General features: G+C 49.7%; 49 protein-coding genes and 7 tRNA genes (2 of these 56 only partly in view). 28 read left to right on the forward strand and 28 right to left on the reverse strand.

What is annotated here, in order from left to right:
• Nucleotides 1-368, reverse strand: the 5' portion of a protein-coding gene (locus JQN59_RS07075) for a type 1 glutamine amidotransferase (protein ID WP_149607885.1). Its footprint begins 349 nt before the window's first position; 368 of the gene's 717 nt are visible here — the first part of the coding sequence; its start codon is at nucleotides 366-368; the stop codon falls past the left edge of the window.
• Between the two features lie 13 nt (nucleotides 369-381).
• Nucleotides 382-1,674 carry a MocR-like B6 salvage transcription factor PtsJ gene (ptsJ, locus tag JQN59_RS07080; protein ID WP_149607886.1) on the reverse strand — a complete coding sequence of 431 codons (1,293 nt, stop codon included), beginning with the start codon at nucleotides 1,672-1,674 and terminating at the stop codon, nucleotides 382-384.
• An 82-nt stretch (nucleotides 1,675-1,756) separates the two neighbouring features.
• Here ptsJ and pdxK point away from each other — a divergent pair, with 82 nt between their 5' ends.
• Together pdxK and JQN59_RS07090 are read left to right on the forward strand one after the other, a co-directional pair.
• Nucleotides 1,757-2,623 (forward strand): pyridoxine/pyridoxal/pyridoxamine kinase, encoded by an 867-nt coding sequence (gene pdxK, locus JQN59_RS07085; RefSeq protein ID WP_149607887.1) that lies wholly within the window; start codon nucleotides 1,757-1,759, stop codon nucleotides 2,621-2,623.
• Nucleotides 2,620-2,859 carry a hypothetical protein gene (locus tag JQN59_RS07090; RefSeq protein WP_008785406.1) on the forward strand — a complete coding sequence of 80 codons (240 nt, stop codon included), beginning with the start codon at nucleotides 2,620-2,622 and terminating at the stop codon, nucleotides 2,857-2,859. Before pdxK ends, JQN59_RS07090 begins: the two co-directional genes overlap by 4 nt.
• A gap of 211 nt (nucleotides 2,860-3,070) precedes the next feature.
• Here JQN59_RS07090 and crr read toward each other — a convergent pair whose 3' ends face one another.
• From crr to cysZ, 5 genes are all read right to left on the reverse strand, one after another.
• Nucleotides 3,071-3,580, reverse strand: coding sequence for a PTS glucose transporter subunit IIA (crr, locus tag JQN59_RS07095; protein WP_000522253.1), 510 nt, complete (start codon nucleotides 3,578-3,580; stop codon nucleotides 3,071-3,073).
• A 40-nt stretch (nucleotides 3,581-3,620) separates the two neighbouring features.
• Nucleotides 3,621-5,348 (reverse strand): phosphoenolpyruvate-protein phosphotransferase PtsI, encoded by a 1,728-nt coding sequence (gene ptsI / locus JQN59_RS07100; protein WP_008785405.1) that lies wholly within the window; start codon nucleotides 5,346-5,348, stop codon nucleotides 3,621-3,623.
• A 45-nt stretch (nucleotides 5,349-5,393) separates the two neighbouring features.
• Nucleotides 5,394-5,651, reverse strand: a complete 258-nt coding sequence (gene ptsH / locus JQN59_RS07105; RefSeq protein ID WP_002913505.1) for a phosphocarrier protein Hpr — start codon at nucleotides 5,649-5,651, stop codon at nucleotides 5,394-5,396.
• Between the two features lie 383 nt (nucleotides 5,652-6,034).
• Nucleotides 6,035-7,006: a cysteine synthase A gene (gene cysK / locus JQN59_RS07110; protein WP_003038091.1), complete on the reverse strand. Its 972-nt coding sequence runs from the start codon at nucleotides 7,004-7,006 to the stop codon at nucleotides 6,035-6,037.
• A gap of 163 nt (nucleotides 7,007-7,169) precedes the next feature.
• Entirely contained in the window at nucleotides 7,170-7,931 is a 762-nt protein-coding gene (gene cysZ / locus JQN59_RS07115) for a sulfate transporter CysZ (RefSeq protein WP_057066948.1), read from the reverse strand.
• Between the two features lie 230 nt (nucleotides 7,932-8,161).
• Here cysZ and zipA point away from each other — a divergent pair, with 230 nt between their 5' ends.
• From zipA to JQN59_RS07130, 3 genes are all read left to right on the forward strand, one after another.
• Nucleotides 8,162-9,175, forward strand: a complete 1,014-nt coding sequence (gene zipA / locus JQN59_RS07120) for a cell division protein ZipA (RefSeq protein ID WP_103015161.1) — start codon at nucleotides 8,162-8,164, stop codon at nucleotides 9,173-9,175.
• A gap of 71 nt (nucleotides 9,176-9,246) precedes the next feature.
• A complete protein-coding gene (gene ligA / locus JQN59_RS07125; RefSeq protein ID WP_149607888.1) occupies nucleotides 9,247-11,262 on the forward strand; it encodes an NAD-dependent DNA ligase LigA in 2,016 nt (671 codons plus the stop codon).
• Nucleotide 11,263: 1 nt separating this feature from the next.
• Entirely contained in the window at nucleotides 11,264-11,482 is a 219-nt protein-coding gene (locus tag JQN59_RS07130) for a DUF3820 family protein (protein ID WP_003038102.1), read from the forward strand.
• Here the strand turns inward: JQN59_RS07130 and JQN59_RS07135 are convergent.
• Nucleotides 11,479-12,477: a bile acid:sodium symporter family protein gene (locus tag JQN59_RS07135; protein ID WP_003038103.1), complete on the reverse strand. Its 999-nt coding sequence runs from the start codon at nucleotides 12,475-12,477 to the stop codon at nucleotides 11,479-11,481. The two genes, JQN59_RS07130 and JQN59_RS07135, sit on opposite strands and share 4 nt — an antisense overlap.
• A gap of 89 nt (nucleotides 12,478-12,566) precedes the next feature.
• On the opposite strand from JQN59_RS07135, the gene JQN59_RS07140 reads away from it, so the two are divergent.
• From JQN59_RS07140 to JQN59_RS07170, 7 genes are all read left to right on the forward strand, one after another.
• On the forward strand, nucleotides 12,567-13,493 hold the full coding sequence (locus tag JQN59_RS07140; protein ID WP_149607889.1) for a LysR family transcriptional regulator: 927 nt from the start codon (nucleotides 12,567-12,569) through the stop codon (nucleotides 13,491-13,493).
• Between the two features lie 428 nt (nucleotides 13,494-13,921).
• Nucleotides 13,922-15,013, forward strand: a complete 1,092-nt coding sequence (locus JQN59_RS07145; RefSeq protein WP_149608330.1) for a YVTN family beta-propeller repeat protein — start codon at nucleotides 13,922-13,924, stop codon at nucleotides 15,011-15,013.
• A gap of 77 nt (nucleotides 15,014-15,090) precedes the next feature.
• Nucleotides 15,091-15,486, forward strand: coding sequence for a DUF302 domain-containing protein (locus JQN59_RS07150; RefSeq protein ID WP_048224933.1), 396 nt, complete (start codon nucleotides 15,091-15,093; stop codon nucleotides 15,484-15,486).
• Between the two features lie 229 nt (nucleotides 15,487-15,715).
• Entirely contained in the window at nucleotides 15,716-15,985 is a 270-nt protein-coding gene (locus JQN59_RS07155; RefSeq protein WP_103015158.1) for a YdgH/BhsA/McbA-like domain containing protein, read from the forward strand.
• 325 nt (nucleotides 15,986-16,310) lie between these two features.
• The gene (gene xapA / locus JQN59_RS07160) at nucleotides 16,311-17,144 is read left to right on the forward strand and encodes a xanthosine phosphorylase (protein ID WP_149608331.1); all 834 of its coding nucleotides are present in this window, start codon (nucleotides 16,311-16,313) and stop codon (nucleotides 17,142-17,144) included.
• A gap of 56 nt (nucleotides 17,145-17,200) precedes the next feature.
• Nucleotides 17,201-18,457, forward strand: a complete 1,257-nt coding sequence (locus tag JQN59_RS07165; protein ID WP_149608332.1) for a nucleoside permease — start codon at nucleotides 17,201-17,203, stop codon at nucleotides 18,455-18,457.
• Between the two features lie 98 nt (nucleotides 18,458-18,555).
• Complete coding sequence (locus JQN59_RS07170; protein WP_149608333.1) at nucleotides 18,556-19,440, forward strand: LysR family transcriptional regulator; 885 nt, start codon at nucleotides 18,556-18,558, stop codon at nucleotides 19,438-19,440.
• Between the two features lie 456 nt (nucleotides 19,441-19,896).
• Here the strand turns inward: JQN59_RS07170 and JQN59_RS07175 are convergent.
• The 4 genes from JQN59_RS07175 to JQN59_RS07190 all read right to left on the reverse strand — a co-directional run bounded on the left by JQN59_RS07175 (nucleotide 19,897) and on the right by JQN59_RS07190 (nucleotide 20,297).
• Nucleotides 19,897-19,972 (reverse strand) — tRNA-Lys (locus JQN59_RS07175).
• A gap of 4 nt (nucleotides 19,973-19,976) precedes the next feature.
• Nucleotides 19,977-20,052, reverse strand: a tRNA-Val gene (locus JQN59_RS07180).
• 47 nt (nucleotides 20,053-20,099) lie between these two features.
• Nucleotides 20,100-20,175, reverse strand: a tRNA-Val gene (locus tag JQN59_RS07185).
• A 46-nt stretch (nucleotides 20,176-20,221) separates the two neighbouring features.
• Nucleotides 20,222-20,297, reverse strand: a tRNA-Val gene (locus JQN59_RS07190).
• Nucleotides 20,298-20,555: 258 nt separating this feature from the next.
• Between JQN59_RS07190 and gltX the strand changes: the two genes are divergently transcribed.
• Nucleotides 20,556-21,971: a glutamate--tRNA ligase gene (gene gltX / locus JQN59_RS07195; RefSeq protein ID WP_008785393.1), complete on the forward strand. Its 1,416-nt coding sequence runs from the start codon at nucleotides 20,556-20,558 to the stop codon at nucleotides 21,969-21,971.
• A 56-nt stretch (nucleotides 21,972-22,027) separates the two neighbouring features.
• Here the strand turns inward: gltX and JQN59_RS07200 are convergent, their stop codons facing one another.
• From JQN59_RS07200 to JQN59_RS07210, 3 genes are all read right to left on the reverse strand, one after another.
• Complete coding sequence (locus JQN59_RS07200; protein WP_204528207.1) at nucleotides 22,028-22,393, reverse strand: YfeC-like transcriptional regulator; 366 nt, start codon at nucleotides 22,391-22,393, stop codon at nucleotides 22,028-22,030.
• A protein-coding gene (locus JQN59_RS07205) for an IS1-like element IS1B family transposase (protein ID WP_095033700.1) occupies nucleotides 22,390-23,087 on the reverse strand; the annotation gives its coding sequence in 2 pieces (ribosomal slippage) (nucleotides 22,390-22,838 and nucleotides 22,838-23,087; 699 coding nt in all). Before JQN59_RS07205 ends, JQN59_RS07200 begins: the two co-directional genes overlap by 4 nt.
• A 111-nt stretch (nucleotides 23,088-23,198) precedes the next feature.
• Nucleotides 23,199-23,561, reverse strand: a complete 363-nt coding sequence (locus JQN59_RS07210; protein ID WP_003028277.1) for a YfeC-like transcriptional regulator — start codon at nucleotides 23,559-23,561, stop codon at nucleotides 23,199-23,201.
• 221 nt (nucleotides 23,562-23,782) lie between these two features.
• Between JQN59_RS07210 and JQN59_RS07215 the strand changes: the two genes are divergently transcribed.
• Together JQN59_RS07215 and JQN59_RS07220 are read left to right on the forward strand one after the other, a co-directional pair.
• Nucleotides 23,783-23,858: transfer RNA gene (locus JQN59_RS07215), tRNA-Ala, on the forward strand.
• A gap of 42 nt (nucleotides 23,859-23,900) precedes the next feature.
• Nucleotides 23,901-23,976, forward strand: a tRNA-Ala gene (locus JQN59_RS07220).
• Nucleotides 23,977-24,126: 150 nt separating this feature from the next.
• On the opposite strand, the gene nupC is transcribed toward JQN59_RS07220, so the two are convergent.
• Nucleotides 24,127-25,329 carry a nucleoside permease NupC gene (nupC, locus tag JQN59_RS07225; RefSeq protein WP_003834893.1) on the reverse strand — a complete coding sequence of 401 codons (1,203 nt, stop codon included), beginning with the start codon at nucleotides 25,327-25,329 and terminating at the stop codon, nucleotides 24,127-24,129.
• 273 nt (nucleotides 25,330-25,602) lie between these two features.
• Here nupC and JQN59_RS27225 point away from each other — a divergent pair, with 273 nt between their 5' ends.
• Together JQN59_RS27225 and JQN59_RS07230 are read left to right on the forward strand one after the other, a co-directional pair.
• Nucleotides 25,603-25,677 (forward strand): hypothetical protein, encoded by a 75-nt coding sequence (locus JQN59_RS27225; RefSeq protein ID WP_418219455.1) that lies wholly within the window; start codon nucleotides 25,603-25,605, stop codon nucleotides 25,675-25,677.
• A complete protein-coding gene (locus JQN59_RS07230; protein WP_008785392.1) occupies nucleotides 25,674-26,912 on the forward strand; it encodes an Nramp family divalent metal transporter in 1,239 nt (412 codons plus the stop codon). Before JQN59_RS27225 ends, JQN59_RS07230 begins: the two co-directional genes overlap by 4 nt.
• Before the next feature lie 32 nt (nucleotides 26,913-26,944).
• Here the strand turns inward: JQN59_RS07230 and ypeC are convergent, their stop codons facing one another.
• Together ypeC and mgrA are read right to left on the reverse strand one after the other, a co-directional pair.
• Nucleotides 26,945-27,271, reverse strand: a complete 327-nt coding sequence (gene ypeC / locus JQN59_RS07235) for a DUF2502 domain-containing protein YpeC (protein WP_003834889.1) — start codon at nucleotides 27,269-27,271, stop codon at nucleotides 26,945-26,947.
• A gap of 137 nt (nucleotides 27,272-27,408) precedes the next feature.
• Nucleotides 27,409-28,398: an L-glyceraldehyde 3-phosphate reductase gene (gene mgrA, locus JQN59_RS07240; protein ID WP_048234784.1), complete on the reverse strand. Its 990-nt coding sequence runs from the start codon at nucleotides 28,396-28,398 to the stop codon at nucleotides 27,409-27,411.
• 182 nt (nucleotides 28,399-28,580) lie between these two features.
• Between mgrA and JQN59_RS07245 the strand changes: the two genes are divergently transcribed.
• On the forward strand, nucleotides 28,581-30,233 hold the full coding sequence (locus tag JQN59_RS07245; protein WP_149607690.1) for an alpha-keto acid decarboxylase family protein: 1,653 nt from the start codon (nucleotides 28,581-28,583) through the stop codon (nucleotides 30,231-30,233).
• Here the strand turns inward: JQN59_RS07245 and JQN59_RS07250 are convergent, their stop codons facing one another.
• Nucleotides 30,234-31,469: an ion channel protein gene (locus JQN59_RS07250; RefSeq protein WP_032944118.1), complete on the reverse strand. Its 1,236-nt coding sequence runs from the start codon at nucleotides 31,467-31,469 to the stop codon at nucleotides 30,234-30,236. It abuts the gene before it with no gap.
• Nucleotides 31,470-31,673: 204 nt separating this feature from the next.
• Here JQN59_RS07250 and glk point away from each other — a divergent pair, with 204 nt between their 5' ends.
• Nucleotides 31,674-32,639: a glucokinase gene (gene glk / locus JQN59_RS07255; RefSeq protein WP_003028256.1), complete on the forward strand. Its 966-nt coding sequence runs from the start codon at nucleotides 31,674-31,676 to the stop codon at nucleotides 32,637-32,639.
• A 26-nt stretch (nucleotides 32,640-32,665) separates the two neighbouring features.
• Here glk and JQN59_RS07260 read toward each other — a convergent pair whose 3' ends face one another.
• The 3 genes from JQN59_RS07260 to JQN59_RS07270 all read right to left on the reverse strand — a co-directional run bounded on the left by JQN59_RS07260 (nucleotide 32,666) and on the right by JQN59_RS07270 (nucleotide 36,258).
• A complete protein-coding gene (locus JQN59_RS07260) occupies nucleotides 32,666-33,688 on the reverse strand; it encodes a hypothetical protein (protein WP_149607689.1) in 1,023 nt (340 codons plus the stop codon).
• A gap of 123 nt (nucleotides 33,689-33,811) precedes the next feature.
• The gene (locus JQN59_RS07265) at nucleotides 33,812-34,546 is read right to left on the reverse strand and encodes a LytR/AlgR family response regulator transcription factor (RefSeq protein WP_149607688.1); all 735 of its coding nucleotides are present in this window, start codon (nucleotides 34,544-34,546) and stop codon (nucleotides 33,812-33,814) included.
• 14 nt (nucleotides 34,547-34,560) lie between these two features.
• Nucleotides 34,561-36,258 carry a sensor histidine kinase gene (locus JQN59_RS07270; protein ID WP_008785387.1) on the reverse strand — a complete coding sequence of 566 codons (1,698 nt, stop codon included), beginning with the start codon at nucleotides 36,256-36,258 and terminating at the stop codon, nucleotides 34,561-34,563.
• Between the two features lie 387 nt (nucleotides 36,259-36,645).
• Between JQN59_RS07270 and alaC the strand changes: the two genes are divergently transcribed.
• Nucleotides 36,646-37,884: an alanine transaminase gene (gene alaC, locus JQN59_RS07275; RefSeq protein ID WP_048215831.1), complete on the forward strand. Its 1,239-nt coding sequence runs from the start codon at nucleotides 36,646-36,648 to the stop codon at nucleotides 37,882-37,884.
• A 67-nt stretch (nucleotides 37,885-37,951) separates the two neighbouring features.
• On the opposite strand, the gene ypdK is transcribed toward alaC, so the two are convergent.
• Nucleotides 37,952-38,023, reverse strand: a complete 72-nt coding sequence (gene ypdK / locus JQN59_RS07280; RefSeq protein WP_010723117.1) for a membrane protein YpdK — start codon at nucleotides 38,021-38,023, stop codon at nucleotides 37,952-37,954.
• Nucleotides 38,024-38,366: 343 nt separating this feature from the next.
• Between ypdK and JQN59_RS07285 the strand changes: the two genes are divergently transcribed.
• Nucleotides 38,367-38,981, forward strand: a complete 615-nt coding sequence (locus JQN59_RS07285) for a lysozyme inhibitor LprI family protein (RefSeq protein WP_103015410.1) — start codon at nucleotides 38,367-38,369, stop codon at nucleotides 38,979-38,981.
• A gap of 41 nt (nucleotides 38,982-39,022) precedes the next feature.
• On the opposite strand, the gene lpxP is transcribed toward JQN59_RS07285, so the two are convergent.
• A complete protein-coding gene (lpxP, locus tag JQN59_RS07290; protein ID WP_020996694.1) occupies nucleotides 39,023-39,943 on the reverse strand; it encodes a kdo(2)-lipid IV(A) palmitoleoyltransferase in 921 nt (306 codons plus the stop codon).
• 439 nt (nucleotides 39,944-40,382) lie between these two features.
• Between lpxP and JQN59_RS07295 the strand changes: the two genes are divergently transcribed.
• A complete protein-coding gene (locus JQN59_RS07295) occupies nucleotides 40,383-40,625 on the forward strand; it encodes a DUF2545 family protein (protein ID WP_008785383.1) in 243 nt (80 codons plus the stop codon).
• 102 nt (nucleotides 40,626-40,727) lie between these two features.
• Here the strand turns inward: JQN59_RS07295 and pgtP are convergent, their stop codons facing one another.
• Entirely contained in the window at nucleotides 40,728-42,119 is a 1,392-nt protein-coding gene (gene pgtP, locus JQN59_RS07300) for a phosphoglycerate transporter PgtP (protein WP_149607687.1), read from the reverse strand.
• A gap of 416 nt (nucleotides 42,120-42,535) precedes the next feature.
• On the opposite strand from pgtP, the gene pgtC reads away from it, so the two are divergent.
• The 3 genes from pgtC to pgtA are packed head-to-tail and all read left to right on the forward strand — an operon-like array spanning nucleotide 42,536 to nucleotide 46,978.
• Nucleotides 42,536-43,735 carry a phosphoglycerate transport regulator PgtC gene (pgtC, locus tag JQN59_RS07305; protein ID WP_149607693.1) on the forward strand — a complete coding sequence of 400 codons (1,200 nt, stop codon included), beginning with the start codon at nucleotides 42,536-42,538 and terminating at the stop codon, nucleotides 43,733-43,735.
• Between the two features lie 11 nt (nucleotides 43,736-43,746).
• Nucleotides 43,747-45,741 (forward strand): two-component system sensor histidine kinase PgtB, encoded by a 1,995-nt coding sequence (pgtB, locus tag JQN59_RS07310; RefSeq protein ID WP_188110100.1) that lies wholly within the window; start codon nucleotides 43,747-43,749, stop codon nucleotides 45,739-45,741.
• Nucleotides 45,731-46,978 carry a two-component system response regulator PgtA gene (gene pgtA, locus JQN59_RS07315; protein WP_149607685.1) on the forward strand — a complete coding sequence of 416 codons (1,248 nt, stop codon included), beginning with the start codon at nucleotides 45,731-45,733 and terminating at the stop codon, nucleotides 46,976-46,978. The genes pgtB and pgtA overlap by 11 nt, the downstream gene beginning before the upstream one ends.
• A gap of 105 nt (nucleotides 46,979-47,083) precedes the next feature.
• Here the strand turns inward: pgtA and JQN59_RS07320 are convergent, their stop codons facing one another.
• Entirely contained in the window at nucleotides 47,084-47,623 is a 540-nt protein-coding gene (locus JQN59_RS07320; RefSeq protein ID WP_020996692.1) for a DUF2058 domain-containing protein, read from the reverse strand.
• A gap of 999 nt (nucleotides 47,624-48,622) precedes the next feature.
• Between JQN59_RS07320 and JQN59_RS07325 the strand changes: the two genes are divergently transcribed.
• Nucleotides 48,623-53,818 carry an autotransporter outer membrane beta-barrel domain-containing protein gene (locus JQN59_RS07325; protein ID WP_204528194.1) on the forward strand — a complete coding sequence of 1,732 codons (5,196 nt, stop codon included), beginning with the start codon at nucleotides 48,623-48,625 and terminating at the stop codon, nucleotides 53,816-53,818.
• Between the two features lie 733 nt (nucleotides 53,819-54,551).
• Nucleotides 54,552-55,247, forward strand: coding sequence for a hypothetical protein (locus JQN59_RS07330; protein ID WP_149607683.1), 696 nt, complete (start codon nucleotides 54,552-54,554; stop codon nucleotides 55,245-55,247).
• 620 nt (nucleotides 55,248-55,867) lie between these two features.
• Here the strand turns inward: JQN59_RS07330 and JQN59_RS07335 are convergent.
• Together JQN59_RS07335 and JQN59_RS07340 are read right to left on the reverse strand one after the other, a co-directional pair.
• Nucleotides 55,868-55,939 (reverse strand) — tRNA-Arg (locus JQN59_RS07335).
• A 75-nt stretch (nucleotides 55,940-56,014) separates the two neighbouring features.
• On the reverse strand, nucleotides 56,015-56,956 hold the full coding sequence (locus JQN59_RS07340) for a formate/nitrite transporter family protein (protein WP_048215842.1): 942 nt from the start codon (nucleotides 56,954-56,956) through the stop codon (nucleotides 56,015-56,017).
• Nucleotides 56,957-57,244: 288 nt separating this feature from the next.
• Here JQN59_RS07340 and mlaA point away from each other — a divergent pair, with 288 nt between their 5' ends.
• Nucleotides 57,245-57,671, forward strand: the 5' portion of a protein-coding gene (gene mlaA, locus JQN59_RS07345) for a phospholipid-binding lipoprotein MlaA (RefSeq protein ID WP_003028190.1). 329 nt of this gene lie beyond the right edge of the window; only the first 427 of its 756 coding nucleotides appear in the window; it begins with the start codon at nucleotides 57,245-57,247; the stop codon falls past the right edge of the window.

The raw sequence follows: 57,671 nt of genomic DNA on the forward strand, positions 1-57,671 counted from the left end.
GCTTCGGTCAGAACGATGGGGTAGTGACCAATTTCTTTTTCCGGACTCTGGCACACCTTCGCACCCAGCGCTTCGCCGATTAACTGTGAACCCAGGCAGATCCCCACCACAATTTTACGTGCCGCAATCGCCTGGTTGATCAGATGCTGCTCGGCCTGAGAATCAAAGTACGGGCACTCTGCCAGCGTGGTTCGTGGTGACTGCGGACCGCCAAACACCACCAACATATCGAAATCATCGGCGTTCGCAGGGACCGCTTCTCCGGCATAAACGCGCGACCAACTGACGCTATAGCTGCGTGATTCGGCCCACGGCAGATATGCGCCAGCAGATTCGAAAGACTCATGAATAACAAAATGAACTCGCACTTTTTCTCTCCTGTTAGCGTTTTAGCGCCTGATGAATATCAACCGCCAGCTTATCAATGTCGCTGTCTTCTAATGTTGACAGCGTAATGCGTAAACCGTGGGCAGGCGTATTGACGCCAAACACTTCGCCTTCCCGCACCAGCCAGCCGGACTTTGCCAACGCAAAAGCGATCGCCTGGCTGTTATCTTCCAGCGGTAGCCACATATTCAGACCGTCACCAACGGGCAACTCAATGCCATGTCGCCGCAGTGCTGCCGCCAACGTTTGCTGCTGGGCGGCGTAAAACTGCTGAGTTTGCGCCAGCGTATGTTGATAAGTCTCGTCACTCAGGCAGGCGCAGGCCAAATCCTGCAGCAGGTGGCTGACCCACTGACTGCCGGAGTTGAGCCGTAAACGTAGCTTCCCTGAAGTGAGCGGATCGCTGGCCACAATGGCCAGGCGTAAATCCGGACCTAACGTTTTTGACATCGAACGGACAATCGCCCAGTGCGTGGTTTCCTTCGCAATCACCGGATACCAGTGGCAAGCAGATAGCAGCGCAAAGTGGTCGTCGACGATCACCAGCGTCTGCGGATAGCGGGCCAGGATTTCCTGCAATTGCGCCGCGCGTGAAGCGCTCAGGCTGCATCCTGTCGGGTTATGCGCGCGCGGTGTCAGAATCACTGCCCGCGCACCTTTCTGTAGCGCGAGTTCCAGTTGGTCCGGCAGCATGCCTTCGTAGTCAACATTGGCCGGACTGGCGGAGAAACCAGCATAACGCAGCATGTTGATGCTGCTCAAAAAGCATGGATCTTCTACGACAACGCTATCACCAGGCAGTAAATGGGCGCACAGTAGCCGTTCGATAGCATCAATAGCGCCGCTGGTGATATCAATTTCCCCTTTGCCGGGCATTGCATTTTGCATCCATTGTGATGCCCATACCTTAAGCCCTGGTGACACAGCGGCATCGCCGTACAAACGCGGATTCTTATTTATCTTCGCGAAATAACTACTCAGGTCAGGAAGACGCGAGGGCGCTGGATTACCGCCGGAAAGATCGATAAGCGGGGTATCCGGATTACCACCTTCCAGCGCAACGGGGGCAGTAATCCCCTTAATCACCGTGCCGTTGCGTCCCAGGCTCTGCGCCAACCCGGAGGTGACCAGGCGTTTGTAAGCCGCCGCGACAGTATTACGGTTCACGTTTAATGCCGTTGCCAGTTCCCGCACTGGCGGCAACGTTTCGCCTGCTGCCAGCGTGCCTGTAGTGACATGTTGACGGATACTGTCAAAAATTTCGTTAGCGGTTTTTCCGTCGATCATTATTGACCTATGACAAAATGAATTTTAGCATATGACGATAATAGTGAGGCGTAGGCCCGCTGTCCAGCGAGAGGAGAAATTTATGGAGCAGGAGAGTGATATCCAGTCAGTGCTCTTTGACGACACGAATCGGGCGTTACAGACCGATATCGTCGCCGTCCAGTCACAGGTGGTGTATGGCAGCGTAGGCAACAGTATCGCTGTTCCGGCTATTAAAGCGCAGGGATTACGCGTGACGGCAGTACCCACGGTACTGTTCAGTAACACCCCGCATTATGAAACCTTTTATGGCGGCGTTATTCCGGCCGAGTGGTTTAGCGGTTATCTCCGCGCCTTAAGCGAGCGTGATGCTCTGCGCGAGCTGAAGGCGGTGACTACAGGATACATGGGCAGCGCAGAGCAAATCGCCTTGCTGGCACAGTGGCTGGAAACCGTTCGGGCAACGCATCCGGACCTGTGCATTTTGGTCGACCCTGTGATTGGCGATACGGATAGCGGTATGTATGTCAAAGCCGAAATCCCGGAGGCTTATCGTCAGCACCTGCTGCCGCTGGCGCAGGGGCTGACGCCGAACGTGTTCGAGCTGCAAATGCTGAGCGGAAAGCCGTGTCGAACGCTTGATGAAGCCATTACGGCGGCACAATCACTGCTCACTGACACCCTGAAATGGGTGGTAATTACCAGCGCGCCGGGGGATACCGAAGAGATTATTAACGTTGCGGTGGTGACGGCTGAAACGGTTGAGGTGTTCGCTCACCCGCGGGTGAAGACGGATTTAAAAGGCACCGGCGATCTGTTCTGTGCTGAACTGGCGAGCGGCATTGTGCTGGGGAAAGCGCTGACTACGGCAGCATACGATGCCGCGCAGCGCGTACTGGACGTCATGAGCTGGACGCATCAGTGCGGTTGTGATGAATTAATTCTGCCACCGGCAGGGGAGGCGCGATGAAGAGTTACCGGCTGGTAGTTCGCCAGAATGGGCGTATGGTTGGACATTTTGACACCAACGGGGCAGCAGCGCTGGAAGATATCTGTGTAGCGCGGGCCATGTTTGGTATTGCGGGTGGCTACGACTGTGAATTGTTAGTGGCAGACTCGGAGCGACGGATGCTGGAAAGCGGGCCGGAAGGGATGAAGATTCTGATGCGCGAGGCGTGTTACCGACCGGTCACCTCACAAATTTAACGCTTTTCCGACCTATAAAAGATAAAAATCGTTATCGGGGTATATACAAAATCATTCAGGTTGCATCAAGGCGGCAAAGGAGAGAATCCCTGGGAGCGTACATGAGTACGTGACTGGGGTGAGCGACTGCAGCCAACACAGAGGCAATCTGAAGGATGAAGTATATAAAAAAAATGGCGCCTGATGGCGCCATTTTTCTCTGCAAAAAGAATTACTTCTTGATGCGGATAACCGGAGTCTCACCCACTGTCACGCTACCGGACAGTTTGATCAGCTCTTTGATTTCGTCCATGTTGGAGATAACAACCGGAGTCAGGGTAGACTTGGCTTTTTCTTCCAGCAGCGGCAGATCGAATTCAATAACCGGGTCGCCCACTTTCACGCGCTGACCTTCTTCAGCGATGCGTTTGAAGCCTTCGCCTTTCAGTTCAACGGTATCAATACCGAAGTGAACAAACAGCTCAATGCCGCTGTCGGATTCGATAGAGAAAGCGTGGTTGGTTTCAAAGATTTTGCCGATGGTGCCATCAACAGGGGCAACCATTTTGTTACCGGTTGGTTTGATAGCAATGCCATCACCAACGATTTTTTCAGCAAAAACTACATCCGGCACGTCTTCGATGTTGACGATCTCGCCAGAGAGCGGAGCAACGATCTCAATAGTTCCGGTGTCTTTCTTATCATCAGAAACCAGAGATTTCAGTTTATCGAACAAACCCATGATCTTCTCCTAAGCAGTAAATTGGGCCGCATCTCGTGGATTAGCAGATTGTTTTTTCTTCAATGAACTTGTTAACCAGCGTCATTAACTCGTCCGTTGTCGGTTGAGCAAGAGCCTGCTCTGCTAACACCTTCGCATCTTCGAAGTTCGTGTTACGGATAATCTTCTTAATGCGCGGGATAGAAATGGCGCTCATAGAGAATTCGTCCAGACCCATCCCCAGCAACAGAAGTGTAGCACGTTCGTCGCCTGCAAGCTCACCACACATGCCAGTCCATTTGCCTTCAGCATGAGAAGCATCAATAACTTGCTTGATCAGCGTCAGCACAGATGGCGACATCGGTTGGTAAAGGTGTGAAATCATATCATTACCACGGTCAACTGCCAGGGTGTACTGCGTTAAATCATTGGTGCCGATACTAAAGAAATCAACTTCTTTGGCTAAATGACGCGCAATTGTTGCCGCTGCCGGTGTTTCCACCATCACGCCAATCTCAATGCTTTCGTCAAAAGCTTTACCTTCGTCGCGCAGTTCCTGTTTGTAGATTTCAATCTCTTTGCGCAGTGCACGCACTTCTTCAACAGAGATGATCATCGGGAACATGATGCGCAGTTTACCGAAAGCGGAGGCGCGCAGGATAGCGCGAACCTGGTCACGCAGGATCTCTTTACGATCCATGGCGATACGCACGGCACGCCAGCCCAGGAACGGGTTCTCTTCTTTCGGGAAGTTCATGTACGGCAGCTCTTTATCGCCGCCGATGTCCATGGTACGGACGATGACCGCCTGAGAGCCACAGGCTTCAGCAACGGCTTTATACGCAGCAAACTGTTCTTCTTCAGTTGGCAGCGACTCACGGTCCATGAACAGGAATTCGGTGCGGTACAGACCCACACCTTCAGCGCCGTTACGCTCGGCGCCTTCAACGTCACGAACGGTACCGATGTTGGCGCAAACTTCAACCTGGTGACCGTCCAGCGTGATAGCCGGCAGATCTTTCAGCTTAGCGAGTTCCGCTTTCTCGGTTGCAACCTGCTCCTGAACGGCACGCAGTTGCTCGATAACGTCGTTGGTCGGATTGACGTAAACCTGGTTGTTTACGGCATCCAGAATCAGATAGTCGTCGTTTTTCACCTGAGAGGTGACGCTACCCGTACCTACGATGGCAGGCAGTTCCAGAGAACGCGCCATGATAGAGGTATGAGAGGTACGTCCGCCCGCGTCAGTGATGAAACCCAGCACCTTGTTCAGGTTTAGCTGTGCGGTTTCAGACGGGGTCAGGTCTGCGGCAACCAGGATAACTTCGTCCTGGATAGCGCTTAGGTCAATAATTGCCAGACCCAGAATGTTACGCAGCAGGCGTTTACCGATGTCACGTACGTCAGCCGCACGTTCTTTCAGGTATTCATCATCCAGCTCTTCCAGGGCTGTGGCCTGACCTTCGATAACTTCATGCGCAGCTGCATCAGCCGTCATGTGCTTATCTTTAATCAGGGCTATGATTTCCTGCTCCAGCTCCTCATCTTCGAGCAGCATGATATGCCCTTCAAAGATGGCTTCTTTTTCTTCACCGAACGTTTCACCAGCTTTGGTTTTGATCGCTTCCAGTTGCGCAGATGCCTTGGCACGACCGCTCAGAAAACGTTCAACTTCCTGATCAACCTTGTCGGCAGAAATTTTTTTCCGGTCAATGACGATCTCGTCTTCTTTCAGCAGCAATGCTTTACCGAAAGCGATACCCGGGGATGCTAAAATGCCTGAAATCATAACCCTACCTTACTTGTGACTGATATTTAAAAGAACTCGTTGAACTTACTCGAGTTCAGCCATCAGTTTAACCAGATGCTCAACTGCTTTCTGCTCGTCTTCACCTTCTGCGGACAGGGTGACAACGGTACCCTGAGTCAGGCCCAGAGTCTGCAGTTTAAACAGGCTTTTGGCGCTAGCGCTTTTGCCGTTGGAAGTCACAGTAATTTCAGAAGTAAAGCCTTTTGCTTCTTTAACAAACTGAGCAGCAGGGCGAGTATGCAGACCGTTCGGAGCGGTAATGGTAACTTCTTGCTGGAACATTATATTTCCCCAACTTATAGGTTTAGTGTTGTGGAACTAAAGTCTAGCCTGGCGGCTCAACTTTAGCCTGTATTGTTAGCATCGGCGTAAACTGGACGCGACACAAAAGGAGTTCGGTGCAATCCGTTGCTGGCAACTTCTTGCCGCTGACGTTTCGTTCGTCATTAAACATTATGCAGCGAAAGGAAGAGTTGAACCAAATCATAAAATCGATTCAGCTAGCGCTTTTCCTGTAACGATTAATTTCGCGCATCAAAATAATTAGCTTGGTTAAATACCAGTTCCGGCGGGTTGAATCAATGCCAGGAGAGTTGAAACTTTGAAGCAGGCCACAAAAAAGCACCCAAAAGGGTGCTTTTTTACGCGTTTTTAACATGCTGGCACTACTGTTGCAGTTCTTTCTCTGTAAAGAGATCGGCAAACAGTGCAGTGCTCAGATAACGCTCACCCGATGACGGTAGAATAACCACTATATTCTTATTGGTAAAGGTTTCATCTTCCTGGAGCTTAAGCGCGGCAGCAACCGCAGCACCGGAAGAGATCCCAGCCAGAATACCTTCTTCTTCCATCAGACGACGCGCAGTAGAAATAGCTTCATCATTAGTGATGGCAACGACTTTATCGATAAGCTTCAGATCAAGGTTGCCCGGAATAAAGCCTGCGCCAATGCCCTGAATTTTATGCGGGCCTGGTTTGAGTTCTTCACCTGCCAGCGCCTGGGCGATAACCGGGGAGTCGGTAGGTTCAACCGCGACGGTGATCAGATCGGTTTTGCCTTTAGTGCCTTTAATGTAACGGGTTACACCAGTCAACGTACCGCCGGTACCGACGCCGGAAATAAAGACATCAACCTGGCCATCGGTATCTTCCCAGATTTCCGGGCCGGTAGTTTTTTCGTGGATTTCCGGGTTTGCCGGGTTGCTGAACTGCTGCAGCAGCAGGAATTTTTCCGGATCGCTGGCCACAATTTCTTCCGCTTTCTGAATCGCGCCCTTCATACCTTTTGCGCCTTCGGTCAGCACCAGGTTCGCGCCCAGCGCTTTTAAGAGCTTGCGGCGCTCAATGCTCATGGTTTCAGGCATGGTCAGAGTCAGTTTGTAGCCGCGAGCTGCGGCAACGTAGGCCAGCGCAATCCCTGTGTTGCCGCTGGTTGGTTCGACCAGCTCTACACCCGGTTTCAGTACACCACGTTTTTCGGCATCCCAAATCATGTTGGCACCGATACGGCATTTGACGCTAAAGCTTGGGTTGCGTGATTCCACCTTCGCCAGAATGCGTCCGTTACCGATACGGTTCAGTCGAACCAGCGGCGTATGACCGATAGTCAGCGAGTTGTCTTCAAAAATCTTACTCATGGCCTGTCCTTAACTGTATGAAATTGGGATACCGCTTCAGCATACCTGTTGAGAAAGTATGGGGAAGTAAGGAATTCGTATATCTATATGCCACCAGGAAATAATGCGTTGCAGTATGGAATAAGAGCGGGCATAAGCCAGCCCGCTTTTACACATTTTTTCATTACTTCCATAACGCGTGCTTAGCACGATAGCAGTCTACCCACATCGCTGTGGCACCACAAACCGCGACCGGCATGATGAACAGATTGAGCACCGGAATCATGGTGAACAGGCTGGTCAATGCGCCAAATTGCATATTGGTGACCTTGCGTGTGCGCAGCGCGACGCGCATCTCCTTAAAAGGCACCTTATGGTTATCAAACGGATAATCGCAGTACTGAATGGCCAGCATCCACGCGCTGAACAGGAACCACAGCACCGGGGCGACGGTCTGCCCAATACCCGGAATGAAATAGAGGATCAGCAACACGACGGCGCGCGGGAGATACCACGCCAGCTTTTGCCATTCACGTTTCATAATACGGGGAACATCTTTCATGATGCCGAGAACGCCGGTGTCAGGCGGTGTTGCGCCTGTTAAGCGCGCTTCCAGTTGTTCAGCCAGCAGACCGTTAAACGGCGCTGCAATCCAGTTGGCTATGGTGGAAAACAGGTAGCCGAACACCAGTAGTACGGAGATAGTGACAATCGGCCACAGCAAGTAGCTGAGCCACTGAAGCCAGTCAGGGACGTGACTCATCAGCGCAGGGATCCAGCTATCGAGTTGTGTGAATAGCCACCAGAATGCGCCGCCCATCAGCAGGATATTCACCAGCAAAGGCAGGATGACAAAGCGACGAATGCCCGGTTGGGTGATGAGCTTCCATCCCTGTGAAAAGTAATAAAGGCCGCTGCGAGGTACGACTGCAGATGATGAAACCATGGTCAGGACATACTCCTTGTTATATAAGCTCTGGTAAACTTTGCGTATCTTACCGGGTTGTTGAGCGTTAAGCTGTTCAGAAATGTTCGAAAAAACAGCAAAAAGCACAATTTTGTTCATCTTTATGCCGTGAAAGCCAAGAGTGCACTTGCACTTGGCGTAATCGACAAATACTCTTAGTGAGTAAATGTTTGCCGTGGTGGCAAGGTGTTAGAACAACAGAGAATATAATGATGCAGGATTTGCGTCTGATATTAATCATTGTTGGCGCGATCGCCATAATCGCTTTACTGGTACATGGTTTTTGGACTAGCCGTAAAGAGCGGTCTTCTATATTCCGCGATCGCCCACTGAAACGCATGAAGTCTAAACGTGAAGACGAGGATTCGTTCGACGACAACGTCGAGGAAGACGAAGGCGTGGGCGAAGTTCGCGTTCATCGTGTGAATCATGCTCCCGGTAACGCGCAGGAACATGGTGTTCCTCCTCAGTCGCCGCAACACCAGTACCAGCCGCCTTATGCGTCTGCTCAGCCGCGTCAACCCGCGCCGCAGCCTGCACAAGCGCCGGTACCGCCGCCGCATGCTCAGCAGCAGCCGCAGCCTGTACAACCGCAGCAGCCGGTGCAGCATCAGCCTGTTCAGCAACAACCTGTGCAGCAGCCGATGCAGCATCAGCCCGTTGCTCCGCAGGTTCAGCAGCCCGTGCAGCAAGCACCGCAACCTGCGCCGCAGGCTTTCCAGCCCGCAGAGCCTGCCGTTGAACATCAACCGCAGCCTGAGCCGGTAGTTGAAGAAGCACCTGTTGTTGAAAAACCGCAGCGTAAAGAAGCTGTCATTATTATGAACGTTGCGGCGCATCACGGTAGTGAGCTCAACGGTGAAGTGCTGCTCAACAGCATTCAGCAAGCCGGTTTTAAATTTGGCGATATGAATATTTTCCATCGTCATTTGAGCCCGGATGGCAGCGGTCCTTCGCTGTTCAGCCTTGCAAATATGGTTAACCCAGGAACGTTTGACCCCGAAATGACGGGTGATTTCAGCACCCCTGGCGTGACTATTTTTATGCAGGTTCCGTCCTACGGTGACGAGCTGCAAAACTTTAAGCTGATGCTGCAGTCCGCACAGCACATTGCCGATGAAGTGGGTGGTGTGGTGCTCGACGATCAACGTCGCATGATGACGCCGCAGAAACTGCGCGAGTATCAGGACCGCATCCGCGAAGTTAAAGAATCTCGCGCCTGATTTTCCTCTGGCGTGACATCTCCTTGCTAAACCCCCGCCTGTCGGGGGTTTTTTATCATTGATGGTGCGATATGGAATCAATCGAACAACAACTGACAGAACTGCGAACCACGCTTCGCCATCATGAGTATCTCTACCATGTGATGGATGCGCCGGAAATTCCCGATGCGGAATATGATCGCCTGATGCGTGAACTGCGCGAGCTGGAAGCGCAGCATCCAGACCTTATCACTCCCGACTCGCCAACCCAGCGTGTTGGCGCCGCCCCGTTAGCAGCGTTCAGCCAGATTCGCCATGAAGTGCCAATGCTGTCGCTGGATAACGTGTTTGATGAAGAGAGTTTTCTCGCCTTCAACAAGCGCGTGCAGGACCGACTGAAGAGTACGGACAAACTAACCTGGTGCTGCGAACTGAAGCTGGACGGGCTGGCGGTCAGTATCCTGTATGAAAACGGTGTGCTGGTCAGTGCCGCAACGCGTGGTGATGGTACCACGGGGGAGGACATTACCTCGAACGTGCGCACCATCCGTGCGATCCCATTAAAACTGCGAGGCGATAACATTCCGACGCGTCTGGAAGTGCGTGGTGAAGTGTTCCTGCCGCAGGCCGGATTTGAAAAAATTAACGAAGAGGCCCGCCGTACTGGCAACAAAGTGTTTGCTAACCCACGTAACGCAGCGGCCGGGTCATTGCGCCAGCTCGATCCACGTATTACAGCGAAGCGACCGCTTACTTTCTTCTGCTATGGCGTTGGTGTGCTGGAAGGTGGTGTGTTGCCTGATACCCACCTGGGCCGTCTGCTGCAATTTAAAGAGTGGGGATTGCCGGTGAGCGACAGAGTTACGCTTTGCGACTCTCCGGAGGAAGTACTTGCTTACTATCACAAGGTTGAAGAAGACCGACCGACGCTGGGATTCGATATCGACGGTGTGGTGATCAAAGTCAACTCTATGGTGTTGCAGGAACAACTGGGTTTTGTTGCCCGCGCGCCGCGCTGGGCGGTGGCCTTTAAGTTCCCGGCGCAAGAGCAGATGACCTTTGTTCGCGATGTTGAGTTTCAGGTCGGACGTACCGGGGCGATTACGCCCGTCGCTCGTCTTGAGCCGGTTCAGGTTGCCGGGGTTCTGGTCAGTAACGCCACTCTGCATAATGCCGATGAAATCGATCGTCTGGGGTTGCGTATTGGCGATAAAGTCGTTATTCGCCGGGCGGGCGATGTGATCCCGCAGGTCGTCAATGTGGTGCTTTCCGAGCGCCCGGACGATACGCGTGAAATTGTGTTTCCACAGCATTGTCCGGTGTGCGGGTCTGATGTTGAACGTGTGGAAGGCGAAGCGGTCGCTCGCTGTACTGGCGGCCTGATCTGCGGGGCACAGCGTAAGGAGTCGTTGAAACACTTTGTTTCTCGCCGCGCGCTCGATGTTGACGGTATGGGCGACAAAATTATCGATCAACTGGTCGAGAAAGAGTATGTCCATACGCCAGCAGATCTCTTCACCCTGACGGCAGGCAAGCTGACCGGTCTTGATCGTATGGGGCCGAAATCGGCGCAAAACGTGGTGAATGCGCTGGAAAAAGCGAAAGAAACGACGTTTGCCCGTTTCCTCTACGCGCTGGGTATTCGCGAAGTCGGTGAAGCCACGGCGGCTGGTCTGGCGGCGCATTTTGGCACCCTTGAGGCGCTGGAAGCGGCTTCCATTGAAGAGCTGCAAAAAGTGCCGGATGTCGGCATTGTGGTAGCGACCCACGTGTTTAATTTCTTTGCTGAAGAGAGCAACCGCGAGGTGATCGTCCAACTGCTGGCGCAGGGGATCCATTGGCCAGCGCCGGTGGTCATCAACGCTGAAGAAATCGACAGCCCCTTCTCGGGTAAAACGGTGGTGCTGACCGGGAGTCTGAGCCTGATGTCGCGTGATGACGCCAAAGCACGGTTGACCGAACTGGGCGCGAAAGTAGCCGGTAGCGTGTCGAAGAAAACCGATCTGGTTATTGCCGGCGAAGCGGCGGGTTCGAAACTGGCAAAAGCGCAGGAACTGGGTATTGCCGTGATCGATGAAGCTGAAATGATCCGCTTACTGGGTGCCTGAGATGGAAAAAGAGCAGCTGGTTGAAATCGCCAACACCGTGATGCCCTTTGGCAAATATAAAGGGCGTCGGCTGATTGATGTCCCGGAAGAGTATCTGCTGTGGTTTGCCCGTAAGGATGAATTCCCGCCGGGTAAACTGGGCGAGCTGATGCAAATCACGCTGCTGATTAAAACTGAAGGGCTGACGCAACTGGTGCAGCCCCTGAAACGCCCGCTCTAAGCCTTTGCGGCGCGGCTTTTCTGCTGCGCCTGCAATGCGTCTGTTTGTTGCTTGTAGCGACGTGCCAGCACGGCACACACCATTAGCTGAATTTGATGGAAGATCATCAACGGCAGCACCATCATTCCTATCACTGACGTCGGGAACAGAATATTTGCCATTGGGATCCCATTTGCCAGGCTCTTTTTCGATCCACAAAAGACAATGGTGATCTCATCGGCTTTGTTGAAGCCGCATTTCCGCGCAACAAAGACGTTGATGCCAATCACGATTGCCAGCAATACGATGCTGACCACCACGATAAACAACAGCGAACCAATCCCCACTTTGTGCCAGATCCCGTTAACCACGGCTTCACTGAAGGCGGAGTACACCACCAGCAAGATGGAGGATTGGTCCGTTTTGGCGATCCATTTTTTATGTCGGGACACCCAGTTACCAATCCACGGACGTGAAAGATGTCCCAGTACGAACGGCAGCAGCAGCTGCAGCATGATTTTCCCCACCTGCTCCAGACTGCCTTCTGCGCCATGCATATTCATTACCAGGCCAACCAGTAACGGCGAGAGAAAAATACCCAGCAGGCTGGAGGCCGAAGCGGAACACACGGCGGCAGCAACGTTACCCCCCGCCAGCGACGTAAAAGCGATTGCCGACTGCACCGTGGCCGGCAAAATACACAGGTACAGGAAACCGGTGTACAGCATCGGGTCAACATTTACCGGTGCCCACCAGGCGAACAGAACGCCCAGCACCGGGAAAACAACAAACGTGCTGCACATCACCCACAGATGTAAACGCCAGTGACTACCGCCGGCAATAATGGCTTCACGCGAAAGCTTCGCCCCGTGCATAAAAAACAGTAGGGCAATGGCAGCGGTGGTTAAGCCTTCAAAGAAAGGTACAAAGCCACCTTCGGCCGGGAAAAAGGACGCCAGTAAAACGACCGTAATCAACGTTATCGTGAACGGATCAAGGATACGAAAAAGTTTCATAAAAGCTCCTGAAATTCGGTAGGAACATTTTGCGTTTTTCTGTTTGAGAAATAAAATTGATTTATTGCATCCATATATGAATCGAATAGATGAATTACTCTCTGCGTCAGCTCCGTATCTTTGTTACCGTCGCTCAGGCCAAAAGCTTTAGCCGGGCGGGGGATATCATTGGCTTAAGCCAGTCTGCGGTCAGCCACAGCGTTAAAGAGCTGGAAGGGCAGACGGGTGTGCGGTTGTTAGATAGAACAACGCGGGAAGTAGTGCTGACGGAAGCAGGGCACCAGTTGGCGGCGCGGCTGGAACGTATTCTGGATGAACTGCACAGCACGCTGCGTGAAGCAGGCCAGGTGGGAACGCAGTTAACCGGAACGGTGCGCGTTGCCGCCAGCCAGACAATATCTGCTCACCTTATTCCACAGTGTATTGCCCAGAGTAATCAGCTTTATCCAGCAATCGATTTTGTGCTGCACGATCGTCCGCAACAGTGGGTGCTGGAGAGTATTCGTCAGGGCGAGGTAGATTTTGGCATTGTGATAGATCCAGGTGCTGTGACCGATCTGCAGTGTGAAGCGGTGTTATCCGAACCGTTCCTGCTGTTGTGTCGAGAGGATCATCCGCTAGCCCAACGCGAATGGGTAAATTGGCAGGATTTATATCATGAGCGCCTGGTATTACAGGATTACGCTTCCGGCAGTCGACCGTTGATCGATGCGGCGCTGGCTCACTTTTCCATTGAGGCCAATATCGTTCAGGAGATAGGTCACCCTGCCACGCTTTTCCCGATGGTTGAGGCGGGGATTGGTATCAGCGTGCTGCCTGCGCTGGCGCTTCCTCTGCCACAGGGCAGCCATTTGCAGGTTAAACGCCTGACGCCGGTTGTGGAACGACAATTGATGCTGGCACGACGTAAAAATCGTTCTTTATCGACTGCGGCTCAGGCGCTGTGGGACGTAGTACGGCTGCAGGCCAGTGAATTAACCGCCGGTCGGGCACGGGATCCTTTGTACCAGCTTTAACGATATGGCTGGTGTTTGTCATGTCGTTAAGTTTGGCTTTCAGTATCGATGAACTGATCGTTAACTTTTATATTTTTACCCGGCACCGGACTACCTCTTTATATTTATAAATTCTCCTGCGATATTCTTAGGCAATTGCTCAGCTTGCGGATTTGTAAGGCTATTTTAAATTATTACTTTTTTTCTTGACCTTCCACTTGCTGGAAGGTTGATACTCTTTATACGCAAGTACGGATAGCAGTATCTAATACAATGATGTATGGCGATTGATTAATGAAATGACTAAGCAATTTATACAGTAACTCGTTATAGGTAGAATTAACACGATCCCGATGGAGTAATATTAGTGACATGTTAAATAATCCTACAATAGCTGGTTGCTGAAACTAATCCGGTAAATATATTTAACTAATGGGGTATTGGCGGCGATGATAAGCAAAAATAAAATTTTAATTGCAATGCAAATTAGTATGCTGGCATGGTCTGGTTATACGTTTGCAGCAGACAGAGTGTATGTAGCAAATGAAGGTACAGATTCAGTTAATGTACTTGATGCTGTGTCTTTAAAGACTGTAGATAAAGTACATGTTGGTAAAATGCCGCATAACGTTCAGGTGTCACCAGACAATAAAACAGTTTGGGTAACCAACCTTGGTGCTAACGGGACACATTCATCAGGCTCTGAACATATGGATATGAGTAAAGATACCCATTCTGAGAAGATGGACATGGGCAAAGATTCTCATGCAGGCAAAAAGGAACATGGAGAAGTTTGGGTTATTAATGCCGAGAATGATACAGTTATTGCAAAACTTCAGGTTGGCGCACACCCTGCGCATGTTGTCGTCACCCCTGATGGAAAAATGGCGTATATCTCAAATAGTGCAGATAACACCATCAGCGTGATTGATGCAGAGCATTTGAAAAATCTAACGACAATTAATGTAGGTAAGTTCCCTCATGGCCTCAGAGTGAGTCCTGACGGTAAAGAAGTTTATATCGCGAATATGAAAGGGGGCTCGGTATCCGTTGTTGATACAGCCAGTAATAAAGAAGTCGCGCAGATCCCATTAGGTAAAATGCCAGCCCAGGTAGGTTTCTCATCGGACGGAAAACTGGTGTTTGTTTCCCTGTCTGGTGAAGACGCTGTAGCGGTGATTGATACAGCAACGCGTAAAGTTGTGAAGAAAATTAATGTCGGTACCGTACCAATCCAGCTGTTTGGCACTCCGGATGGTAAAAGCATGCTGGTAACCAATCAGGGCTCGAAGAGCAAGCCGGGTAACACAATAAACATGATTGATATCGCAAGCCTTACGGTAGCGAAAACTATCACCACTGGCAATGGGGCCCATGGCGTGGTTGTCGATAAAAATGGCAAATATGCTTACGTAACTAACTCATTTGCAAACTCTGTCTCGATGATTGACATTAATGAGCGTAAGGTAGTGAACACGCTCCCGGTAGACAACAACCCAAATGGTATTAGCTGGGGCTCTGTTGACGTGACGCCTAAATAACTGTGCTAGCATTTATCAATACCAGTCATTCGCTGGCGGGTATTTTCATAAATATTCTATAAATAAAGGAACGACAGATGAGAAAGCCGGAGCGGACAAAAACGCTGCCTAGTAAGTTCAATTTTGATGATACTGTAAACAGACTCGTCAGCGTATTGAATGCTAAAAATATTCGTATTTTTGTGCAGGTTGATCAACAGCAAGCGGCAACGGATGTAGGTCTTGCTCTGCGACCGACGATGTTATTTCTGTTTGGTAACCCAAAGGGTGGTACTCCTGCCATGCAAGCAAATCCTCATGCGGCAATAGAGTTACCCCTACGGGTGGTTATTTGGCAGGATGATAATGGTGATACCCATATAGATTATCAGGATGCAAGTACTGTTCTGGAGATTGATTATGGTGTTGCACATAATATTGTTGCTCCAGTTAGCATCCTGGCAACCCTTCTTAACGAAGTGGCAGGTAATTAATTGCAAGTAACACTAAATTCCTCGTGGGTATTTAGTGTTATTTTCTGCGTTTATTATGCAAGTATTTAACCCGCTATAATAAACCTATTGAACAATACATTTGATGTTCATTACTCTTCAATATTTGTCGATTCGTCTATTTTATAAATAGAAGGGTTTTTGTTTGCAATATTATGTGAAGAGTATATCTTGACGCTCAAATATTAAAATGTAAGTTATGAGGATAGTTATGAAAAAGACATTAGTCACATCATTGGCCACTTCTTTGTGTTTTCTCAGTCTGTCTGCCTTTGCTGCTACAGAAATCTCGCAACAAGAAGCCAATAGTTTAAAGCATGTCAAGTCAATCACCGTAACGGAAAATACGGTGAATCAATGTATGCACAAAATTTCGAAAATGGCAGATAAAGAAGGTGCTGATTTCTTTGTTATTAAGAACTTCTCTTCTATAGGCAATGGTTCTCAGGCTGTAGTGACCAGCGAACTCTATAAGAAGTAAACAGCAGTTTCCCCCATTTAAAATATTGATTAGCGAAAGTACGTTGTTGTACCTGCTTTCGCTTATTAATAATCAACAAATGTTTGTCAGTCATTCTCAGGGCGGGTTTTGTCAGCCCACTCGTCTGACGAATTCCAGATATGTTGGTACTCCTTGCCATTTCTGGCAGAAAAAAAATGTGAGTTCAGGCCGATTTAGCACATGCCATCTATACCGATTTACTATCGGTTATCGGGATAAACGGTATTGGTAATCGATTGCGTAGTCTCGCTATAACAATGCGGTACGCTACGTTATTTCGATTACTCAGTATTAAGGACATCTCATGAGCCACTCTCTTTTCTCGCAAAATCCCTGGTATAGCGCTGATATCATTCGTGGTTACAAACCGGATTTTACGCCGCGCGTAGCCTTTATCCTCGGCTCCGGCCTGGGGGCGTTGGCGGATCAAATTGAGGATGCGGCTGCCATCTCTTACGAGAAACTACCAGGGTTCCCGGTGAGTACCGTACACGGCCATGCTGGTGAACTGGTGTTGGGAAATCTGGCGGGAATTCCGGTGGCCTGTATGAAAGGACGTGGACATTTCTATGAAGGTCGCGGTATGACGGTGATGACGGATGCCATTCGTACGCTGAAACTGCTGGGCTGTGAGCTGCTGTTTTGCACCAATGCCGCAGGCTCTTTGCGTCCCGAAGTCGGACCGGGTAGCCTCGTTGCGCTTAGCGATCACATCAATACGATGCCGGGTACGCCGATGGTAGGGCCAAACGATGAGCGTTTTGGTGAGCGATTCTTTTCACTGGCGAATGCCTATGATGCTGACTACCGTGCGATCCTGCAAACTGTTGCCGCTGAGGAAGGGTTCCCGCTGAGTGAAGGGGTTTTTGTCTCGTATCCGGGGCCGAACTTTGAAACCGCGGCAGAAATCCGCATGATGCAAGTTATCGGTGGTGACGTGGTGGGGATGTCGGTGGTGCCTGAAGTTATCTCTGCGCGCCACTGCGGTTTGAAAGTGGTTGCGGTGGCGGCCATCACCAACCTGGCGGAAGGTCTGGGTGATGTTAAATTATCTCATGCGCAGACGCTGGCTGCGGCGGAACTCTCCCGGCAGAATTTCATCAATTTGATATGCGGATTCTTGCGCAAACTGGCCTGAATAACTAAAAAATGACCCCGCTTGCGGGGTCTTACTTTATGGCAAGGAACGGAAAAATGGGTATCGCATCTCGCTTAAAGCTCATGTCGTTTTTGCAATATTTCATCTGGGGAAGCTGGTTGGTAACCCTGGGTTCCTACATGATTAATACCCTGGATTTTACCGGCGCGAATGTGGGTATGGTCTACAGTTCGAAAGGGCTGGCGGCGATTATCATGCCGGGCATTATGGGCATCATTGCCGATAAATGGCTACGCGCCGATCGCGCCTATATGCTTTGTCATCTGGTGTGTGCGGGCGTGTTGCTATATGCCACAACCGTTACCGATCCGCAGACTATGTTTTGGGTGATGCTGGTTAACGCAATGGCGTATATGCCGACGATTGCCTTATCGAATAGCGTCTCATACTCGTGTCTGGCACAATCGGGTCAGGATCCGGTCACCGCTTTCCCCCCCATTCGCGTGTTTGGCACTATAGGGTTTATTGTGGCCATGTGGACGGTGAGCCTGATGGGACTGGAGCTGAGCAGTGCGCAACTGTATATCGCTTCTGGCGCATCGTTATTGCTGGCTCTGTATGCGTTGACGTTGCCGAAAATCCCGGTTGCTGAGAAGAAAGCAAACACCATGCTTGCCAGCAAGCTCGGTCTGGACGCCTTTGTCCTGTTTAAAAAACCGCAGATGGCAATCTTCTTTTTGTTTGCGATGATGCTGGGGGCGGTGTTGCAAATCACCAACGTCTTTGGCAATCCGTTCCTGCATGATTTTGCCCGTAATCCTGAGTTTGCCGACAGTTTTGTGGTGAAGTACCCCTCCATATTGCTTTCAGTTTCGCAGATGGCGGAGGTGGGCTTTATTCTCACTATTCCGTACTTCCTTAAACGCTTTGGCATTAAAACGGTGATGCTGATGAGCATGCTGGCATGGACGCTGCGCTTTGGCTTCTTTGCCTTTGGCGATCCGTCGCCGTTTGGTTTTGTGCTGCTGCTGATGTCGATGATCGTCTACGGCTGTGCGTTTGATTTCTTCAATATCTCGGGATCGGTATTTGTCGAGCAGGAGGTTAGCTCTAACATTCGCGCCAGCGCGCAGGGGCTATTTATGACGATGGTCAACGGCGTGGGCGCGTGGGTGGGTTCAATCCTGAGCGGGATGGCGGTAGATTACTTCTCTGTCGATGGCGTTAAGGATTGGCAAACCATCTGGCTGGTGTTTGCCGCGTATGCGTTAACACTTGCGGTTATCTTTGCATTGTTCTTTAAGTACAGGCATGAGCCTGAACGACTGGCACAGAAATCACCGGCACATTAACACTCCATTGGCGGCGGGTTCTGATACCCGCCGTTTCATTATCTGCGAGGCAATGTGGTAACTTTGCGCATTATCCTTATTTCAGGAGCGCATTATCCATGGAACGCACGTACCGTATCGATCTGAAGTTACTGCGTTATTTTCTTGCTGTCGCAGAAGAACTGCATTTTGGACGCGCTGCTGCTCGCCTGAATATGTCGCAACCGCCGCTCAGTACCCATATTAAAGAGCTGGAGCAACAGCTCGGCACTTTGCTATTTATCCGTCATTCCCGCAGCGTGGCGTTAACTCACGCGGGAAAGATATTGATGGAAGAGTCGCGCCGACTGTTATCCAGTGCTAATCAGGCGCTGGCGAGAGTGGAGCAAATTGGTCGTGGTGAGGCAGGGCGAATTGAGCTTGGCGTTATCGGTACAGCGATGTGGGGAAAAATGCGTCCGGTGATGCGGCGTTTTATGAAGGATAATCCCAATGTTGAGGTGCTGTTTCGCGAGAACATGCCCGCGATGCAGATGACGATGCTGGAACGGCGTGAACTGGATGCGGGAATTTGGCGGATGGCTACGGAGCTTTCTCCCGGGTTTACCAGTTTGCGTTTGCATGAGTCCTCTTTTCTGGTTGCCATGCCGGAAGAACATCCTCTTACTGCCTGTGAGTCCATACCGCTGGAGGCGTTGAGAAATGAATATTTTGTCACAATGCCTTCCATTCATACTGACTGGGCATTTTTGCAGCGAGTTTGCCTGAGTGCTGGATTTTCCCCGATGATTATTCGTGAGGTGAGGGAGCCGCAAACGGTGCTGGCGATGATCAGCATGGGGATTGGTATTACGTTAATTGCTGACAGCTATGCGCAGATGAATTGGCCTGGCGTGGTATTTCGACCGTTAGAGGAACGTATTCCGGCGGATTTGTATATTGTGTATGACCAACTGCAGGCGACACCCGCGCTGGAGAAACTGGTAGCGGCATTGACGATGTGATGTCTGTGCCGGATGGCGACTGACGTCTTATCCGGCCTACGTGTGTAGTGTTGTCTGTGCCGGATGGCGACTGACGTCTTATCCGGCCTACGTGTGTAGTGTTGTCTATGCCGGATGGCGACTGACGTCTTATCCGGCCTACGCGTGTTGTGTTGTCTGTGCCGGATGGCGGCTGACGTCTTATCCGGCCTACGCGTGCGGTATTGTCTGTGCCGGATGGCGACTGACGTCTTATCCGGCCTACGCGTGTTGTGTTGTCTGTGCCGGATGGCGACTAACGTCTTATCCGGCCTACGCGTGTTGTGTTGTCTGTGTCGGATGGCGGCTGACGTCTTATCCAGCCTACGTGTGCGGTATTGTCTGTAGGCCTGATAAGCGTAGCGCATCAGGCGATGCAGGTTCGAATCTTATATATCACAGATAGCAAAAAGGCGCCTTTAGGGCGCCTTTTTACATTGGTGGGTCGTGCAGGATTCGAACCTGCGACCAATTGATTAAAAGTCAACTGCTCTACCAACTGAGCTAACGACCCGAAGTGGTGGGTGATGACGGGATCGAACCGCCGACCCCCTCCTTGTAAGGGAGGTGCTCTCCCAGCTGAGCTAATCACCCACTTCGGTACTTCAATTTTATTGTAAGAAATCCAGCTGGCGAGAAAGTGGTGGGTGATGACGGGATCGAACCGCCGACCCCCTCCTTGTAAGGGAGGTGCTCTCCCAGCTGAGCTAATCACCCACTTCTCAATTTCTTACTCTACACGGCGGAGACTACATAAAGTAGTTGGTGGGTGATGACGGGTTCGAACCGCCGACCCCCTCCTTGTAAGGGAGGTGCTCTCCCAGCTGAGCTAATCACCCCCGCTGTGTGGAGTCGCATTATAGGGAGAGTTGAAAATGAGTCAACGCATTTTCTAAAGAATTTGTTCGTTCGTCGTAAATTTAAACAAAACGATCGCAAATCAATCCATGCAGCATGATTTGTATACGAAAATGGCAAAGCGTGATGTTCCAACCTGAACAACATTGAGGAATCAGGCCACAGTGATAGAATACGAGCCTGATAATCTTCCCAGGATTTGCCGGTTGTCGGCATCTTTATAAACGTAAGGCCATTTCATGAAAATCAAAACTCGCTTCGCGCCAAGCCCGACAGGTTACCTGCATGTCGGTGGTGCGCGTACTGCTCTATATTCCTGGCTTTTTGCACGTAACCATGACGGTGAGTTTGTGCTGCGTATTGAAGACACCGATCTTGAACGCTCCACTCCGGAAGCTATTGAAGCCATTATGGATGGCATGAACTGGCTGAATCTGGAATGGGATGAAGGCCCGTACTTCCAGACCAAACGTTTTGATCGCTACAACGCCGTGATTGATGAGATGCTGGAAGCCGGTACCGCGTATAAATGCTACTGCTCCAAAGAGCGTCTGGACGCACTGCGCGAAGAGCAGATGGCAAACGGTGAGAAGCCACGTTACGACGGTCGCTGCCGCCACGGCCATGAACATCATGCTGCTGATGAACCCTGCGTGGTGCGTTTTGCCAACCCGCAGGATGGCTCCGTTATTTTTGACGACCAGATCCGTGGGCCGATCGAATTCAGCAACCAGGAGCTGGACGATCTGATCATCCGCCGTACTGACGGTTCCCCGACCTACAACTTCTGTGTTGTTGTCGACGACTGGGATATGGAAATCACCCACGTTATTCGTGGTGAAGACCATATCAACAACACTCCGCGTCAGATTAACATCCTGAAAGCGCTGAATGCGCCGGTGCCGGTTTATGCACACGTGTCGATGATCAACGGCGACGACGGTAAAAAACTCTCTAAACGTCACGGTGCGGTCAGCGTTATGCAGTATCGCGACGACGGTTACCTGCCGGAAGCGCTGCTGAACTATCTGGTGCGTCTGGGCTGGTCCAGCGGCGATCAGGAAATCTTCACCCGTGAAGAGATGATCAAACTGTTCTCCCTTGGTGCGGTGAGCAAGTCTGCCAGTGCGTTCAACACCGAAAAACTGCAGTGGCTGAACCATCACTACATTAATTCGCTGGCGCCTGAATATGTGGCAACGCATCTGCAATGGCATATTGAGCAGGAAAATATCGATACTCGCGTCGGCCCGCAGCTGTCTGAGCTGGTTAAACTGCTGGGTGAGCGCTGCAAAACGCTGAAAGAGATGGCGCAGAGCTGCCGCTACTTCTACGAAGACTTTGCTGAGTTCGACGCGGATGCAGCTAAGAAACACCTACGTCCGGTAGCGCGTCAGCCGCTGGAAGTGGTTCGCGATAAGCTGGCTGCTATCAGCGAGTGGACGGCAGAAAACGTGCATCACGCGATTCAGGCAACCGCTGATGAGCTGGAAGTGGGTATGGGTAAAGTTGGGATGCCGCTGCGCGTAGCCGTAACCGGCGCGGGTCAGTCTCCGGCGTTAGACGTAACGGTGCATGCGATTGGTAAATCCCGCAGCATTGAGCGTATTAATAAAGCGCTGGCGTTTATTGCTGAGCGTGAAAGCCAGCAGTAAGACCGGTTGAGCGATGAAACAACGGCAGGAGCGCATCCTGCCGTTTTTTTTGCCTGTTATTCAGACTCATCAATACCCAGACGGGTAAGGAAAGTGCGAATACCTTCGCGCGAAATATACATTGCCAGCTTTTCTTGTTCCGTTGGGGACATGTTGTCCAGTGCGCTAATTATCTGGCGACAGGCGTGGCTACGCACCACGTGGGTGTATTCTGCCAGCGGTTCCTCAGCCTGATAAATTTCAGGGACTTTGCGAAAAGCCGGAATATTGAGCAGAAACGTACGGACGCTGGAGTCGATATGGATCAGCCTTGCACGACCCCCTTTAACGCCGGGAAACTTTTCGGTGGTCCAGTTTTGTTCTCTGATCCAACGATTGACGGTTTGTTTGGCAACCCCGAGACGGTAATGACTCCAACTTATTGATAGTGTTTTATGTTCAGATAATGCCCGATGACTTTGTCATGCAGCTCCACCGATTTTGAGAACGACAGCGACTTCCGTCCCAGCCGTGCCAGGTGCTGCCTCAGATTCAGGTTATGCCGCTCAATTCGCTGCGTATATCGCTTGCTGATTACGTGCAGCTTTCCCTTCAGGCGGGATTCATACAGCGGCCAGCCATCCGTCATCCATATCACCACGTCAAAGGGTGACAGCAGGCTCATAAGACGCCCCAGCGTCGCCATAGTGCGTTCACCGAATACGTGCGCAACAACCGTCTTCCGGAGCCTGTCATACGCGTAAAACAGCCAGCGCTGGCGCGATTTAGCCCCGACGTATCCCCACTGTTCGTCCATTTCCGCGCAGACGATGACGTCACTGCCCGGCTGTATGCGCGAGGTTACCGACTGCGGCCTGAGTTTTTTAAATGGCGGAAAATCGTGTTGAGGCCAACGCCCATAATGCGGGCGGTTGCCCGGCATCCAACGCCATTCATGGCCATATCAATGATTTTCTGGTGCGTACCGGGTTGAGAAGCGGTGTAAGTGAACTGCAGTTGCCATGTTTTACGGCAGTGAGAGCAGAGATAGCGCTGATGTCCGGCGGTGCTTTTGCCGTTACGCACCACCCCGTCAGTAGCTGAACAGGAGGGACAGCTGATAGAAACAGAAGCCACTGGAGCACCTCAAAAACACCATCATACACTAAATCAGTAAGTTGGCAGCATCACCCCCCGAGACATTCCGCTAGTTCTTCGGTCGTCATTTTGCTGCGTAATTTTTTCATATTATTTGTTGTCGCGGATCCCTAAGCGTTGTAACAAACCCGTAATGCCTTCACGCAGGATCAGTGACGTAAACATTTTTTGTTCTGACGGAGTCATCTCTTTGGCGAGCCTAATCAGTAGAGCTTCGATAGAGGTATCGCCGGATAACGATAAATTATCTGATAAACCTTCGGCTGAACGCTCAGCACTGCGAATGTATTCACGAACTTGTTCGGTGACGTGAACCAGACGCGCTTTACCGCCCTGTACGCCTGGTTTTGGTGATGTAGCCCAACCCTCCTTGCGCACCCATTTATTGATGGTCTGTCGGCTGTATCCGGTCAGATTAGCAAGTTCTTCTGGCGTCATCCGTTCCTTGAACATAACGATTCCCTGAATAGTCGTGGGGTTAATTAGTGGCTCATTTTATAGCACCATTTTAGTAGAAACCGTGACGCGTTTAACTACTGAATGCGAGTTGTTACGCAATGTTCTTCATTTGACTGCTTTTTCAGCGATTGAATTCTATGAGTTAATTTTGCCGTTGACACACGCGAAGGGAATTCATATGATGCCGCCCGTCAACTCGACAAGCTTTACGTAATGGGGCTATAGCTCAGCTGGGAGAGCGCTTGCATGGCATGCAAGAGGTCAGCGGTTCGATCCCGCTTAGCTCCACCAAATTTAATCCCAATGAATTTGGTATGTACGTAATAGCATCGTGGGGCTATAGCTCAGCTGGGAGAGCGCTTGCATGGCATGCAAGAGGTCAGCGGTTCGATCCCGCTTAGCTCCACCAAAATTTAAACCCTCGCTGAAAAGCGGGGGTTTTTTGTTTCTGTATCCTACCTGTTCTTACCCTGTATCTCTTCGGTTTGCTGAATAGCAGGCATAAAAAAACCGGGGAGAAGAATCTCCCCGGTCTTATCAATACGACGTTATCTTACGCTTACAGCACCAGTGCGGCGATAGATGCAGACAGTACGCTCACCAGCGTAGAGCCGTACACCAGCTTCAGACCGAAGCGGGAAACCACGTTACCTTGCTCTTCGTTCAGACCTTTAATCGCACCGGCGATAATACCGATGGAAGAGAAGTTAGCGAAGGAGACCAGGAACACGGACAGGATACCTTCTGCACGCGGAGAGAGCGTGGCGGCAATTTTCTGCAGATCCATCATCGCAACGAACTCGTTGGAAACCAGTTTGGTTGCCATGATACTGCCCACCTGGAGCGCTTCGCTGGACGGCACACCCATTACCCATGCAACAGGGTAGAAGATGTAGCCCAGGATGCCCTGGAAGGAGATGCTGTAGCCAAACCAGCCGGTCACGGTGGCGAACAGGGCGTTCAGGGCCGCGATCAGCGCGATGAAACCAATCAGCATCGCCGCAACGATAATTGCCACTTTGAAACCTGCCAGGATGTATTCACCCAGCATTTCGAAGAAGCTCTGGCCTTCGTGCAGGTTAGACATCTGGATGTTTTCTTCGCTGGCATCAACGGTGTACGGGTTGATCAGCGACAGCACGATAAAGGTGCTGAACATGTTCAGAACCAGCGCTGCAACCACGTACTTCGGCTCCAGCATGGTCATGTACGCGCCGACGATAGACATGGAAACGGTCGACATCGCCGTTGCAGCCATGGTGTACATACGGTTGCGAGACATTTTGCCGAGAATATCTTTATAGGCGATAAAGTTCTCGGACTGACCCAGGATCAGGGAGCTGACGGCGTTGAAGGATTCCAGCTTGCCCATACCGTTCACTTTGGATAACAGGAAACCAATCGCGCGGATGATAACCGGCAGAACGCGGATATGCTGCAAAATACCGATAAGAGCGGAAATGAAGACGATTGGGCACAGCACTTTCAGGAAGAAGAATGCCAGGCCTTTGTCGTTCATACTGCCGAAGACAAAGTTTGTCCCTTCATTAGCGAATCCGAGGAGTTTTTCAAACATCTCGGAGAAGCCTCTCACGAAGCCCAGACCGACATCAGAGTTCAGGAAGAACCATGCCAGTAACACTTCAATAACAAGCAATTGAATAACATAACGAATGCGGATTTTTTTACGGTCACTGCTTACCAGCAGTGCGAGTACCGCAACCACGGCAAGGGCCAGGACGAAATGAAGAACGCGGTCCATATTTGCTCCAAATATGAGGCAGGTTTAGTTTTCGTGCACATTCTATGTAACAACCATAAAGAAAACGAGATCAAACACACACTATAATAAGGACCTGTGACGAGATTCAAAATTAGTGATCGGTGATACACTTCTGTTATGTTTAGTATGGAAGTGAAAAGTTATGTCATTGTGCTAATCTCATAACAATAATTAAACATCTCACCGGTATTTCCAGAATCCTTATCGATCCATAGACAAACGCTATCAGAGAAATCAACTTCACCCATTAAAATGAATTTGATAATCATTCTCAATAGGCGTAGCTTGAAACATAGCAAAGGCTATGTTTCTGAGGCACTAAAATGACTAACGATCGCGTTGAGAGTAGCAGTGGACGGGCAGCGCGCAAGTTGAAGCTCGCATTAATGGGACCTGCGTTCATCGCGGCGATCGGCTACATCGATCCGGGCAACTTCGCCACCAACATCCAGGCAGGGGCCAGCTTTGGCTATAAACTGTTGTGGGTGGTGGTCTGGGCAAATCTGATGGCGATGCTGATTCAGGTGCTGTCGGCAAAGCTGGGTATTGCCACGGGTAAAAACCTGGCGGAGCAAATTCGCGATCACTATCCTCGTCCGGTGGTGTGGTTCTACTGGGTGCAGGCCGAAATTATCGCCATGGCGACAGACCTTGCTGAATTCATTGGTGCCGCGATTGGTTTCAAATTGATCCTCGGCGTGTCGTTATTGCAGGGGGCCGTGCTCACCGGTATCGCGACTTTTTTGATTCTGATGTTGCAGCGCCGTGGGCAAAAACCGCTGGAAAAAGTGATTGGCGGCTTGCTGCTGTTTGTGGCTGCGGCTTACATTGTGGAACTGATCTTTTCCCAGCCGAACTTCGCGCAACTTAGCAAGGGAATGGTTATCCCGAGCCTGCCTAATTCCGAAGCGGTGTTCCTGGCGGCTGGCGTGCTCGGCGCGACTATCATGCCACACGTCATTTATCTGCACTCTTCCTTAACTCAGCATCTGCACGGCGGAACACGTCAACAGCGCTATGCGGCCACGAAATGGGATGTGGCAATCGCCATGACGATTGCTGGATTTGTCAATCTTGCGATGATGGCGACGGCTGCCGCTGCATTTCACTTTAGCGGGCATACCGGTATTGCCGATCTCGATCAAGCGTATCTGACACTTGAACCGCTGTTGAGTCACGCTGCGGCGACGGTATTCGGTTTAAGCCTGGTGGCTGCGGGACTTTCTTCTACCGTGGTCGGTACGTTGGCCGGGCAGGTGGTGATGCAAGGGTTTATCCGCTTTCACATTCCGCTTTGGGTACGCCGTACCGTCACCATGATGCCATCATTTATTGTGATTTTGATGGGACTGGATCCGACGCGTATTCTGGTGATGAGCCAGGTATTGCTCAGTTTTGGTATTGCACTGGCGCTGGTGCCGCTACTGATCTTTACCAGTGACGGTAAGCTGATGGGCGATTTGGTGAATACCCGTTGGGTAAAACAGGTAGGCTGGGTGATTGTTGTACTGGTGGTGGCGCTTAATATCTGGCTGTTGGTAGGAACTGCACTCGGTTTGTAAAAACAAAAGGGCCCGTTGGCCCTTTTGTTACATTAATGATGATGTTTGTGGCCACGCCCGCGACCGCGGTGGTCGTCACGATCGTTCCAGCCTTCACGATAACCACGCTCATAAGCTTTGCGTTTGTCCCAGCCACGATGGTAGCCGTTGTCATGACGCCACCAGCGATTTTTGCGCCACTCATAGTTATGGTGCCAGTAATCCCGGTCGCGCCAGCGGCCGCCATCCCAGTAGTTACCGTAGTTATCGCGATCGCCAATTTGTAATTTTATTGATGGCAGCAGGGTGATTTCGCCAGCGTTCGCGGCCAGCGGTGTAAAAGCCAATAAGACTGCCGCCAGAATCAGTGACCTGAACATGTTTTCTCTCCTTCACGATCGAGCCGTAGCCGGCCTGTTAACGTAATATTACGGGGCAGTAAAGCCCCGTTTCATCGCCTTAACTCTTAAATCGCAAGTGAGAGCACTTTTTGTTAATAAATGTGTCTTTATTTCAATCAACTCAGGATAGCATCAATCTCCGCGCACTCTTCAGACGTAAAGTGACGGTTTGCCAGCATACCGACAGCGTCTTCAATCTGCGCCGTTTTACTCGCGCCAATCAGCACGGACGTGACTTTGTCATCCCGTAACACCCATGCTAGCGCCATTTGGGAAAGCTTTTGCCCGCGTCGTTCTGCCAGCACATTCAGCGCCCGCACTTTTTCCAGTTTTTGTGGAGTGATCTGGTCCGGATTCAGAAAGCGACTGGTGCTTGCCGCACGAGAATCCGCAGGAATGCCGTTCAGATAGCGGTCGGTTAACTGTCCGCCAGCCAGCGGTGAGAAGGCGATACTGCCGACACCTTTTTCCTGTAATAGCGACAGCAAGCCGCCTTCGACCCAACGTTCAAACATGGAATATTTGGGCTGGTGAATAAGGCATGGCGTACCTAAATCGTCGAGTATTTCAATCGCCTGCCTGGCAAGATCTGCTGGATAGTTAGACAACCCGACGTACAGCGCTTTGCCCTGACGGACGATGTGATCCAGCGCGCGCATGGTTTCTCTGAGCGGTGTTTCAGGGTCGGGGCGATGGTGGTAGAAGATATCGACATACTCCAGCCCCAGACGCTTCAGGCTTTGATCGAGACTGGCAATCAGATATTTGCGTGAACCCCAATCACCGTAGGGACCTTCCCACATGGTGTAGCCCGCTTTTGTGGAGATAATAAGCTCATCTCGCCACGGTAAAAAATCTTCCTGCAGGATCCGACCAAAATTCCGTTCTGCCGAACCCGGCGGTGGACCATAGTTATTTGCCAGATCAAAATGGTTAATCCCCAGATCGAATGCGCGCTGTAACAATGCGCGACTGTTCTCGACCTGCGTGGTATCGCCAAAATTGTGCCACAAACCCAGAGAGACAATCGGGAGCTTAAGGCCGCTTTGACCGCAGCGGCGGTACTCCATTGTCTGATAACGATTTTCATCTGCGTGATAAACCATGTCACCTCCCTTCCACAATGCGTGTGTCTTTCAGTGTATACGGTTACACCGTCGATTCTTCAATGAATTTTAACCGCCAAAACTGTAAATCCTGCTTTCCACCCTTTCACAGCGACTTTCCTGGACAGTCATCACAGTTCTTCGATACTCAACATGAGGTTACCGTCAGAAGGATAGCTGTCATGCAAACCCCGTATTCCGTTGCTGATTATCTGCTGGACAGGCTGGCAGGCTGTGGCGTCGGCCATCTCTTTGGTGTGCCGGGCGATTATAATTTGCAGTTTCTTGACCACGTGATTGAACATCCCAACGTATGTTGGGTCGGGTGTGCGAATGAATTGAATGCGGCTTATGCGGCAGATGGCTATGCCCGGGTATCCGGGGTTGGGGCGCTGCTCACCACGTTTGGTGTGGGGGAGTTAAGCGCAATTAACGGTATCGCGGGTAGCTTCGCGGAATATGTTCCTGTTTTGCATATTGTCGGCGCACCCTGTCGCGGCGCGCAGCGTCGCGGAGAGTTGATGCATCACACTTTGGGTGACGGTGACTTTCAGCATTTTTACCGCATGCAGCAGGCAGTAACAACGGCCAGCGCGATACTGGATGAACAAAATGCCTGCTATGAAATTGACCGTGTGTTGCGAATGATGCTCAGCGAGCGCAGGCCGGGCTATCTGATGCTACCTGCTGATGTGGCTAAACAGCCTGCTACGCCACCGAATGATATTATGAGTGTTCCTCTGAGCGAGCCGGAAAGCAGCGTGATAGAGGCGTTTCGCTACCATGCCCGTGAACGATTGCTGGACAGCCCACGCGTAGCGTTGCTGGCCGACTTCCTCGCGCTGCGTTTTGGTCTGCAGCCGGTTTTACAGCGCTGGATGGTGGAAACGCCGATGGCTCATGCCACGTTGTTGATGGGCAAAGGACTGTTTGATGAGCGTCACCCGGCGTTTGTTGGCACGTACAGCGCCGGAGCCAGCAGCGATTATGTACGTCAGGCTATAGAAGATGCCGATACGATAATGTGTGTCGGCACACAATTTGTCGACACCTTGACTGCTGGGTTTACACAACAGCTACCGCAGGATCGCACCATTGACGTTCAGCCCCATGCGTCACGAATTGGATCCCACTGGTTTAACATCCCGATGGAGCAGGCGGTCACCACATTACGTGAGCTGTGCCTGGAAATGTCGTTTTCTCTACCGCCAGAACGTCCGCCAATTAGGCGTGTTCAGGTTGAGAAGGGCCCACTGACGCAGGAAAACTTCTGGCACACGGTGCAGCAGTTTCTGAAGCCTGATGACATTATCCTCGTCGATCAGGGAACCGCCGCCTTTGGCGCGGCTGCGCTCTCACTACCTTGTGGGGCGGAAGTACTGGTTCAACCGTTGTGGGGATCTATCGGCTACGCGCTCCCGGCGGCATTCGGTGCGCAAACGGCCTGTCCGGACCGTCGGGTGATCCTGATTATTGGTGATGGCGCGGCGCAGCTCACCATTCAGGAGCTGGGCTCCATGCTCAGAGACGGGCAATCGCCGGTTATTTTACTGCTCAACAATGACGGATATACCGTGGAGCGGGCCATACACGGGGCAAATCAGCGCTATAACGACATCGCCGCCTGGAGCTGGACATCGGTGCCGCAGGCATTTAGTCGTGAATGTCAGGCCGAATGTTGGCGGGTGAAGCAGGCGGTACAGCTGGAAGAGGTGCTGGCCCGGTTGTCCCATCCGCAACGACTGTCGTTAATTGAGGTGGTGCTACCGAAAGCCGATCTTCCTGAATTATTGCGCACGGTGACCCGTGCGCTGGAATCTCGCAACGGCGGATAGCTATTTATCAGGGCGCTCAGCGACCATCATCGGTTTGCCTGCCAGCAGCAGCCAGGCGGGCAGCATGACGATGCACAGCAGCGGCAGCAGGGTGGAATCTGGCACCACCACTGCTGCCATAAACAGGCTCAGCCAGGCGTCACGGGTGACGACCAGCACCAGCCCGAGAATAGAGCAAGAAACCGTGATGGCAGCCGGCACAGCTTCAACATGGGCGTGCAGCATCAGGCCAAGCGCGACGCCAACGAATACCGCCGGGAAGATTCGTCCGCCGCGAAAACCACTCGCCGCTGCTACCACCAATGCCGTTAGTTTGATCACGGCGAGCATGAAATAATCTGATGTCCCCAGCGTTTGGCTAAACGCCATTTGCTGCATTTCGTCCAGTCCCTTAAACAAGGTAAGCGGCCCGCCGATAACACCCAAAATACCAAGGATAAAACCGCCTGCCCCGAGGATCAGCACCGGGTGTCTTAATCGATGCATTAAATGGTGCAAACGCGGCAGACACCAGACGGCAACCATCCCAGCGGCAATGGCGATGGCAGCAACAACCGCGCCGCTGAGGATATCGATCAAGTGCATCTGCGTGTAGTGCGCGATGGGCAGTGAAAAATGGGGGTGAAAAAACAGGCTGGTGGTTAGCGAACCCGCGGCGGCGGCCATTAACGGTGCAAACAGGCGATCCCACAAGGGCACATCGTTTGAGCTATTTAGCGTTTGCGAAAATATCAGCGCGGCGGCAACGGGGGTACCAAATAGCGCGCCGATGGTGCCGGCAGAGGCGAGAATGGTCCAGTCCAGCTTGGCAATGCGCGGAAACATGCGGCTACCAAGTGCCACTGCCAGTGCGATATTCACGGTCATGATGGGGTGTTCCGGACCCAGACTGACGCCACCCGCGAGGCCGAGGATTAACGCTGCCAGCAGGCCCGGTATTGCTGACGTTGGCACCGGCATACCAATTAACGGTTCACAGGCCGGATCCGGGCCTGCGTGGCCATGGCTGTAACGGATAACTAACCCGACCATGATCCCCGTGAGTGTCAGCATACCGATAATCCAGACCGGAGAGTCCTGGGCTATACCGATGCTAACAGGCAGACGTTCCCACAAAAACTGCTGTAAAACGGAAGCCACTTTCATCACAACGATCAACACCAGGCTGGACGCTATGCCAATGATTAGCGCTGGGGTTGATAGCAAGAGCATCGTTCTGGCTCGCGGATGGAGCATTTTCTATTCCTTAAAACAGAGTCATAGACATAGTTTGCACAGCCTGCCTGACGATATCGCTGCAAATGGTGCTGAAACGATAAAGTAATTGTGTGATCTGGATCGATTTTCCACGGGCATCAGCCTTCAGACCGTTGTTGTTATGTCCCCATGAATTTACAGTGTGGCAAAGATTTATTCTGACTTTAGCGGAGCAGTGGAAGAATGACAAAATATGCTTTAGTAGGGGATGTTGGCGGCACCAACGCGCGTCTTGCTCTGTGCGATATTGCCAGTGGCGAGATTTCGCAGGCAAAAACCTATTCCGGGTTGGATTATCCAAGTCTGGAGGCGGTGGTGCGCGTGTACCTGGATGAGCATAGCGTTAGCGTTGAAGATGGTTGTATTGCCATTGCCTGTCCGATAACCGGCGACTGGGTGGCAATGACCAACCATACCTGGGCGTTCTCTATTGCTGAGATGAAAAAAAACCTGGGCTTCAGCCATCTGGAAATCATCAATGATTTCACCGCTGTGTCGATGGCGATCCCGATGCTGAAAAAAGAGCATTTAATCCAGTTTGGTGGCGCGGAACCTGTTGAAGGTAAACCTATTGCTGTTTATGGCGCAGGAACCGGGCTCGGCGTGGCGCATCTGGTCCACGTGGATAAACGCTGGGTAAGCCTCCCTGGTGAAGGCGGCCACGTGGATTTTGCGCCTAACAGCGAGGAAGAGGGAATTATCCTTGAGGTTCTGCGCGCGGAAATAGGTCACGTGTCCGCAGAACGCGTGCTGTCGGGTCCGGGACTGGTGAATCTGTATCGCGCGATCGTTAAATCTGACGGACGCCTGCCGGAAAATCTGCAGCCGAAGGATATCACCGCACGGGCGCTGGAAGATTCCTGCATTGACTGTCGTCGTGCGCTGTCGCTGTTCTGCGTCATCATGGGACGTTTTGGTGGCGATCTGGCGTTAACGCTGGGCACATTTGGCGGTGTGTACATCGCCGGCGGCATTGTGCCGCGCTTCCTCGACTTTTTTAAAGCGTCGGGCTTCCGCGGTGGTTTTGAAGATAAAGGTCGTTTTAAAGCCTACGTGCAGGATATTCCGGTGTATCTGATCGTGCACGATAATCCAGGACTACTTGGCGCTGGTGCGCATTTACGTCAGACGCTGGGCCACATTTTGTAAGGTCAGGGCCGGATGGCGCTCAGCGCTTATCCGGCCTTGTCGTTCTGGCTGTTCATATTTTCTAAAATTATCTTGATCATCTGTTGTTCAAATAAATCGGCATGCAGGTATCTTGTGTTTTTATATTTTTTATCGGTATCCAGATAGGGTTGATGCAAACAACATTCTGGCGGCGTGCATGAGATCAGGGTGTTAATAAGGTCAATTGGTTTAGGGTATTCAACAAATAGCGGGCCATGGCGATAGTTATTTTTATTTTGCCATTCCGCCAGATCGTCCATGAAACACTCTGCGGTTGGTTTTGGCATCGCGCTGGCTTTATCTTTGCCCAATACAATATAAGCCATGTTGTATAACCCGTGCGCGTATGGCCAGAACATTTTATGGAGCTTAGTGAGTCCCGGTTCTCTCAATGCAGATACGCTTTTACAATATAAATCGAGTTGTGTCCCTGCTTCTGTCACATCCTCATCCAGGAGCGCCATCAGGTAGCGGAGGATGAACATATCGCTTGCTGTCTGCTTCGTGGCCAGTACCTTTTGCGCTCTTTTTCTGGCATCCACTGCAAAGTCTGCACGTTTGTACCACACCGCCATCATTAAATTCGTCATGGCCAGGTTAACAGGGTGACCGTTATCACTCATGCCCAATTTTTCAGGCAATAAGAGCGGTACTCGGTCAAATAAACCCGCGGCAAGAATCTCCAGTGTCGTCCATACATTAATACTGTGATCGCAGCCTGAGTCCACACCCTGCGTCACATGTTTAATCATCGCAGACTGTTGCAGGGATAAGTGCAGAGATTCCATATCATTTGACTGTATCGCGGTTTTATATCCTAATAAATCCGGGCTGCGCTTCATGCGCAGCATAAAAAGCCATGAACTCAGCTGTTGTTGCAGTGAATAATCCAGATGGCATTGTTCATGAATATCCAGGCACTCAGCTAAATAATCGTCCGTACTTATCCATATCAGGGCATTTTTTTCCGCTTCTTTTGCGTATTCGCGTAGATATGTACGTTGATATTTTTCGCTCAGCTTTGCCATGACATCACCTGTAAAAAATAGAGTGACAACCAATATACTACAAACTTAGTTCCGCTATCCTGTTCGTCGCGGAAACGACTGAAAGCGCGCGCTGTACTCTCCATTCGTCACGCTTTTTCAGCACTATAAATGCATTAATTGTCTGAATTCTTTCACTTTGCTCCGACTAACCGGGATTTCAAATTCCAGATCCTTTAAACGCAGAATATAAGTGTTGTTAAACCAGGGTTCGATCTCGCGGATTTTATTCAGATTTACGCAGAACGAGCGGTGGCAGCGGAAGAAATGCGAAGCCGGCAGTTTGCTGCAAAATTCACTGATGTTCATCGGCATGACGTATGATTCTCGTCGCGTATAGACGAACGTCATCTTTTCATGCGCTTCAGCGTAGTAGATGTCGTTGATTGGGGTCACGATGATCCGCTCATCCTTGATCAGGTTGATCGTATCGTTTTCGCGGGCCACCGGACTTACAGGAGACGTTCCCGTTTGCAGTTGCTGCCAGGCGGCTTCCAGCTTTTGCAGCATACTGACAATGCGTGATTCCTGGTACGGCTTCAGAATGTAGTCAAAAGCTTCCAGTTCGAAGGCTTCAACAGCATGCTCTTTCCATGCGGTAATAAACACAATAAAGGGTTTATGCGCGAACTGGCTGATATTTTGTGCCAGCAATACGCCGTCCAGCGAGGGAATATTAATATCCAGAAAAATGGCGTCAACGCGGTTGTGCTGGAGATATTTCAGCACGTCCAGACCATCGTCAAACGTGCCGACAATCTCCATCTGGCTGTGCTCTTTTATCAGCCAGCTCAGTTCCTGTTGGGCCAGGAATTCATCTTCAACAATGATGACTTTCACGACTTCACTCCTGGTTAAAGCAATAATGTAGTTGGCGCGGCTGCGGGCGAGTGCACATTAGGTACATAAAAGGCAATCTCTGTGCCTGGCTCCAGACGGCGGATATGTAATCCCTCACCGTAGAGCAGCTTAACGCGATGGTGCACATTCAATAGACCAATTTTATTGCCCGGCATTTCATTGGACTCGACCCGTTCAATCACTTTTGGGTCGATACCATGACCCGTATCTCGTACGGCAATCCGTACCCGGTTGCCGCACTCCGCAACGCTGATGGTGACCACACCTTTCCCTTTGCAGGGCTGGATCCCATGGACGATAGCGTTCTCGACCAACGGCTGAATCAGCAGGCTGGGAATAAAACAGCTTACCTCTTCATCGATATCATAAATAACGGTCAGCTTGTCACCAAAGCGAGCCTGTTCGATGGTGATGTAATCCTTGATTTGATACAGCTCTTTCTTAATGTCGATCTGCTCATCGTCTTTTAATTCAATATTATAGCGAAGATAGCGCGACAAATTAAAAATGAGCTGACGTGCGGTGTCCGGGTTAAGCCGCACCGACGATGAAATCGCGTTCAGGGCATTAAACAGAAAATGGGGATTTATTTTGCTTTGCAGTGCGCGTAGCTCTGCCTTATTTGCCATTTCTCGTAGTTGCTCTGCGCGGGAGACTTCAAGCTGGGTGGAGATGATTTGCGACAAACCGATCGCCATTTCCTGTAACGAGGAAGTGATTTGATGAGCGTGACAGTAGTAGATCTTCAGCGTGCCGGTCACGACGCCTTTCTCCCAAAGCGGGATCACCAGCATGGAGTGAATTTCCGGGGTGCGATGCGCTTCATCATTGTTTTTTATGATGATTTTACCGTGATTTATGGCCTCCTGCGTGGTGGGACTGACGAAGTCATCGTTATCGCGGTAGTTGATCTCTCCAACGCCAACATAGGCCAGAACGTGCTGAGTATTGGTGATGGCAACCGCGTCAGCGTGGATATCGTGGCGGATAATTTCGCACACCTGGCGTAACGACTCGCTGTTGACCTGACGAAAGAGCGGCAGCGTTTTGTTGGCGATATCCAGCGCCAGCTTGGCCTGTTTTGCAGCGCTGGCTTCTTTCTCACCTTCAACGCTTTGTACCAGCATCACGATAAAACCAATACAGACGCTGCCGAGGATCATTGGAATACCGATTTTTGAGACAATATCCAGCCCCAGTTCGGTGGTGGGTGCCCAGGCGACGACGAGGATCATGGTCAGTGATTCGCACAGCATTCCGCCTAAAATACCCGCGCGCCAGTGCTGCGCTTTGGGGATCTTACGGTTGATCCACCCGGCAATGCAGCCAGCCAGAATGCTGGTAATAAAGCAGGGTAGGGCAGTTACGCCGCCAATATCGATCAGGTAACGGTGGGTGCCTGCGATCAGCCCCGTAATAATGCCAACCCATGGACCGAACAGGATCCCTCCTGACATGACCGCGATAATACGCACATTGACCAGAGAACCTTCTACCGGTACGCCAGACCAGGTACTGAACAGGGCAAACATGGAGAAAATCGCGGTAACGGCGAGCAGCTCTTTTGGGGAGTGGGCTGACTTGTGCAACAGTTCGCGAAACAGGCGGATACGAATCAGGAAAAACAGACAGAACAGCATCAGTGCTGCCCGGTCAAATACCGCCAGCAGCATATTGAATATTTCGTGCACGGGTGACTCTTGCGAAAGGGTTAAACCACTATGATAGGTAACCTGAGGCAGGATGACCAGCACCCCCGCAGTTCAGAGCTAATGGGGAAAAACCATAATATTAAAAGGGGATTGTTGCATGATTGTTGTATTTACAATACCTGTCCTGTGAGCACTGCGTTCAAGGTAATGTATTTAACAACAAAATGTTAAATGATGGTAATTTTTGGCGGGTTGTGAAAATGGTTATTTCCTTATTTTACTCAGCTGTTCCTCTTTTTCGTCAGGAAAAAATATTTTGTTTTGCCTCTCGACAGAAGGAAATTATTCAGGCTATTTTCTAAACGTGCCACCATCGTGGCAGCGTCGCTCGGACGGTCCGGGCGCTAACGTTAATCTGAGGATATTATGGCTGACTCTCGCCCTGAACGTCGCTTTACGCGTATTGATCGCCTTCCCCCGTACGTTTTTAACATCACCGCTGAACTGAAGATGGCTGCGCGTCGGCGCGGCGAAGATATTATCGATTTCAGTATGGGGAACCCGGATGGGGCCACGCCTCCTCACATTGTCGAAAAACTGTGTACCGTGGCGCAGCGCCCGGATACTCATGGTTATTCCACCTCACGCGGCATTCCGCGTTTGCGTCGGGCGATTTCCCGCTGGTACCAGGAACGCTATGACGTTGAGATCGATCCTGAATCCGAAGCCATTGTGACCATCGGTTCCAAAGAGGGGCTGGCGCACCTGATGCTGGCAACGCTCGATCACGGTGATACGGTCCTCGTGCCCAACCCAAGTTATCCCATCCATATCTATGGCGCGGTGATTGCCGGCGCGCAGGTGCGTTCAGTGCCGCTGGTTGAGGGTGTCGACTTCTTTAATGAGCTGGAACGCGCAATACGCGAAAGTTACCCGAAGCCGAAGATGATGATCTTAGGTTTCCCATCCAACCCGACCGCGCAGTGCGTCGAGCTGGAATTCTTTGAGAAAGTGGTGGCCCTGGCTAAACGCTATGACGTGTTGGTGGTCCACGACCTGGCCTACGCTGATATTGTTTATGACGGCTGGAAGGCGCCATCGATTATGCAGGTACCCGGCGCTCGCGACGTCGCTGTTGAATTTTTCACCCTGTCGAAAAGCTACAACATGGCGGGATGGCGTATCGGGTTTATGGTGGGCAACAAAACGCTGGTGAACGCGCTGGCGCGAATCAAGAGCTATCACGATTACGGGACCTTTACGCCACTGCAGGTTGCGGCAATTGCCGCGCTGGAAGGCGATCAGCAATGTGTGCGGGATATCGCTGAGCAATATAAACGTCGTCGCGATGTGCTGGTCAAAGGACTGCATGAAGCAGGCTGGATGGTCGAGATGCCAAAGGCCTCAATGTACGTTTGGGCGAAAATTCCAGAGCAATACGCCGGGATGGGGTCACTTGAGTTTGCCAAGAAGCTGCTGAACGAAGCGAAGGTATGCGTTTCGCCAGGGATTGGGTTTGGTGATTATGGTGATACGCATGTGCGATTTGCGTTGATTGAAAACCGTGACCGTACCCGCCAGGCTATTCGCGGCATCAAGGCGATGTTTCGCGCAGATGGCCTGTTACCGACCAGTGCAAAACCGGCTTCTGAAAGTATCGACTGATAGAATGTTTCCCCAAAATGCAAAACAGGAGCCTGATGGCTCCTGTTTTTTTGCTGCGTCTTTTAATTTAGATCATCAGGGCGAAAGTACCGGCCCAAACGATGACCATAAAAGAAATGCCCATAAAGAAATATTTCACTTTTCATCTCTCCGCGTACCTGGGGTACGTCTAAATGAACATATGCTTACCTGACATAGAGCTGATGCACTCGCGAACGAAAGGGAGAATCCCCCTCATTTGCTTGGCTGCATCACCTCAGAATTCTGAGCTTTAATGCTCCAGACGGCGCTAATGTACGCCTAAAAATGAGGAGAGACAAGAGGCATTTTTTTATTTAATTTTAATAACTTACAACTGTCGTGATTCGGCGACAGTTTAATTTCTGCCGGTAATAAATTGCTATTGAGCGACGTAATGGTTACTCGGAGAATTCTCATATCGCCATGATGTTAATGCGGTTAATTTTTCGCGGAATGAGATAATGAAAAGGTTAAAAATGACCAGATTAATGATGTTAGCACTCGTTTTTACGCCATTGACGTCGATGGCGGCCTCACCGTTGGCGTTTAATTTCAGCTGCGCAAGTATTGGTGGCGTGAATAGTGATGGCAAAGGCAATGTTTGGATTGATGGCTCGAAGGCGACGGTGAAGGCCTTCAATGAAAATTACTGGGAAGCCAAAAGCGGGAACAATACGGTTTCTATTTCTCGTAAAGATGACGGGAATCCGGACGTTTCCTGGAGTGGGCCGAATCGAAAGCACGGGGTATGCCTGCCTGAAGATAATATTGACTTTTCTGGGGCCAAAAAATCGACCAGCACTGGACCCTCTTTTTCCTGCGCTGCGGTTGCAAAGGGCAGTATCGAAGAGATTATCTGCCACAGTCCTTCGCTCTCAGAAATGGATTTAGCGTTAAACGGGGCCTACAAGCAGGCGCTGGTTAAATCGAGCAATAACCCGACGCTGAAAGCAGAGCAGCGCGGTTGGGTGAAAGGGCGTAACGAGTGCTGGAAGGAACAGGATAAATCAGCCTGCATCGCCCGCAACTACAGCGAGCGAATGGCTGAACTACACAGCAAATGGGGCGTTAAATAATTCAACCTTGGAAAAAAAGAAAGGCCTTACGGCCTTTCTTTTTAGATATACAACGAAGCTTCACCCATCGGGCGAGTTTTGAAGCGACGGTGGATCCAGAGATACTGCTCGGGTGCACGCATGATCTCTTTTTCGATAATTTTGTTCATATACGCTGCAGCCTGGCTTTCATCTGCCGGGTAACCTTCCATTTCTGGGGTGATGAACAGGCGGTAACCGGTGTTATCTGCTTTTCTCACCATGGTTACGGTCAGCATTGCTGCGCCCGATAATCGTGACAGCACGTAGGTACCGTTGGTGGTCGCCACGTCTTTGACTGCGAAGAAGGGGGCGAATGAACTCCCTTTACGACCATAGTCTTGATCGGGGGCAAACCACACTGCCTCGCCTTTTTTCAGGGCGCCGACAATACCACGCAGATTATTTCTGCCGATCATTGCCTTGTTGGAGCGCATACGACCGCGGGTTTGGATCCACTCCATCAACTTATTATTGTGCGGGCGATAGGTTGCCATCATTGGCTGGCAAAGCCCCATTACGCGACCACCCAACTCGAGCGACATAAAGTGTACGCCAACGACCATCACGCCACGATTTTGCATCTGAGCGCGCTTCAGGTTGTCCAGCCCTTCTACATCAAACCATTTGCGCACCCGGCGGTCCGGCCAGAACCAGGCCATACCTGTTTCAAGCAGCCCCATGCCGAGCGAACGGAAATTCTCATCGACCAGTTTGTCTCTTTCTTCCTGTGACAGATTTGGGAAACAGAGTTCGAGATTTTTACGAGCAATAGATTCACGGCGTTTTAAAAATGGACGAGCCAGCGTTCCTGTACGGGTACCAAGAAAACACAATACGGGATAGGGAAGCTGTACCAGTAACCAGAGCACACCAACACCAAACCATGTGAGCCAGTAGCGCGGATGCAAAAACGCGCGTGAAAATTTACATTGGGGGAACATAAGCACCTGTTGTTGATACGAAATAGATGTATCGCGAAGATTCTTTGCCTGTCGTTTTACACTCTGCACTGATCGTTAGGCCGCCATGAACGATATTGGTTCCTGTAAAGAGTGTAAAACTGAGTCAGGACAAAACCACGAGGGGGCATGAATGATCGGACGCACAATGTACACCCGAAAATTAATGTCAGCCAGAAATAATTACTCAAGATTCGTAAATGTTTTTAGGGCGATTAAGGGCAAAATTTCGCCTATATATAATTCGTTGTTTTTATGATGATTAAATAAACGACGGAGAACAGTGTAATAGTAAGCGGTCGAATGATTTTTGTGAATAAAATGTTGCTCAAATTGCAAGCGGATAGGAATTGTCTTAGAATATAAAGTTAAGGGAGTGTAAGGACTTACGTTAAGTTTACGGCAGACAGGAGGTATCGCTATGCTCTATTTCTGGACCTTTCTCATACTGAGCATTCTGTGCGTCAGTTGCTATATCTGGCAGGTTATAGGCGCTGCGGCGTCAATTAGTGCTTTTCTTGGCATGGCCATCCTTACGGCATTAATTTACGTTTTTACTATGCGGTTGACCAATGGTAACGAAATGGTAACTGGATTATTCCTGTTTCTTGCCCCGACATGTGGTTTGATCATTCGTTTTATGGTCGCGGATGGTAAGCAATAATTTGCAATGTTACGTTTAGCAATAAATTATCACCTTGAGTTATTTATCTGAGTTTATTGAAGTGCCAGCATCGCTGGCACTTTTTTGTGAGACCGAAATGAATTACCGGGCATCCGCCAACTGGAGTGATGCTTCCTCTTGCTGAGCATTTTTTCGCTGTTGCTCAAGTTCCAGCGCACCGCGATGAGAGAGGTAGCAGAACAGGATGCAGCAAACAATACCCCCCATCAGCAGATAGAAGCCGCCGTGCCACCCCATTTTGTCGACCATTACGCCAAACAGACTGGTGCCCAGCGATGCGCCAAAAATGTAGCTCATAAATCCGCGCAGTCCTACTGCAGAACCTACTGCGAAGCTGGGAACGATTTCCATCGTCTGAACAGAAGCGAGGAACTGTGGAACATAGATCAGGCAACCCACAATGGCGGCAAAAATAGTGACCATCAGCAGGGATTCACTTTTCCAGTAGCCGATCAAACAGACGAAAATCAGCGCCATACAAATCATGGCCAGCGGCATGCGACGGCCTTTAAACAGTTTATCGGTAAGCCAGCCCGCCAGTAATGTGGAAGGGATTGCCGCCCATTCAAAAAACAGAAAAGCGATGCTCATTTGCTCTTTCGAGAAATGTTTTTCGGTTAACAGATAAATAGGCAACCAGCTAATCATGCCAAAACGCACCATATAGACGAAGACATCTACCAGTGAAACATACCAGGCATTCTTATTACGCAGCACATAGGTGCAGAAAATCTGGAAGGCACTCATATTTTCTGGTGCCTGGACAGCGTGTCGGGAATTTAATACTACTTTTTCTTCCGGCATCATTTGTTCCAGAGCCGGTAAGCCTTCCTGGCGCGGTGAACCTTTCCCCAGCATCAGCACAATAAAAGCAAACAGTACGGCAACACCGGCCGGGACAATATAGCTGGCGCTTTGCCAGTGCTCGCTCCCTAAAATGGCAAAGGCGGCACCAACAATCGGAGCGACAATACCACCGCCAACGTTGTGAGAAATATTCCAGAATGCGCCGACGCGTCCACGTTCTTTACGCGGAAACCAGTTGGCGATGGTAATAAATGAAGGGCCAACGCCCATACCCTGGAACAAACCGTTGAAAACGACCAGAGCGGCAAAAATCCAGAATCCGGTACTGAATCCTAAACCGACGTTTACGATGGCGCACAGAACCAGGCCGCATGCCATAAAGACCTTAGGGCTGGCCTTGTCTGCCAGACTACTCATAATACCTTTACTGATCCCATAGGCAATAAGCATACAACTGCTGAGTAGACCAATTTGCGTGGCACTGAGATCCAGATGTTCTTTCAGGTACGGTGTTGAGAGCGTGAAGTTATTACGCACAATATAGTACGCAAGATAGCCAAGAAATACGCTGAGTAATGCCTGAATGCGGTATCGGCCATAAGTTTCCTGGACTTTCTCCGCCGGGACTTTATTTGCTGAAGGCCCTGTCTTAAATATGGATAACATATCATCACCTAAATTTATATTGATGTGAATATCAGGATTTTTCGTAGTGAAGAGTGAAATAGGCGGGCGAGAAATTCAAATAGATGAAATGTGTCACTATTGACTCAATTTTTTGGATGGTGTGGCTGATTTTGACTCTTTTTAAATAATGGCTTTTCAATTCTATTCTTTTACGGACGCTTTTATCATCGGCGTGTGCGGATATTAACAAATTCAGACTGCATTTTCGGGTATTCTTTACCGATGTCGTCACTTTCCGTTTGGTTATTCTACGAATAACCTTATTCTTCCCCCAGTCGGTGATAAACGGGTAAGTTTTGTCTCAATATTTTTTTTTGCATATGTTGGTATTTATGAACGGGATCACAAACAGACTTTTGGGCCGGGGGCGTTGTTGGGCGTTCTCGCTCTGTTTTATGTTGTTGTCGGTGAGTTGCCTGGCGCAGGGTAAAGAGCTGGTAATGGCGACAACCTTTTCCCCTGGGGCAACGGCCTGGATTATTCAGCGTTGGCAGACTGAACCGGGGTCGGTGATGATTCGCACGTTAAACCGGACCAGCAGTTCATTGGAGCAACTGCTGGATACCGCGAATGCGGAAAATGTTGATCTGATTTTGACCTCATCCCCTATGCTGTTACAGCATCTGCAGGAGCATCAGAAGCTGGCGCCCTTCGAAAATGCGTTGCCGGAAAGCCAGCGGCTGGTGCCAGACTCTATCCGTTCGACCTCCGTGGCAGTGGCGATATCTGGTTTTGGTCTGTTGATTAATCGTTCTGCGCTGGTGGCACGACATCTGTCGCCTCCTGCCGACTGGGGGGATTTAACGCTGCCCAAATATCAGAACGCGCTGTTGATGAGTAGCCCATCGCGTTCGGATACCAACCATCTGATGGTTGAGTCATTGCTACAGCAAAAAGGGTGGGAAGCGGGGTGGGCGACGCTGCTGGCGAGTGCTGGAAATCTGGTGACGATTTCATCACGCAGTTTTGGCGTAGCCGACAAAATTAAGAGTGGCCTGGGCGTGGCGGGGCCGGTCATTGATAACTATGCCAACCTGTTGCTTAACGATCCTCACCTGGCTTTTACCTATTTTCCACGCTCGGCGGTATCGCCAACCTATGTTGCTGTTCTCAAGAACAGCCAGCACCCCAATGAAGCGCGTCGTTTTATCCGCTATTTGTTAAGCCCGGAGGGACAGCGGATCCTTGCTGATGCGAATACGGGGAAATATCCGGTAACGCAGCTCGCATCTGATAATCCCCGCGCTGCTCAGCAGGCTATTTTAATGAACCAGCCTCCGCTTAATTATCGGCTGATCCTTAAGCGACAACAGTTAGTGCAGCGGATGTTTGATACCGCCATCAGTTTCCGTCTTGCGCAACTGAAGGATGCATGGCGGGCACTATACAGTGCGGAAGCACGCCTGAAACGCCCGCTACCCGAAATCAGAGCCTTACTGACCAGCGTTCCGATAGATGCCAAAAGTAGTGAAGATGAAGCCTGGCTTGCGCAGTTTGATAATAAAAGCGTTGCCGAACAGCAGATGATGGAGTGGCAGCTCTGGTTTCTTAAAAACCAGCGTCAGGCGATATCAAAACTGGAAGAATTAAAATGAAAGGTGGATCGATACTGCAACGCCTTCGCCAACTCAGCATCAGCAGCAGCCTGCGGGGAGCCTTTCTAACGGGCGCATTACTGACGTTGAGCGTAAGCTGCGTCAGTTTATACTCCTGGCATGAGCAGAGCTCGCAGATACGCTATTCGCTTGATGATTACTTCCCGCGCGTGCATTCCGCTTTTTTGATTGAAGGGAATCTCAATCTGGTTGTGGACCAGCTTAATGAATTCCTGCTGGCTCCCAATACGACGGTTAGGCTGCAACTGCGCAATCAGATAATCTCGCATCTGGATAAAATCGAAGTGCTGAGCAGGGGGTTGCAACCAGCAGAACAGCAGCAACTGGCGGTGATTTTGCAGGACAGCCGGGCGCTGATGGCGGAACTGGACCGGGTGCTCTACAACATGTTCCTTGTCCGCGAAAAAGTGAGCGAACTTTCCGCGCGCATTGATTGGCTACATGATGATTTTACTACTGAGCTGAATTCACTGGTGCAGGATTTTACCTGGCAGCAGGGGACGTTGCTGGATCAAATCGAGGCCAAAAATGGTGATGCGGCGCTGTATCTCAAACGTGCCCGAGAGGTGCAAAACGAGCAGCAGCAGGTCTACACCCTGGCAAGAATTGAAAACCAGATCGTTGATGATTTACGCGACAGACTCAATGAACTGAAATCGGGTAGCGACGATGGCATGCTGGTGGAGAATCACATCCGCTACCTGGAAAATCTGAAGAAAACGGCGGATGAAAATATCCGCACCCTCGATGACTGGCCCAGTACTATCACACTGCGACAAACTATCGATGAGCTGCTGGAAATCGGGATGATGAAAAATAAAATGCCCGATACGATGCGCGATTATGTTGCAGCGCAAAAAGCGCTGGTTGATGCCAACCATGCCAGAGAGGCTACGCTTGGGCGCTTTCGAACGCTGCTGGAAGCGCAACTGGGGAGTAGCCATCAGCAAATGCAGACGTTTAACCAGCGGCTGGAACAAATTGTTCGCGTCAGCGGTGGACTTATCCTGCTGGCGACGCTGCTGGCGCTACTTCTCGCCTGGGGGCTTAACCACTACTTCATTCGCTCGCGTCTGGTGAAGCGTTTTACTGCGCTCAACCAGGCCGTGGTGCAAATTGGTCTTGGCAGAACGGATGCCTCTATCCCGGTATATGGACGCGATGAGTTGGGGCGTATCGCAGGCTTGCTGCGTCATACCCTGGGCCAGTTGAGTGCGCAAAAAAATCAGCTGGAGCAGGAAGTGACCGAACGCAAGGAGATTGAATCCGATCTTCGTGCAACGCAAGATGAGCTGATCCAGACGGCAAAACTGGCGGTGGTCGGCCAGACTATGACCACGCTGGCGCACGAGATTAATCAACCGCTGAATGCGCTGTCGATGTACCTGTTTACGGCGGGGAGGGCAATCGAACAGGGGCAACCCGCTCAGGCGAGAAGCACATTAACCAAAGCGGAAGGGCTGATTACTCGCATCGATGCCATTATCCGTTCACTGCGTCAGTTTGCGCGCCGGGCCGAGCCTGGCACGCCTCTGCATCCGGTCGATCTCCGACAAACGTTCAACGCTGCCTGGGAGCTGTTGGCCATGCGACACAAGCCACAGCAGGGTACGCTGACGCTCCCAGACCGGGGCGTGTGGGTGGTTGGTGATGAAGTGCGTATCCAGCAGGTGCTGGTAAACGTCCTGGCAAATGCGCTGGATGCCTGTCCGGTTGCGGCGAAAATAGAGGTTCACTGGCAGACCGAAGGCAGCCGGTTGTGCGTATTTATCAGTGATAACGGCCCTGGTTGGCCTGGAGCATTATTACCATCACTGTTAAAACCGTTTACTACCAGTAAGGATGTTGGCCTCGGTATTGGCTTATCGATTTGTGTATCGTTAATGATGCAAATGAACGGCGAACTGCGCCTGGCGTCGACCCCGGGGCGCAATGCCTGCGTCGTTCTGCAATTTAATCTGACGGATGTAAACGATGTTGAGTGATGAATATTCTATTCTGCTTATTGATGATGATGCCGATGTTCTTGACGCTTACACCCTGTTGCTTGAACAGGAGGGATATCATGTATTCGCATGCAGTAACCCTTTTGATGCCCGAAATTGGCTGCAGGCCGACTGGCCAGGGATTGTCCTGAGCGACGTGTGTATGCCTGGCTGTAATGGAATCGACCTGATGACGTTGTTTCATCAGGATGACAATCAGCTTCCGATCCTGTTGATCACCGGACATGGCGATGTCCCGATGGCGGTGGACGCGGTGAAGAAAGGTGCGTGGGATTTTCTGCAAAAACCGGTTGATCCAGGCAAACTGCTGGTGTTGGTAGAGGACGCGTTGCGTCAGAGAAAATCTGTGATTGCACGTCGTCACTATTGCCAGCAAAAGCTCCAGGTTGAACTGGTCGGCTACAGTGACTGGGTTAATCAGTACCGCCAGCGCTTACGGCAACTGGCTGAAACGGATATTGCCGTCTGGTTTTATGGCGAGCCGGGAACGGGGCGTATGACCGGAGCTCGTTATTTGCATCAACTTGGGCGCAGCGCTGAAGGACCGTTTATCCGCGGGGAATTGACGTTAGAGAATGCGGGGCAACTCAATGACCTTATTGCCCTGGCGCAAGGGGGAACGCTGGTCCTGAGCCATATTGAGTGCCTGACGCGCGAACAGCAGCACCAGTTGGTGCATTTGCAAAGCCAGGAGCGGCGTCCGTTTCGCTTAATTGGTATTGGCGCCACTTCGTTGGTGGAACTGGCGGCAACCAACCAGATTGTGGCCGAACTTTATTACTGTTTCGCGATGACGCAAATCGCTTGTCAGCCGTTGTCTCAGCGCCCGGATGATATTGAGCCGCTGTTTCGCCATTATCTGCAGAAAGCCTGTCTGCGTCTGAACCATCCGGTGCCCGAGGTTGACGGGGAATTACTAAAAGGAATGCGGCGTCGCGTGTGGTTAAGCAATGTTCGAGAGCTGGCCAATGCCGCCGAGCTTTTTGCCGTTGGGTTATTGCCACTGGCTGAAACCGCGAATCCACAGCTACATTTGCCCGAACCGACACCGCTCGATCGTCGTGTCGACGAGTACGAGCGACAGATCATTACCGAAGCGCTTAATATTCATCAGGGACGTATTAATGAAGTGGCGGAGTATTTACAAATTCCGCGTAAGAAACTGTATTTGCGCATGAGAAAATACGGACTGAGCAAGGAACACTATAAGTTTTAGCAGATGGCATGTGGGGAAGAATAACGGTTGACGGTATTTCGGTGACGGCGCTAGCGTTCACCGAAATACGCGACGGAACTCTGGGTGATTATCGGGGTGTTTTTCTTACCACATCAAATCGTCAGGAATGACAAAATCAGCATACGGATCGTCTTCGTCCTTCGCTTCCTGGCTCAGTTCGCAATTGAGAACAATATAGCTTGCATCACGCTGGGCAATCTTGTCGGCGACAACAGCCGGGATAATGGCGTATTCGCTCTCGCTGCTGCTTTCAGCAGTCAGGCGGGCAATGGCCAGACGGCCCTTGATCAACTGAGACTGGGTTACCTTATCAACATAAACTTTTTTGATCAGGTTATTGTCAGTAAAGTTGTAACCAATATCGCCACGGGAAATGGTGATTTTGTTCATCTCGATCAGCTGCTTGATCTGCGCTTTGTATTCTTTAGACAATGCGGCCTGCTTCTGCTGTTCGCTGAGCTGCTTATCACGCTCGACCTGTGCTTTTTTATTTTCTTCAACCGCTTCTCTGGCTTCACGAGCCTGAACGCGCGATTTTTTCGCCGTTCTCTGCACTTTCGCCATTTTTTTGCTGCTGACCAGACCTGCTTTAAGCATCTGTTCTTGTAGGGTAAGTTTTGTCATTGTCGCTTCTAATCCAAAAAATCGTTGTAAGGATTATAACCTTAACGTTCGGCGGGACGCCAGAATGATGGCTCTGACTCTAAGCATCGTGATAAAGCCTTGGGTGCTGGTTAATGGCGTGCTCGGAAGAAGGAGAAGAAAAATGGAGTGTGAAGAAGTGTATGTTCTGTATTTTCGTTATCCCTGTATTAGGGAGGGGATTTTTAAGGCAAACAGCCCCATTTTTGCGATAAAATAAAATGTGATTCAAGTCGCATTTTTTGCTTATCATTAACGAATATTTTTAATTGTTTTAAAGATCTGAATAATTAATTCATGAACACTTATATGCTGTGTTTTTTAAATTCATTAACCTTTAAATTGATATGAATCATGATAAATGACATTGCGAGCATGTCAATGATTAGCTCAAGTTAAGTGTTTTGCAATTATAAACAATTTCATTATTCTGGAATGTCAAATTGGTATGATGTAAGTGTTTTTGGTTTTTTTTAGTATTGCTTTGTATCTCGTTAAAGGAAGGTGATATTTTTAATTAAATCAATCTGATGAGTTATGAATAGCGTTTGTGGGGATGATGTCAATTCAATTATTAAAAATATGAATATTAGTTTCGCTAATGAACTTCCTACCTTTTATATTGGGCTTCAAATTTTGATTGTTTTGTTTTTTAGTGTATTACTATGTGTAAATGATATTGCTAATTGTAAGTTATTGGGGGTGTTGGAAGATTGCTTTCGTTTTAAGAGTAGTTGCTAGTAGTAATAGGCAATAGATGGTGGTTTATTTTTTAAGTGAATTAGCCAAAGCGGAAGTAAATGATCCTTTCAAAGTCTGTTTATATTCTTCATATAATCTGAATGAGCCTATTGGCAATTTGGGTTTACATCTGAATACGTTTTACGCTTTATGACGAATAAGCTATGTCAGTGATTTATGGCATGAGGTTTATTACGGGCATAACTATAACAATACATTGAATATTTTAGGGGTTATAAAGTGAATACAGTATATCGCATTATATGGAGTGCGGTCACTCAAAGCTGGGTAGTGGTATCAGAACTTGCAACATCATGTGGCAAACAAAAAAGCTCGGCAGTGCGAGCAATAACTTCAACGGTTGGTCTTTGTATTGGCCTTGGTGTTTTCTCGGCACATGCTGCAGATTACAGTTCGACAGTCTCAGGTGACTTTACGTTTCCGGCAGGAGAGACCAGTACTATTACTACCACTGATTCTCCCGGGGTTTCTGCAGATGCAGGAATTACAATTTCCTCATCCAATGATCTGATTATTTTGACTGACGGAAATAATGGTTCCGGTGCTGTAGCCAGAAATGGTGGTATTTTTAATTTTTTAAATGTTGATATAGCAACTAACGGATTAAGCGCATACGGTTTATATGCTCAAAACCAGAATAGCACTATTACAGGTCTTGGGAAAACGACAATCCTTACGAAAGCGCTTTCCAGTTCAGGTGTTATTGCGTCAAACGGTGGTAATATCTATCTGGTCGATAGTGATATTACGACCGAGGGTAGCCGATCTCCTGGTTTATCCTCTCTGGGGGCTAACAGTACTATTACGACCACCGGCGCGACAATTATCCACACGAAGCTTGATAGTAGTACGGGGGTAAACGCTGAAACCGGAGGCGCGGTCAATATTGCGGGTGCTGATATCACAACCGAAGGCGATGGATCTGTTGGGCTTAGTGCTCAGGAAGCAGGGAGTGCTATTTCGAGTACTGGCATGGTAGATATCAATACTTCAGGTACGACATCCCATGCCGTTCTTGCTCAACAAGGCAGTGCTATTAACCTGACAGACGCTCGGTTGACCACTACAGGAAATGATTCGACAGGGATATATGCTATTTATAGTGGTAGTGTGATTACTGCAACCGGACTGACAACAATTAATACATCCGGCACAAGAGCGCATGGTATTCACACGCAACTCGACGGAGTTGTCAATCTTAATAATGTCGATATAACAACCTCCGGTGCTGCTTCTGGCGTGTATGCATATGGCGGCACGATTAATAGCACCGGAACAATAACTGTGCATAGCAGCGGCGCAAACGGACATGGTATCAGAGCAAATAATGGCGGTGTGCTAAATCTTTCAAATACAGATGTGACAACCACTGGGGAAAGTGCATATAGTTTGACTGCATCCAATCAAGGCGTCATTAACATTACAGGTGATACAACGGTTCGCGCTTCGGGTGCAGGTTCTATGGGCATTTTTGCGAACGGAACCGGATCAACAATTAATCTCGGTAGTGGGGATGTTCATGTACAAACTGCGGGTGATTACAACATCAATACCGGATACTTCACTCATGGCCTACTCGCTGAAAGTGGAGGGGCAATTACCAGCAACGGTAACGTCGTAGTCACAACCACCAACACAAGCGCGAGTGGTGTTTTTGCCCGCAACGCGGGATCGTCTCTCCACCTGACTAATCTTACTGCAACGACCAGCGGTTATGGCGCAATCGGCCTCTTGGCACGACAGGGTGCCAGCGTGAATATTAGTGGGGATACAACGCTTACGACCAATGGTAGCAACGCATCTGGTGTGAATGCTGCTGACTCTGGATCCTTAGTGACTGTAAACAATCTGAATGTAACGACGACGGATAAAAACAGCAACAATAATGCGGCTGGTCTGTCGGCATTTGATGGCGGAAAAGTTATTAGTACCGGGACTACCATAATTCGTACCGCTTCGGGCAGAGGTATCTGGTCTAGTGGTACCGATGCGGTTATCAATCTTGTTGATGCTGATGTAGCAACGACAGATAGCAACGCAGTGGGAATGCAGGCTGACTATGGAGGATCCATTACCAGTACAGGCAGCACGACGATCGATACTGTGGGGGCGGGAGCTATTGGTATTTTTGCCAACGGAAATGGAAGTAATATTGCGCTAACCAATGCGCTGTCAGTCAGGACCGCGGGCGATAGCGCCCATGGGATACGCCAGCACGGAGCCGCCCAGGTCAATGTGAATGGCGGGAGTGTTATCACCTCAGGCACAAATGCTCATGGTTTCACTACAACCGGTGGCGCCACAAAAACCTTTGATGGTTCTGCGGGAAACGTATTGCCTACTATACAGGTTAGCGGAGCGGGGTCGGCAATGTTGGATGCTAATGGCACTGGTAGTCGAATTACATTAGACAATCAGACACTCAATATCAGTGGTGCCTCAATAACTGATACCTGGGGAGCCAAGGCTGAAGGCAGCGGACAGATTATCTTTAACCAGGGGACTACCGGCGGGACGGGATTGTGGGCGACAGGGACGGGAAGTCGAATCGCTCTCTCAGGTACAAATGCAAATGGTTCCCGTGTTCTCCTCGTCTCTGGCGGCACACTCTCCGTTGATCCGGTGGGTAGTACTATTGGTTCACTTGAAGGTGATTCGTCGGGGCTCGTTAGTTCCAGTTTGTCTGATGGTTCGCTCGCCATCGGCGTCAATAATGCCACCAATAACGGTAGCCTTATCGACAATGCCAATTTTGCTGGCGTATTTACCAATGTTGGCTCCTTGACCAAGACCGGATCCTTGACCCAGATTCTCAGTGGTATTGGTAATACTGTAGGTAGTGTTAATGTCACAGGTGGCACACTTGCGTTTCATCAGGTGGGGGCCTTCACCACCACAGGGTCGTACACTACTCATGCAGGCGCGACGACCAGAATTGGTATGGACAATTCGACATTAGTAGTGGGAGACAAATTTACACAGGCCAAGGATTCAACACTGAATGTAACGCTGGGAGCATCACCAGACATCACGGCAGACACTTCCTCGCTTGATGGTCAACTCATCATCAATGGTTTTAGCGATACCACAGAGCCGGTCAGGTCCAGTGAGGTCACCAACAATACCTATACCCTTATTCATACTGCAAATGGCATCACCGGTGATTTTGTCAACAACCCACTGGTTCAGACAGGGCTTGATTACTTGTTACATGACGGCCATCTGTCAACAGATAATAAGGATTATAACCTTAGCTTCCGGTTAGCCTGGAATGAGGGTTTACAATCGAAGAGCACGGGGAGTTTTACCCTTAATGAGGGGACTGCCTTTAATGTTGATACTGTGCTGTCTGACCAGACTCTACCTGCGGGGGGCTTTACCAGCGGTTGGGATGGTAAAAGTCTAACCAAGACAGGGGAAGGATTATTGATTCTGTCTGCGCTCAATACGTATACCGGTAAAACGACACTCAACGGTGGAGCATTACGTACAGATACCGTGGATAGTCTTGCCAGTAGCGACGAGTTGACTATCAATAGCGGTGTGTTTGATCTAAACAACAACAACCAACGGGCAAATCGTTTGGGGGGGGCTGGTGGCGAAGTTCGTCTGAATGGTGCGATGTTAACTGTAAACAATGAGACAGCCACTGATAACACGACATATACCGGTGATATTGTTGATGGTTCATCGAAAGGTCGTCTGACAAAAACAGGAGATGGTACGCTGACGCTGAGCGGTAATACCGGCTGGACTGGTGAAACTCAAATCGAGGGTGGGGAACTAGTGCTGGATGGTAGTAACGGCGGTGCCCAGTTGGTGAGTAATATCATCGGTAAGGACAATACTGCATTATCTCTGCGCAATGGCGCCATGCTTACTGGCTGGATCGACCCAACTGACATTAGTATTGACACGAGCAGTAGCTGGAATATGACTGCAGACTCGGTGGTCGATGCTGTCAATTTAGCAGGGACCATCAACTTCGTAGCTCCGTCCTCGTTACCAATGAACACAGGACATACCCTGACAGCCAATAGCTGGCACGGTCAAGGTGGCACGGTAGTGCTGAATACAGTGTTAGGTGATGATGCTTCTGCCACCGACAAGATTGTGGTTAATGGCGATACCAGCGGAAATACCTTTATGAGGGTGAACAATGTCGGTGGTGGTGGCGCTCAGACGGTGGAAGGTATTCGTGTAGTAGAAGTTAATGGGGTATCTGACGGCATATTCACCAAATCAGGGCGTATCGTTGCGGGCGCTTATGATTATAGTCTGGTGAAAAAGGGCAGTGACTGGTTCCTGACCAGCTTGTACGTGACACCGCCAGTGGATCCAGAAACACCTGTTGATCCCGTCTTACCTGTGGATCCAGGGACGCCTGTTACTCCACGTTCTCCTGATGCACCGGTACAGCCAGGCATATCGGTGGTACGTCCTGAGTCCGCCAGTTATACCGCCAACCTGGCGGCGGCAAATACAATGTTTATCACACGACTACATGACCGTTTGGGAGAACCTCAGTATACAGATGTGCTGACTGGAGAGAAGAAGGTGACCAGTATGTGGTTACGCCAGGTTGGTGGGCATAACCGTTGGAAAGACAACAGTGGTCAAATGAGCACGCAAAGCAACCGCTATGTTATCCAACTGGGTGGTGATATCGCGCAGTGGAGCTCGGATGATCTGCAGCGCCTGCATCTTGGGGTAATGGCAGGTTACGGCAAAGATAACAGCAATAGTCATTCGAATGTTACTGGTTACCATTCTCAAGGTTCTGTCAGTGGTTACAGTACGGGGCTTTATGCCACCTGGTATCAGAACGATGAGATTAAACAGGGTATGTACCTGGACAGTTGGGCACAGTACGGTTGGTTTAGCAATGACGTTAACGGCCAGGATATTCAGGGAGAATCTTATGATTCAAGCGGCATTACTGCTTCATTAGAAGCAGGGTACACGCATAAACTTGGTGAATTCACCGGTAGTAAGGGCGGGTTGAATGAGTGGTTTATTCAGCCACAAGTTCAGGCTATCTGGATGGGGATCAAGGCAGACGACCACCGTGAAAGCAACGGCACACGAGTGAGTTCGGAAGGTGACGGTAATCTGCAGACACGTCTTGGTCTGCGTACTTACCTTAAAGGTCATAGCAAAATAGATGACGGTAAAAACCGAACCTTCCAGCCATTTGTGGAAGTGAACTGGATACATAATACCCAGGACTTTGGGACGCGAATGGATGGAGTGAACCTGTACCAGGACGGCGCCCGCAATATTGGTGAAATCAAAACAGGTGTTGAGGGCAAACTTAACTCACGCCTAAATCTATGGGGGAGCGTGGGTGTGCAGATTGGGGACAAAGGATACAGCGACTCTTCCGCGATGGTAGGAGTGAAGTACAGTTTCTGATCAAATTGAACCTAGGGCCTGCTTATAAAGAGGCCCTTTTCCGTTCAGTACTTCTTGAGCTTATCCCCACCTTTTTTACAACGTAGCGCTCTTTTAGAGCGCTAACTAAAAGTACAGTCAGGGCAGAAACGCCTTGTAGACGATCCTTCTATAGTGTTTGAAACCACGAAACATGCCAGGTATGTGATACCAATTCGTATCGACATTTCATAAATTTTAATGCGTTTGAAATGGTAGTGTGATGCAGATCGCAAAAATGAGTGAATGTATTTAAAAAAAGATAGAATATTTAATTTTACGAAAAAATGAAGTAATAATGATTAATTGCTATTTCCATCACTGAGTAAAGCTGTGTAATTTGATTTTTATCAATTTTTGGTGATGTGAAGTGATATGAATGTTAAAAATACTTGATATTATCCATACTATAAATAGTTGCAATTTTACTCATTTCATCGGCTATTTTTGGTTGTCAAATTTTTTACCAAACAGGGAAAGACCTCTTTCTGGGAAAAAGTGCAGAGTTTTATTATATATTTCATAAGGTAACATCAGTGTAAAATATCTATTTTTTTTAAGTCGATCAAACCATTAAAAAAGACCTCGGTTAATTGTTTAGGATACATAAACAATTACAGTAGCAATCAAATATTGCTCTTCTATTCAATCTGTAATAGTTTGTTTTAAATCTATATAAAACATTAATAAGTAAGCAGTGTGAGGCCAGAAGTAAATGAAAATTAAAACAAGAGTGGGGGTGGGAAATAGAACCTGCAATGTGCAGCATGATCTTTCTGCTGATATAAGAAGCATGAAAATTATTATTATAGACGGTTGTTTTTATAGCAGAATTGCATGCGAATATATATTGTCAGAATTTCATGGCTGCTTGCAGGTTTTCTCATTTGCCTGTTTTACGGATTATAAAATGTGGAGTGAGAGCCTCTGTGAGGATATAGATAAGTACTATATCATTTTTAATGCAGCATCGGGTGGGCTGTATGGCAATGATGTTATTGATTTCTTGAGATATGAAGAGGGAAGAAATGATCAGGAGTTTACTCGTACCAAGATTCTGATACTGGTCAACAAAACGAAACCACAAATTTATAACAACGCAATACTCATACACTATCTTTTAAAGAAAAATAATATCCCCTCTTTGGCAGTTGTTAGCTCTTTTGTTGAGCTAAAAGTTGATATGATAAGAGACTTACTGGCAGTATTTATTTTTGATGAGATCGCATCTCTGGCAAGAATGTTTAGTAGAAGTAGTAGAATTACTGATAAGTTCAACTATAGTGATTTACGGGCGATGGATGTGTTGCTGTCTGGAGAAAGTATTCGGTCAGCTTCTAACCGCTTTGGTATCAGCACTAAAACACTTTATACCCAGCGCTCTATTATTCTTGAGAAACTGGAGTTGTAAATAAAATTATAACTCTGTTTATAACATCAAACTACTTGCTCAAAAATTAGTGGGACTATTAACAAATACTATTGCTTAACGCTAACTGTCTTATTTTTCTGCCATTATAGAAATTATGAGGTGATGTATGCCCTACGCTGAAGATATACATAAACTGAAAAAAATAGATCTTAACACTATGGTATTTTTTGTTGTTTATATGAAGTATCGTAAGATGAGCAGTGTTAGTACAATTCTGAAATGCTCTGTTGCGACAGCAAGTATAATGTTACGTAGATTCTGTGAGAATTTTAGAGAGGTCTTGTTTGAGCGAAAGTCCAGAAATCTAACACCAACATTATTTGCTCAGGAGTTATTTTTAAAGTGTGAGAAGATTGTTGATAGTTTATGTGATATTTATATTGGAAACGAATCATGCCCTGTAAGTTCTTAATCTAAAGTATATACCTACTGGCGCAAAAAGCTGATGTGGTTGTTATGGATATGTTGGGAAATGTGATGCCGAAATATTGCCGCATATTTCCTGTAGCTGAAAATATTATATGAGAACTCTATGTTAGTGATGCTTACTCTACAGGAGGGTAATGAATGGCTGTGGGAGGGCGTGAATTGTTGAGAAATGTCCCCTGCAGGAATCGAACCTGCAACTAGCCCTTAGGAGGGGCTCGTTATATCCATTTAACTAAGGGGACGAAGCGGCACGAGTATAGCCTTTTTTACTTGCAAGAGTAAGTCTCAAGCCGCCCGACTGCTCAAACAGTCACCATTCAGGCCTGTTTTTTCTGGTTTTTCTGCGTTTGCTCATCACGCTTTGCTTGTAACCGGGCTTCTTCCTTGCGTTTGTTGCTCATATCATTGCGGATCTGCGCATGGCTCATTAGCGCGAAAATAAACGTTCCGCCACAGATATTCCCGGCGAGCGTTGGTAGCGCAAAGGGCCAGAAAAAATCACTCCAGTGCAGCGTGCCATTAAAGACCAAATAGAGAATTTCCACCGAGCCGACGACGATATGCGTGGTATCACCTAACGCAATCAGCCAGGTCATCAGAATAATGACCACAATTTTTGCCGCTCCGGCGGCGGGAAACATCCACACCATGGTGGCAATTAACCAGCCGGAAATGATGGCGTTGGAAAACATCTCTGTTGGCGTATTTTTCATCACATCCATACCAATTTTCACGAAGGCATCGCGGGTCTCTTCATCAAAAATCGGCATATGTTCAAACGCCCATGCTGCAACCCCGGTGCCAATAATATTACCCAGCAGAACCACGCTCCACAGGCGCATCAACAGGCCAAAATTGCCGAGGGTAGGGTTTTGCATCACCGGCAGTACAGCGGTGACGGTATTTTCGGTAAAAAGTTGCTGGCGGGCCATAATGACAATAATAAAGCCGAAGGTATAACCGAGGTTCTCGAGTAAAAATCCCCCTGGCACGCCTTCCAGCTGTACGTGGAAAATCCCTTTTGCCAGTAGCGAGGCGCCCATCGATAGTCCTGCTGCGATGGCTGACCACAGTAGGGCCATCGCGTCGCGCTCCATCTCCTTCTCCCCATCCTGGCGAATATGTTCATGGATTGCCATGGCGCGGGAGGGGAGTCTGTCCTCATCAAGCTCTATCTTTTTTCCTGTTAGCTTTTCATCGCTTTCCACCTCGAGTTCGTCGCTGTGTCGATCAATCTTATCTTTCTTGATGTCATTCATGGCCGAATCCTGAATAAGCACGTATTGCTAAAGCGTAGCGGCTTTTGTCTGAAAATCAGCGGGAGAAAGTCTGAGATAGCAAAAATAGTAACGTTTGTTTTTATCGGGTTAGTTAGAATAGAACCGCCGCGGAGTGCGCATTACCAGGCTATGATCAAATCAGTAAGACAGGGTATATAGACATCATTTGACGTGCTGTTACAATCGCTCACATCTAAACAGGCGGATACGTCATCGTTCCGTCATGGATGGCAATCAGCGATAGCCATAAAACACAGGGAGACACTTATGAAGCTTCGCCTGTCGGCGCTTGCGCTGGGAACCACACTTTTGGTGGGGTGTGCGAGCTCCGGTACTGAACAGCAGGGGCGTTCGGACCCATTTGAAGGGTTCAACCGCACCATGTACAACTTCAACTTTAATGTTTTAGATCCATACGTTGTAAGACCCGTAGCTGTTGCCTGGCGTGACTATGTTCCGCAGCCGGCGCGTAATGGTTTAAGCAACTTTACGGGGAACCTTGAAGAGCCGGCCGTCATGGTCAACTATTTCCTGCAAGGCGATCCTTATCAGGGGATGGTGCACTTTACCCGTTTCTTCCTGAATACCCTGTTAGGTATGGGCGGCTTTATCGATGTGGCAGGTATGGCTAATCCGAAGTTGCAGCGCGTTGAACCACACCGCTTTGGCAGTACGTTAGGCCACTATGATGTTG

The organism is Citrobacter sp. B72, from assembly GCF_016894305.1.
Classification (GTDB): domain Bacteria; phylum Pseudomonadota; class Gammaproteobacteria; order Enterobacterales; family Enterobacteriaceae; genus Citrobacter; species Citrobacter portucalensis.

What these genes read in the sequence shown, in the direction of transcription:
- ptsJ (WP_149607886.1), bottom strand. Translation starts at nt 1,674, where the DNA reads ATGATCGACGGAAAAACCGCTAACGAAATTTTTGACAGTATCCGTCAA.
- pdxK (WP_149607887.1), top strand. Translation starts at nt 1,757, where the DNA reads ATGGAGCAGGAGAGTGATATCCAGTCAGTGCTCTTTGACGACACGAAT.
- JQN59_RS07090 (WP_008785406.1), top strand. Translation starts at nt 2,620, where the DNA reads ATGAAGAGTTACCGGCTGGTAGTTCGCCAGAATGGGCGTATGGTTGGA.
- crr (WP_000522253.1), bottom strand. Translation starts at nt 3,580, where the DNA reads ATGGGTTTGTTCGATAAACTGAAATCTCTGGTTTCTGATGATAAGAAA.
- ptsI (WP_008785405.1), bottom strand. Translation starts at nt 5,348, where the DNA reads ATGATTTCAGGCATTTTAGCATCCCCGGGTATCGCTTTCGGTAAAGCA.
- ptsH (WP_002913505.1), bottom strand. Translation starts at nt 5,651, where the DNA reads ATGTTCCAGCAAGAAGTTACCATTACCGCTCCGAACGGTCTGCATACT.
- cysK (WP_003038091.1), bottom strand. Translation starts at nt 7,006, where the DNA reads ATGAGTAAGATTTTTGAAGACAACTCGCTGACTATCGGTCATACGCCG.
- cysZ (WP_057066948.1), bottom strand. Translation starts at nt 7,931, where the DNA reads ATGGTTTCATCATCTGCAGTCGTACCTCGCAGCGGCCTTTATTACTTT.
- zipA (WP_103015161.1), top strand. Translation starts at nt 8,162, where the DNA reads ATGATGCAGGATTTGCGTCTGATATTAATCATTGTTGGCGCGATCGCC.
- ligA (WP_149607888.1), top strand. Translation starts at nt 9,247, where the DNA reads ATGGAATCAATCGAACAACAACTGACAGAACTGCGAACCACGCTTCGC.
- JQN59_RS07130 (WP_003038102.1), top strand. Translation starts at nt 11,264, where the DNA reads ATGGAAAAAGAGCAGCTGGTTGAAATCGCCAACACCGTGATGCCCTTT.
- JQN59_RS07135 (WP_003038103.1), bottom strand. Translation starts at nt 12,477, where the DNA reads ATGAAACTTTTTCGTATCCTTGATCCGTTCACGATAACGTTGATTACG.
- JQN59_RS07140 (WP_149607889.1), top strand. Translation starts at nt 12,567, where the DNA reads ATGAATTACTCTCTGCGTCAGCTCCGTATCTTTGTTACCGTCGCTCAG.
- JQN59_RS07145 (WP_149608330.1), top strand. Translation starts at nt 13,922, where the DNA reads ATGATAAGCAAAAATAAAATTTTAATTGCAATGCAAATTAGTATGCTG.
- JQN59_RS07150 (WP_048224933.1), top strand. Translation starts at nt 15,091, where the DNA reads ATGAGAAAGCCGGAGCGGACAAAAACGCTGCCTAGTAAGTTCAATTTT.
- JQN59_RS07155 (WP_103015158.1), top strand. Translation starts at nt 15,716, where the DNA reads ATGAAAAAGACATTAGTCACATCATTGGCCACTTCTTTGTGTTTTCTC.
- xapA (WP_149608331.1), top strand. Translation starts at nt 16,311, where the DNA reads ATGAGCCACTCTCTTTTCTCGCAAAATCCCTGGTATAGCGCTGATATC.
- JQN59_RS07165 (WP_149608332.1), top strand. Translation starts at nt 17,201, where the DNA reads ATGGGTATCGCATCTCGCTTAAAGCTCATGTCGTTTTTGCAATATTTC.
- JQN59_RS07170 (WP_149608333.1), top strand. Translation starts at nt 18,556, where the DNA reads ATGGAACGCACGTACCGTATCGATCTGAAGTTACTGCGTTATTTTCTT.
- gltX (WP_008785393.1), top strand. Translation starts at nt 20,556, where the DNA reads ATGAAAATCAAAACTCGCTTCGCGCCAAGCCCGACAGGTTACCTGCAT.
- JQN59_RS07210 (WP_003028277.1), bottom strand. Translation starts at nt 23,561, where the DNA reads ATGTTCAAGGAACGGATGACGCCAGAAGAACTTGCTAATCTGACCGGA.
- nupC (WP_003834893.1), bottom strand. Translation starts at nt 25,329, where the DNA reads ATGGACCGCGTTCTTCATTTCGTCCTGGCCCTTGCCGTGGTTGCGGTA.
- JQN59_RS07230 (WP_008785392.1), top strand. Translation starts at nt 25,674, where the DNA reads ATGACTAACGATCGCGTTGAGAGTAGCAGTGGACGGGCAGCGCGCAAG.
- ypeC (WP_003834889.1), bottom strand. Translation starts at nt 27,271, where the DNA reads ATGTTCAGGTCACTGATTCTGGCGGCAGTCTTATTGGCTTTTACACCG.
- mgrA (WP_048234784.1), bottom strand. Translation starts at nt 28,398, where the DNA reads ATGGTTTATCACGCAGATGAAAATCGTTATCAGACAATGGAGTACCGC.
- JQN59_RS07245 (WP_149607690.1), top strand. Translation starts at nt 28,581, where the DNA reads ATGCAAACCCCGTATTCCGTTGCTGATTATCTGCTGGACAGGCTGGCA.
- JQN59_RS07250 (WP_032944118.1), bottom strand. Translation starts at nt 31,469, where the DNA reads ATGCTCCATCCGCGAGCCAGAACGATGCTCTTGCTATCAACCCCAGCG.
- glk (WP_003028256.1), top strand. Translation starts at nt 31,674, where the DNA reads ATGACAAAATATGCTTTAGTAGGGGATGTTGGCGGCACCAACGCGCGT.
- JQN59_RS07260 (WP_149607689.1), bottom strand. Translation starts at nt 33,688, where the DNA reads ATGGCAAAGCTGAGCGAAAAATATCAACGTACATATCTACGCGAATAC.
- alaC (WP_048215831.1), top strand. Translation starts at nt 36,646, where the DNA reads ATGGCTGACTCTCGCCCTGAACGTCGCTTTACGCGTATTGATCGCCTT.
- JQN59_RS07285 (WP_103015410.1), top strand. Translation starts at nt 38,367, where the DNA reads ATGAAAAGGTTAAAAATGACCAGATTAATGATGTTAGCACTCGTTTTT.
- lpxP (WP_020996694.1), bottom strand. Translation starts at nt 39,943, where the DNA reads ATGTTCCCCCAATGTAAATTTTCACGCGCGTTTTTGCATCCGCGCTAC.
- JQN59_RS07295 (WP_008785383.1), top strand. Translation starts at nt 40,383, where the DNA reads ATGCTCTATTTCTGGACCTTTCTCATACTGAGCATTCTGTGCGTCAGT.
- pgtP (WP_149607687.1), bottom strand. Translation starts at nt 42,119, where the DNA reads ATGTTATCCATATTTAAGACAGGGCCTTCAGCAAATAAAGTCCCGGCG.
- pgtC (WP_149607693.1), top strand. Translation starts at nt 42,536, where the DNA reads ATGTTGTTGTCGGTGAGTTGCCTGGCGCAGGGTAAAGAGCTGGTAATG.
- pgtA (WP_149607685.1), top strand. Translation starts at nt 45,731, where the DNA reads ATGTTGAGTGATGAATATTCTATTCTGCTTATTGATGATGATGCCGAT.
- JQN59_RS07320 (WP_020996692.1), bottom strand. Translation starts at nt 47,623, where the DNA reads ATGACAAAACTTACCCTACAAGAACAGATGCTTAAAGCAGGTCTGGTC.
- JQN59_RS07330 (WP_149607683.1), top strand. Translation starts at nt 54,552, where the DNA reads ATGAAAATTAAAACAAGAGTGGGGGTGGGAAATAGAACCTGCAATGTG.
- JQN59_RS07340 (WP_048215842.1), bottom strand. Translation starts at nt 56,956, where the DNA reads ATGAATGACATCAAGAAAGATAAGATTGATCGACACAGCGACGAACTC.